48 protein-coding genes, 1 tRNA gene and 1 pseudogene (1 of these 50 running past the window's edge) are annotated in these 57,671 nt (G+C 32.1%); 9 read left to right on the top strand and 41 right to left on the bottom strand.

The annotated features are described in order from the left end of the window. The 3 genes and pseudogenes from ACO5J6_RS04430 to ACO5J6_RS04420 all read right to left on the bottom strand — a co-directional run. Positions 1-547: the 5' portion of an ORF6N domain-containing protein gene (locus tag ACO5J6_RS04430; protein WP_485642325.1), read on the bottom strand. It extends 32 nt beyond the left edge of the window; the window shows 547 of its 579 coding nt (coding positions 1-547); the start codon lies at positions 545-547; the stop codon falls past the left edge of the window. Between the two features lie 118 nt (positions 548-665). After that, the gene (locus ACO5J6_RS04425; protein ID WP_485642324.1) at positions 666-824 is read right to left on the bottom strand and encodes a helix-turn-helix domain-containing protein; all 159 of its coding nucleotides are present in this window, start codon (positions 822-824) and stop codon (positions 666-668) included. Between the two features lie 112 nt (positions 825-936). After that, positions 937-1,095 (bottom strand): annotated as a pseudogene (locus ACO5J6_RS04420) (plasmid mobilization relaxosome protein MobC); the annotation flags it as partial. A gap of 78 nt (positions 1,096-1,173) precedes the next feature. Here ACO5J6_RS04420 and ACO5J6_RS04415 point away from each other — a divergent pair. The 3 genes from ACO5J6_RS04415 (at position 1,174) to ACO5J6_RS04405 (ending at position 2,330) form a co-directional block, all read left to right on the top strand. Beyond that, a complete protein-coding gene (locus ACO5J6_RS04415) occupies positions 1,174-1,461 on the top strand; it encodes a transposase (protein WP_485642322.1) in 288 nt (95 codons plus the stop codon). Positions 1,462-1,526: 65 nt separating this feature from the next. Then, complete coding sequence (locus ACO5J6_RS04410; protein WP_485642320.1) at positions 1,527-1,715, top strand: IS3 family transposase; 189 nt, start codon at positions 1,527-1,529, stop codon at positions 1,713-1,715. Between the two features lie 6 nt (positions 1,716-1,721). Next, complete coding sequence (locus tag ACO5J6_RS04405) at positions 1,722-2,330, top strand: IS3 family transposase (RefSeq protein WP_485642318.1); 609 nt, start codon at positions 1,722-1,724, stop codon at positions 2,328-2,330. A gap of 322 nt (positions 2,331-2,652) precedes the next feature. On the opposite strand, the gene guaA is transcribed toward ACO5J6_RS04405, so the two are convergent. The 4 genes from guaA to ACO5J6_RS04385 all read right to left on the bottom strand — a co-directional run bounded on the left by guaA (position 2,653) and on the right by ACO5J6_RS04385 (position 8,461). Next, a complete protein-coding gene (gene guaA / locus ACO5J6_RS04400) occupies positions 2,653-4,200 on the bottom strand; it encodes a glutamine-hydrolyzing GMP synthase (protein ID WP_485642470.1) in 1,548 nt (515 codons plus the stop codon). 362 nt (positions 4,201-4,562) lie between these two features. Continuing rightward, positions 4,563-5,633 (bottom strand): ABC transporter ATP-binding protein, encoded by a 1,071-nt coding sequence (locus ACO5J6_RS04395; RefSeq protein WP_485642317.1) that lies wholly within the window; start codon positions 5,631-5,633, stop codon positions 4,563-4,565. Between the two features lie 15 nt (positions 5,634-5,648). Then, positions 5,649-7,325: an ABC transporter permease gene (locus ACO5J6_RS04390; RefSeq protein WP_485642315.1), complete on the bottom strand. Its 1,677-nt coding sequence runs from the start codon at positions 7,323-7,325 to the stop codon at positions 5,649-5,651. Between the two features lie 83 nt (positions 7,326-7,408). Next, a complete protein-coding gene (locus tag ACO5J6_RS04385) occupies positions 7,409-8,461 on the bottom strand; it encodes an ABC transporter substrate-binding protein (protein WP_485642313.1) in 1,053 nt (350 codons plus the stop codon). Between the two features lie 371 nt (positions 8,462-8,832). On the opposite strand from ACO5J6_RS04385, the gene ACO5J6_RS04380 reads away from it, so the two are divergent. The 3 genes from ACO5J6_RS04380 to ACO5J6_RS04370 are packed head-to-tail and all read left to right on the top strand — an operon-like array spanning position 8,833 to position 11,384. Next, complete coding sequence (locus ACO5J6_RS04380; protein ID WP_485642311.1) at positions 8,833-10,110, top strand: M20/M25/M40 family metallo-hydrolase; 1,278 nt, start codon at positions 8,833-8,835, stop codon at positions 10,108-10,110. Further along, positions 10,100-10,903 carry a DUF3100 domain-containing protein gene (locus tag ACO5J6_RS04375; RefSeq protein ID WP_485642310.1) on the top strand — a complete coding sequence of 268 codons (804 nt, stop codon included), beginning with the start codon at positions 10,100-10,102 and terminating at the stop codon, positions 10,901-10,903. Before ACO5J6_RS04380 ends, ACO5J6_RS04375 begins: the two co-directional genes overlap by 11 nt. Further along, the gene (locus ACO5J6_RS04370; protein WP_485642308.1) at positions 10,893-11,384 is read left to right on the top strand and encodes a hypothetical protein; all 492 of its coding nucleotides are present in this window, start codon (positions 10,893-10,895) and stop codon (positions 11,382-11,384) included. The genes ACO5J6_RS04375 and ACO5J6_RS04370 overlap by 11 nt, the downstream gene beginning before the upstream one ends. 273 nt (positions 11,385-11,657) lie before the next feature. Here ACO5J6_RS04370 and ACO5J6_RS04365 read toward each other — a convergent pair whose 3' ends face one another. The 14 genes from ACO5J6_RS04365 to ACO5J6_RS04300 all read right to left on the bottom strand — a co-directional run bounded on the left by ACO5J6_RS04365 (position 11,658) and on the right by ACO5J6_RS04300 (position 25,722). After that, the gene (locus tag ACO5J6_RS04365) at positions 11,658-12,800 is read right to left on the bottom strand and encodes a trans-sulfuration enzyme family protein (RefSeq protein ID WP_485642306.1); all 1,143 of its coding nucleotides are present in this window, start codon (positions 12,798-12,800) and stop codon (positions 11,658-11,660) included. A 392-nt stretch (positions 12,801-13,192) separates the two neighbouring features. Further along, complete coding sequence (locus ACO5J6_RS04360) at positions 13,193-13,750, bottom strand: hypothetical protein (protein WP_485642304.1); 558 nt, start codon at positions 13,748-13,750, stop codon at positions 13,193-13,195. Between the two features lie 76 nt (positions 13,751-13,826). Then, positions 13,827-14,366: a hypothetical protein gene (locus ACO5J6_RS04355; RefSeq protein ID WP_485642303.1), complete on the bottom strand. Its 540-nt coding sequence runs from the start codon at positions 14,364-14,366 to the stop codon at positions 13,827-13,829. 92 nt (positions 14,367-14,458) lie between these two features. Further along, positions 14,459-15,070, bottom strand: a complete 612-nt coding sequence (locus ACO5J6_RS04350) for a hypothetical protein (RefSeq protein ID WP_485642301.1) — start codon at positions 15,068-15,070, stop codon at positions 14,459-14,461. A 53-nt stretch (positions 15,071-15,123) separates the two neighbouring features. Beyond that, positions 15,124-15,606: a hypothetical protein gene (locus ACO5J6_RS04345; protein WP_485642300.1), complete on the bottom strand. Its 483-nt coding sequence runs from the start codon at positions 15,604-15,606 to the stop codon at positions 15,124-15,126. 325 nt (positions 15,607-15,931) lie between these two features. Continuing rightward, positions 15,932-16,459: a hypothetical protein gene (locus ACO5J6_RS04340; protein WP_485642298.1), complete on the bottom strand. Its 528-nt coding sequence runs from the start codon at positions 16,457-16,459 to the stop codon at positions 15,932-15,934. Positions 16,460-16,503: 44 nt separating this feature from the next. Next, a complete protein-coding gene (locus ACO5J6_RS04335) occupies positions 16,504-16,872 on the bottom strand; it encodes a hypothetical protein (protein WP_485642296.1) in 369 nt (122 codons plus the stop codon). Between the two features lie 194 nt (positions 16,873-17,066). Beyond that, complete coding sequence (locus ACO5J6_RS04330; protein WP_485642294.1) at positions 17,067-17,486, bottom strand: hypothetical protein; 420 nt, start codon at positions 17,484-17,486, stop codon at positions 17,067-17,069. A 23-nt stretch (positions 17,487-17,509) separates the two neighbouring features. Further along, positions 17,510-18,229 (bottom strand): hypothetical protein, encoded by a 720-nt coding sequence (locus ACO5J6_RS04325; RefSeq protein ID WP_485642292.1) that lies wholly within the window; start codon positions 18,227-18,229, stop codon positions 17,510-17,512. A 424-nt stretch (positions 18,230-18,653) separates the two neighbouring features. Further along, the gene (locus ACO5J6_RS04320) at positions 18,654-21,374 is read right to left on the bottom strand and encodes a glycoside hydrolase family 38 N-terminal domain-containing protein (RefSeq protein ID WP_485642290.1); all 2,721 of its coding nucleotides are present in this window, start codon (positions 21,372-21,374) and stop codon (positions 18,654-18,656) included. Next, positions 21,364-22,548, bottom strand: a complete 1,185-nt coding sequence (locus tag ACO5J6_RS04315) for a PTS fructose transporter subunit IIC (RefSeq protein ID WP_485642288.1) — start codon at positions 22,546-22,548, stop codon at positions 21,364-21,366. The genes ACO5J6_RS04320 and ACO5J6_RS04315 overlap by 11 nt, the downstream gene beginning before the upstream one ends. A gap of 119 nt (positions 22,549-22,667) precedes the next feature. Beyond that, complete coding sequence (locus ACO5J6_RS04310; protein ID WP_485642286.1) at positions 22,668-22,979, bottom strand: PTS fructose transporter subunit IIB; 312 nt, start codon at positions 22,977-22,979, stop codon at positions 22,668-22,670. Between the two features lie 37 nt (positions 22,980-23,016). Beyond that, a complete protein-coding gene (locus ACO5J6_RS04305) occupies positions 23,017-23,451 on the bottom strand; it encodes a PTS sugar transporter subunit IIA (RefSeq protein WP_485642284.1) in 435 nt (144 codons plus the stop codon). Positions 23,452-23,667: 216 nt separating this feature from the next. Continuing rightward, a complete protein-coding gene (locus tag ACO5J6_RS04300) occupies positions 23,668-25,722 on the bottom strand; it encodes a BglG family transcription antiterminator (protein ID WP_485642282.1) in 2,055 nt (684 codons plus the stop codon). Between the two features lie 178 nt (positions 25,723-25,900). Here ACO5J6_RS04300 and ACO5J6_RS04295 point away from each other — a divergent pair, with 178 nt between their 5' ends. From ACO5J6_RS04295 to ACO5J6_RS04285, 3 genes are all read left to right on the top strand, one after another. After that, complete coding sequence (locus tag ACO5J6_RS04295; RefSeq protein WP_485642281.1) at positions 25,901-27,058, top strand: aminotransferase class V-fold PLP-dependent enzyme; 1,158 nt, start codon at positions 25,901-25,903, stop codon at positions 27,056-27,058. Between the two features lie 302 nt (positions 27,059-27,360). Further along, positions 27,361-28,464: a YedE family putative selenium transporter gene (yedE, locus tag ACO5J6_RS04290; RefSeq protein WP_485642280.1), complete on the top strand. Its 1,104-nt coding sequence runs from the start codon at positions 27,361-27,363 to the stop codon at positions 28,462-28,464. Beyond that, positions 28,464-28,706, top strand: a complete 243-nt coding sequence (locus ACO5J6_RS04285; RefSeq protein WP_485642279.1) for a putative Se/S carrier protein — start codon at positions 28,464-28,466, stop codon at positions 28,704-28,706. Before yedE ends, ACO5J6_RS04285 begins: the two co-directional genes overlap by 1 nt. 204 nt (positions 28,707-28,910) lie before the next feature. On the opposite strand, the gene ACO5J6_RS04280 is transcribed toward ACO5J6_RS04285, so the two are convergent. From ACO5J6_RS04280 to ACO5J6_RS04185, 20 genes are all read right to left on the bottom strand, one after another. Continuing rightward, positions 28,911-31,943, bottom strand: a complete 3,033-nt coding sequence (locus ACO5J6_RS04280; protein ID WP_485642278.1) for an alpha-amylase family glycosyl hydrolase — start codon at positions 31,941-31,943, stop codon at positions 28,911-28,913. Positions 31,944-32,029: 86 nt separating this feature from the next. Further along, entirely contained in the window at positions 32,030-33,403 is a 1,374-nt protein-coding gene (locus tag ACO5J6_RS04275; RefSeq protein WP_485642277.1) for an aminopeptidase, read from the bottom strand. Positions 33,404-33,553: 150 nt separating this feature from the next. Continuing rightward, positions 33,554-34,132, bottom strand: coding sequence for a hypothetical protein (locus ACO5J6_RS04270; protein WP_485642276.1), 579 nt, complete (start codon positions 34,130-34,132; stop codon positions 33,554-33,556). 131 nt (positions 34,133-34,263) lie between these two features. Then, complete coding sequence (locus tag ACO5J6_RS04265) at positions 34,264-35,631, bottom strand: glucose-6-phosphate isomerase (RefSeq protein ID WP_485642275.1); 1,368 nt, start codon at positions 35,629-35,631, stop codon at positions 34,264-34,266. Positions 35,632-35,721: 90 nt separating this feature from the next. Next, the gene (locus ACO5J6_RS04260) at positions 35,722-37,530 is read right to left on the bottom strand and encodes an acyltransferase family protein (protein WP_485642274.1); all 1,809 of its coding nucleotides are present in this window, start codon (positions 37,528-37,530) and stop codon (positions 35,722-35,724) included. A 316-nt stretch (positions 37,531-37,846) separates the two neighbouring features. Then, a tRNA-Gln gene (locus ACO5J6_RS04255) sits at positions 37,847-37,921 on the bottom strand. 108 nt (positions 37,922-38,029) lie between these two features. Then, entirely contained in the window at positions 38,030-38,683 is a 654-nt protein-coding gene (locus tag ACO5J6_RS04250; RefSeq protein ID WP_485642273.1) for a thiamine diphosphokinase, read from the bottom strand. Further along, complete coding sequence (gene pheT, locus ACO5J6_RS04245) at positions 38,683-41,082, bottom strand: phenylalanine--tRNA ligase subunit beta (protein WP_485642272.1); 2,400 nt, start codon at positions 41,080-41,082, stop codon at positions 38,683-38,685. The genes ACO5J6_RS04250 and pheT overlap by 1 nt, the downstream gene beginning before the upstream one ends. Before the next feature lie 34 nt (positions 41,083-41,116). Further along, on the bottom strand, positions 41,117-42,133 hold the full coding sequence (gene pheS / locus ACO5J6_RS04240; protein WP_485642271.1) for a phenylalanine--tRNA ligase subunit alpha: 1,017 nt from the start codon (positions 42,131-42,133) through the stop codon (positions 41,117-41,119). A 769-nt stretch (positions 42,134-42,902) separates the two neighbouring features. Next, positions 42,903-44,222, bottom strand: a complete 1,320-nt coding sequence (locus tag ACO5J6_RS04235) for an autotransporter outer membrane beta-barrel domain-containing protein (RefSeq protein ID WP_485642270.1) — start codon at positions 44,220-44,222, stop codon at positions 42,903-42,905. A 389-nt stretch (positions 44,223-44,611) separates the two neighbouring features. Beyond that, on the bottom strand, positions 44,612-45,181 hold the full coding sequence (locus tag ACO5J6_RS04230; protein WP_485642268.1) for a hypothetical protein: 570 nt from the start codon (positions 45,179-45,181) through the stop codon (positions 44,612-44,614). Continuing rightward, a complete protein-coding gene (locus tag ACO5J6_RS04225) occupies positions 45,178-46,350 on the bottom strand; it encodes a hypothetical protein (RefSeq protein WP_485642267.1) in 1,173 nt (390 codons plus the stop codon). The genes ACO5J6_RS04230 and ACO5J6_RS04225 overlap by 4 nt, the downstream gene beginning before the upstream one ends. A gap of 409 nt (positions 46,351-46,759) precedes the next feature. Next, entirely contained in the window at positions 46,760-47,650 is an 891-nt protein-coding gene (locus ACO5J6_RS04220) for a hypothetical protein (protein ID WP_485642266.1), read from the bottom strand. 16 nt (positions 47,651-47,666) lie between these two features. Then, on the bottom strand, positions 47,667-48,839 hold the full coding sequence (locus ACO5J6_RS04215; RefSeq protein WP_485642265.1) for a hypothetical protein: 1,173 nt from the start codon (positions 48,837-48,839) through the stop codon (positions 47,667-47,669). Between the two features lie 857 nt (positions 48,840-49,696). Further along, the gene (locus ACO5J6_RS04210) at positions 49,697-50,137 is read right to left on the bottom strand and encodes a histidine kinase (protein ID WP_485642264.1); all 441 of its coding nucleotides are present in this window, start codon (positions 50,135-50,137) and stop codon (positions 49,697-49,699) included. Positions 50,138-50,244: 107 nt separating this feature from the next. Further along, the gene (locus ACO5J6_RS04205) at positions 50,245-51,669 is read right to left on the bottom strand and encodes a hypothetical protein (RefSeq protein ID WP_485642263.1); all 1,425 of its coding nucleotides are present in this window, start codon (positions 51,667-51,669) and stop codon (positions 50,245-50,247) included. Between the two features lie 136 nt (positions 51,670-51,805). Continuing rightward, complete coding sequence (locus tag ACO5J6_RS04200; protein WP_485642262.1) at positions 51,806-52,564, bottom strand: hypothetical protein; 759 nt, start codon at positions 52,562-52,564, stop codon at positions 51,806-51,808. A gap of 26 nt (positions 52,565-52,590) precedes the next feature. Continuing rightward, positions 52,591-54,996, bottom strand: a complete 2,406-nt coding sequence (locus ACO5J6_RS04195) for a ribonuclease domain-containing protein (RefSeq protein ID WP_485642261.1) — start codon at positions 54,994-54,996, stop codon at positions 52,591-52,593. 436 nt (positions 54,997-55,432) lie between these two features. After that, positions 55,433-56,275, bottom strand: coding sequence for a hypothetical protein (locus ACO5J6_RS04190; protein WP_485642260.1), 843 nt, complete (start codon positions 56,273-56,275; stop codon positions 55,433-55,435). Beyond that, positions 56,254-57,671, bottom strand: a 1,418-nt coding sequence (locus ACO5J6_RS04185) for a hypothetical protein (RefSeq protein ID WP_485642259.1), incomplete at its 5' end; no start/stop codon positions are given. The genes ACO5J6_RS04190 and ACO5J6_RS04185, both read right to left, overlap by 22 nt.

Raw genomic sequence — 57,671 nt, 5'->3', positions numbered from 1 at the left:
TAAAATTAAATGCGTCATATATTTGCCCATCGAAAAAAATATTTTGTTTTACTTCAGTATTTGTGGCTATGTAGTTAAATACTTCTTCCAGCTTCTTATCTGTTTCTAATTGTTTTAACTCAACTCTACCAAGACAAGCAAACATTTCTCTATTAAAAAGTAAAAAATTGCGTATTTCCACAAAGTTATTCATGATTTTAACACTTACTTCTACAGCAATATCGCTTTTAAGCACAGCTGACAACATCGCAATTCCCTGCTCTGTAAAAACATATGGCATATATCTTCTGCTACCATAATTATTATTTGAACTTGAGCTTCCATTTTGGAATCTCAAGTTTTCATATTCAAGTTCCGTTAATTGAAAACAAAAATGTTCTGGAAATCTTGATAAATTTCTTTTCATCGTTTTATTTAAATTACCAGTAGTAACTTTATATAGTTTTGCGAGATCACTATCTACCATTACTTGTTTGCCTCTAATAGTATAAATCATATTCTGTATTTCTCTATTATCAACAATGACGAGATTTTTATCTTCTGTCATAAATATCTCCATCTTTTCCTTAAACCAGTTATAATCTGTGACCAGTTAGTTCTTACCTATTTTGAAGTCAAATTTTGTTTATTTCTTTTGTTCTATAATTGAAACCATATCTCCAAAATCAACATCTAATTTGGTTCCAAACATCCATGCTAACAAACTCTCCTTTGCCCATTTTAGATATAGTTGCAGGTGATAATTCACAAGCATTAGCCAAATCTTTTTTATTCATATTTTTATCTATTAAAACTTTCCAAAATCCATTATAACTAACTTTCATATTTTCACCTCTTAATTATAAGTTTATGAAGTTATTTTGTATATTATAACATTTTCATCATCGTTTTGTAAGAGATAAATTTTGAAAGCATTTTATTTTTGTATCCAGGATATTACTTCTTCCTCTTCAGCAACATCGAATGTATAATCCCTTGCTTTTTTGAGAACTTCTCAATAGATTTCTTCATATCATCAATATCATTTTTATAAATCACACCTGTTTGATTTATTCTCTTTGCAATCTGATTTAAGTTACTTGTAGCATGTTGTATGTTAGAATAAAAAAAAGAGAAGTTAAAGAGAGTAAATTTCAAAAAAATGATATAATATAAAAAATAATGGAGAAAAAAATGGGAAAAAAGAAATTTACTCAAGAATTTAAACAGGATACAATAGACTATTATCACAGTTCAGGAAAATCAATAAGGGAAGTGTCAGAGGAGATAGGCATAGGAAGTTCAACATTGAGCAGGTGGCTGTCGGATGCAAGAAAAAATGATGGAAAAATAGAACATAGGGGTTCAGGGAACTATAGTTCTGACAAGGACAAAGAAATAGCAAGATTAAAAAAGGAATTAAAAGATACACAGGACGCATTAACGATATTAAAAAAGGCAATGGGCATACTGGGCAATTAACGAAGACGCAGATTTATGGACTTGTATCGGAACACGGGAAGAAACACGAAGTTTCCGTTAACAGTGTGCTAATAAAATTAGGTGTTTCTTCATCGGGATATTATTCATGGAAAAAGAGAAAGCCGTCAGGAAGAGAAAAAAGGAAAGCAGAAATAAAGGAAGAAATAAAGGGGATATATATAGGCTCAAAGAAGATATACGGTTCACCGAAGATAACGAGAGAACTAAGAAATAAAGGATATGAGATAAGTTAAAAGACAGTGAGCAAATATATGAAGGAAGAAGGGATAAAGGCAGTATGGATAAAAAAATTTAAGTTATTGAGGAATAAGGTACCGGTCAGAGGATTAAAAAACATAGTGAACAGGGAATTCAAACCTGAGCGAAAAAATAAGATATGGGTAACGGACATAACATATATATGGACGACAAGAGGATTTGTATATTTATCAAGCATAATGGAATTGTATTCAAGGAAAATAATATCGTGGGAAGTATCGGACAAATTAGGAGTGAAACTTGTAATAAAGACAATAAGGAGAGCGAAAAGTATAAGGAAGATTGATAGACCGTTAATAATACACAGTGATCAGGGGAGCCAATACACAAGCAAGGCATATGGGGAAGAAACGGGAGAAAAAAATATAGAAAAGAGTTATTCAAGAAAAGGGAATCCATGGGATAATGCGGTAATAGAGTCATTTCATTCGATAATAAAGAGGGAATGGCTGAACAGATATAGGATAGAGGATGTAAGGCAGGCAAGACGACTAATATTTGAATATATAGAAACATTTTACAACAACAGGAGAATACATTCACATTGTAATATGTTGTCGCCAAATAAATATGAAAAAAGATATGGATAAATTAAAAAAGAAAATCTCTATTTAATTTCTCCTTTTTATTGACATAAGGCCATCTCAAATGAACACTGTTTTAGAATATGCTGATATATTTTACAACAAACGATACTTAATCGAAAAAGATATCAGAGTTAATCAATTAATTAATCCTAATGCAGATGATACTATTATTAATATATTGAATTTTGATGAATAAAAAACAAAACGCTAATCAATCTATATATACCGATTAACGTTTTTATATGCAATAATATAAATCTGCAAGCATTTTGCAAGCACAACGCTTACAAAATGCTTATTTATAAGGCTTTAACGCCTGTTTTAACTATTCCCACTCAATCGTTCCTGGTGGTTTAGAAGAAATATCATACACTATTCTATTAATCCCATTTACTTTGTTTATAATCTTATTTGACACTTCTTCAAGGAATTCATAAGGCAGTTTTGACCATGTAGCAGTCATAAAGTCGATAGTATTTACTGAACGGATTGCAGCTACATACTCGTATGTTCTCTGGTCGCCCATCACTCCGACTGTTTTCACGGGGAGCAACGTTACAAATGCCTGATCTACTTTTCCATAAAGTCCCTGTGCCATAAGCTCATTGATAAAAATATCATCGGCTTCCTGTAAAATCTTTACTTTATCAGGAGTAACTTCTCCGATAACTCTTATTCCAAGCCCCGGTCCTGGGAATGGGTGTCTATTTATAATTGTGTCAGGCAGTCCTAATTCATGCCCAACTTTTCTTACTTCATCCTTAAACAATTCCTTTAAAGGCTCAAGAAGTTCAAATTTAAGGTCTTCAGGCAGTCCTCCTACATTGTGATGAGATTTTATAGTATGTGAAGGTCCTTTTATAGACTGTGATTCAATAACATCAGGGTAGATTGTCCCCTGTGCAAGGAATTTTGCCCCTTCCTGTCCTTTAAGTTTTCTAATTTCTTCGTTGAATACTTCGATAAATTCATTTCCAATAATCTTTCTCTTGGCTTCAGGCTCATCCACACCTTTAAGCTTATTCAGGAATCTGTCCTTTGCGTCAACGAACACAATATTCAGGTCAAAATGCTCCTTATAGTATTCGAGGACTTTCTTTCCTTCATCCTTTCTCAGAAGCCCTGTATCCACAAACATACATGTAAGCTGTTTTCCTATTGCATTATTAATCAGAACGGCAGCCACAGAGGAATCTACTCCTCCGGAAAGAGCGAGCAGCACATGCTCATGTCCCACAATTTCTTTTATCGATTTTGTTTTTTCCTGTATAAAGTTCTTTATTTTCCAGTTTTTCTCACATTTACATATATTAAATACAAAGTTTGAAATTATTTCAGTTCCACATTCGGAATGAACTACTTCGGGGTGAAATTGCAATGCATAGATGCCATTATTATTTGTAATGGCTGCGATTGATGAGTCAGTTCTGGCGATTATTTCAAAGCCGTCAGGCAGTACTGTAATATGGTCGTTATGGCTCATCCATATGCTCGAAGTTTTTGGAATGTCTGAAAGTAAAGGATTTCTGTCGTCAATTACTTCTAAAATAGCTTTTCCGAACTCTCTTGACTCGGCTTTTTCGACTTTTCCACCGTTAAGATGTGTAATAAGCTGCATTCCGTAACATATTCCCAGTATAGGAATTTTCAAATCAAAAACTGCTTTATCGACAGTAGGGGAGTCTTTTTCATAAACTGATGCAGGTCCTCCCGAAAAGATTATTCCTTTAATTTTTTCTTTCCCTTTTCTAATTTTTTCAATGTCGATAAACGGCACAATTTCGCAGTAAACTTCCATTTCTCTAATTCTTCTGGCAATAAGTTGACTGTATTGTGAGCCGAAGTCAACAATTATGATTTTCTCTTTCACAATTTCACCTCTATCTATAAAAATTATTTTATTAATTATTATTAACAAATTATATATTATTTTATACGATAAATCAATAATAATTAAAATAAAAAGGTTATTTCAAAAAGTGAAAATCAGAAAATAAATAAAACAAGAAACGTATTTATTCATTTGCTAAAATTTAACTGATTTAAAATAATCATTCACTAAGAAAAAATTATAAACTCGCTAATGGCTCAAACAATAATTTTTTCTAACGTTCATTTCTTATTTTAAATTGTAAAATTTTAAAGAATTCATAAATATCGTTTCTTGTATTAAATTTATTATATTTTTTTTATTCTTTGAAATAACCCTTTTATTTTTTCCCTTAATATTATTGATTATGTCATAATTTTAGTCTGGTCTTTTCCGTCATCTTCAAATACAAAATAATCAAGAACTTTCAGTTTGACTTCCTCTCCTATTTTCAGAGTATCATAAGTAGAAGCCCTTGCAGTAACTCTCAAAATATTTCCATTTCCCACTTCAACTCTAAGATCGTTACAATCTCCGAGATAAAATTTGGAAAATACTTTTCCTGTCAGTTCTCCGTCATCTGAAAGAATAACGTTTTCAGGTCTGATAGCTACTATAACGTCTTTTGAGAAAGAGCTTGTATTAGGTAGACTCTGACCGTTACTGTTATTTAAGAGAATGTTTCCATTTTCTACTTTTCCTTTTATGAAATCCACTTTTCCGACAAAGTTTGCAACGAATACATTGTTAGGACGGGAATAAATTTCCTGTGGAGTTCCCACTTGCTGAACTTCTCCTTTATTGATAAGGACTATTCTGTCGCTCATAGTCATTGCCTCTATCTGGTCGTGAGTTACGTAGATCACTGTAATTTTTAATTTTTTTGTTATTTCCTTGATTTCATATCTCATTTCTTCACGCAGCTTTGCGTCCAGATTGGATAAAGGCTCATCCAGTAGTAGTATTTCAGGCTGTGCTACAAGAGCTCTTCCCAAGGCTACCCTCTGTTGCTGACCTCCTGACAGTTCTGACGGAAATCTGTCCTTATACTGTTCCAGATGAACGATTTTCAGAGCCTGATTGACCCTTTCTTCTATCTCTTTTTTATTTACTTTCTTAATTTTTAAAGGGTACGCAATATTGTTGTATACATTCATATGAGGCCACACCGCATAGGACTGAAATACCATTCCTATTTCCCTTTTTTCAGGAGAAACAAAATTATCCTTTCCCGACACAACCTTATCTCCTATATAGATTTCTCCGCCTGTAGGTTTTTCAAAACCTGCAATAAGTCTCAACATAGTAGTTTTTCCACAGCCCGAAGGACCTAACAGAGTTATAAATTCCCCGTCTTCAAATTTCTGGTTGAATTCCTGTAAGACCTGAACATCTCCAAATGATTTTGTTACTCCCGTTATTGTTACCGAAGCCATATTTTTCCTCCTGCTTTAAATTGAAAATTGCCCTTTTGTCAATTTGTTCAAAAGATAATTGACAATGATTACGAATAATAAAATAGCTGTTGCAAGGGCGCTTGCTACCTGCTGACTGTGATAAGTCTGATAAATATACAGTTCGTAACCTATTGTTTTTGTGTTTGACGAATAAAGTAAAGTGGACATCGTCAATTCATAGAATGACGGCATAAATATCAGAAAGAACCCTGCGACAATACTTGCTCCGATTAATGGCAGAGTTACGTCTTTCAGCATACGCAGCCAGTTGGCACCTGAAATTTGTGCCGCTTCTTCCAATGACGGATGTACCTGACTCATTGCGGAAACGACTGTTCTCATCCCCATAAGCATATATTTTATCATATAGGCTATAATCATTATTGTAAGTGTATTGTAAATATTGATTTTAAATTTCCCGCTCATGGATATTATAAGTGCGAGAGCGATTGTAACACTCGGAGTTCCTGAACCCAAGGTTATAAGAAAATCAGGAATTCTTTTTCCTTTTACATTAGTTCGCTGCAATAAATACGCCATTATGCACGAAATCATAATTCCGAAGAATGCCGCTGCAAGTCCCGCGATTATACTGTTCTTAGTCGAGCTTAGTATTGAAGCCCTTGAGAATACTTTATTCCATGCACTCATTGACATATTTGACAGACCTATAGGTTTTCCCATATTTACTGTAAAAGAAGTAAGTGCCACAGTAACAAAAGGCAGGATTACTACGAAAAATGAGAAAATTGAAATAATTATTGTTATCGGCAATCTCCATTTCCCTAATTCTACGATGTTAGGTCTTGTAGATTTTCCGCTCATTGTTATATATTGTCTTTTTCCTATTACGAAAGTCGTAATGTATAAAACTATATTTGCTATTGCCATTAGAAATACTGCCAGTACCATTGCGTCATTCAGACCTTCTTCGGAACCTATATGGACAAAATCTATGATACGCGTAGTTACGGTATATATCTGTCCCGGAGCTCCGATAATCGACGGTATCCCGAATGCAGAAGCGGAAGCTACAAATACAAGCAGTCCCGCGGCTATTATACTTGGTGTCATCATAGGAATAGTTATTGTCATCAATGTTTTAAGAGGAGAAGCACCCGATATTTTAGAAGCCTCTTCCAATGACGGATCCATTTTCTCCATTGCCCTTGATATTGTTATAAAGGCATAAGGATAGTAAAAACAGGTAAGTACCCAGACTATCCCTCCTACTGTGTAAATATTAAAAGGAGCTTTTGATAAATTAAAAATCTGCATAAGAAATTTATTTAGAACCCCTGCATTTGGATTTAAAAGCCTTAGCCATGCCATTGCACCGACATAGGGAGGTACCATATATGTAGTAACAAACAAAGTTCTGAAAAACTTCTTGCCGTACATATCTGTCCTTCCCACTAAAAATGCCAACGGAAAAGCAAGTATAACTCCGAATATAGTTGTTAATCCCGAAATTACGATAGTATTTATTAATGCTGTCCAATTTAAATCGTAAGTATATACTCTCTTAAAAGATTCTAATGAAAAACTTCCTTTGGGAAATAGAGAACGGATTAATAAATAAGATAAAGGGATAACTTCAAATATTACTAAGAAAGCTACAACAATCAGTATGACTATCCACTTTATGTCTATGTTATATTTTTTTGCCATTTTTTCCTCTTTTCAAAATTAAAATTTTCAGAATGGAACATACTCCTGCCGGGATATGCTCCATTTTTCTAATTTCTATCAGTTTATTTTGGTGCTTTTGTTATATATTTTTCAAAAATTTCACGTAATTTGTCTCTGTCGTGATAAGTTTTATCCCAGTTTATAGGCATAGCTGCTTTCAGAATTTCAGGAGTAGCCAAAGCATCGAAAGGAGCTTTTGCAGGGTTTTTAAGTACAGAGTGCATCCAACCTTCCACTATTGCTTCCTGTCCTTTTGGAGATAAAAACCAGTCAGTCAAAGCTTCTGCCGCTTTTATATTTTTATTAGGCGACATTTCTTCTTTTATAGTCATAATTGTACTTGGAATAGCTATTATTCCGTCAGTAGGATAAATCACTTCAAGTTTAGAGCCTTCTTCCTGTCTTTTTTTCAGAATAGATTCTTCCAGTATCATAATCTGAGCGGCTTCACCTGTTTCCAGTTTTGTAACCGCAACGGAACCTGATTCTACAACTGCTTTCTGCTTGGAAAGACTTTCAAAATAACCTTCTCCATATTTGTCAGTCAATGCCGATACTGCCGCTAAAGCTGTTCCTGATTTTAATGGATCAGGAATGGAAACTTTTCCTGCTAAATTCGGTTTTTTCGCAAATTCGTCGAAAGATTGAGCCAAATCCTCTTTTTTGTATTTGTCAGGATTATAAGCCAGTACCATATTTAATATACGGACAGGATACCAGTATCCCTCTTTGTCATAATCCAATGCTAAATTTTCAGCATTTTTTGAAAGATAAGCGTGTAAAACTCCTTTTTCTTTTAATTCCAGCGAATAAGACGGCTCTGCAACCATAAGCATATCCGCACCTAATTTATTTGCCTGCATTTCTGCTACGATTTTTGATTGTAATGTTCCCGTTCCTCCCTGAAAGAATTCTACTTCCAGATTAGGAAAATCCTCTTTCAATTTTTCTTTCACATTGTCGATAATATCTTCGTACATCGAAGTATAAATAACGATTTTTCCTTTGATTTCGGCATTTTTACTATCTGAAGAACCTGATTCTCCTTTTTTGCCGCAAGCTGTTAAAGTTAAAAGTACCAAAGTTACTAATAATAACAGAATTTTCTTTTTCATGATTTTTCCCTCTCTCTAAAAATTTTTGACACTATTATTTTACCTTAATTATCTTAAAAGTCAAGGTAAAATATAATTAATTGACATATTTTTTGAAAATAAAAACATAAAATGATAAAAAATTAATCTTTATACGACAGATTTATTAATAAGATTTATTGATAAGAATTCCAAAATATGATAGGATAAAACTAAATACAATATTTTACAGGGAAAGGAGGAGTATATTTCGGTTAAATTTAATATATATTTTAATGGTGTACATATATTATATGGTCTGCTATAGTTAAATTATATTAAAAACAAAAAAATACTTACGATAAAAAATAACGAAAAAATGATTTTATTAAACCGAATTATACGTGAAAGAAATGAGTTTTGCTGAAAATTATAAAGAAATTTATTCTATTGCAAGGGATATTTATCTGCATCCCGAATTAGGATATAAAGAATTTAGAACTTCAAAAATTGTTGAGGATTTTATACTGAAATACTGTCCTGATATAAAAATTCAAAAATTTTCAACTACAGGATTGAGGGTGGATTTACCAAAATCATCTAAAAACAGTCTAAATATGGTATATATGGCTGAACTGGACGCAGTCTACACACCTACCCACTTTCATGCTGACAAGGAAACAGGGGCAGCTCATAATTGCGGACATTATTCCCAAGTAGCCATTGCCCTGTCATTATTCAAAGAATTGCTTTTAACGGAAGAATATAAGAATATCGACTATAACATAAGTTTTGTTTTTATTCCGGCAGAAGAATTCCTTGATCTGGAATACAGAAGAAATCTCAAAAAAGAAGGGAAAATAAAATATTTTGGCGGAAAGCCCGAAGCTATGAGGCTCGGTATTTTTGATGACTTTGATTTCGGAGTAATGGTACATGCAATGGCCGGAAAATATGAAAAAAGAACAGTGGAGATAAATTCAGACTTGGCAGGGTTTATGTATAAAAACTATACTTTCGAGGGAAAAGCTGCCCACGCAGGTTTTGCTCCCCAACAGGGGATAAATGCCTATAGTATGTCTACTGTTTTCAATGTAGCCGTGGGGTTGTTAAGACAGCATTTTGAAGAAAAGGAAATGGTAAGAATAAATCCTGTCATTTTAGAACACAAAATGGGAGTAAATGTAGTTCCTCAGTCAATAAAAATCGGAACTGACTTTAGAGCCCAGTCAGTGGAATATATGCTTGAGGGAGCTAAAAAACTGGATAATGCCGCCAAAGGGGCAGCCCTTTCATTGACAGGAAAAGTGAATATAGAAACTCAAATGGGCTATCTTCCTTTCAAACAGGATAGATATCTTTCAGAATTTGTAATGGAAGAATACAGAGATTTTTCTTCCGTTGAAGACATAATAACCGATAGAGCAATAAGTGCCGCAGGAGATTTAGGAGACCTCTCATTTATATTTCCATGTATTCAGATAGGATATAGCGGATTTATAGGAACAATACACGGAGATGACTTTATAGACGAAGATCCTGAATTTATTTTTTCCATATTTCCTGAATTTGTTTACAGAGTTCTGAAAAGAATGTCAGGAAAAATTGACAAAAACAAATTACATAAAAAAAGCTATGAAGAATATGAAAAAGTCATAAATGAACTGGAAGGAGAGAAAAATGAAAAATAAAAATTTTATTTATATGCTTTTATTTTCAGTAATTGTGATATTCATTGCCGAAATGATAGGTATTAAAGCAATAATGGTCGGTAAAGTGAGAATTGGATTTCTGCCTTTAGTATTCGCCCTTGCAATAACAATGCTTTTTGCCGTAAAAAGTCTAAGAAAAGGGATAATTCAGAAAATATATTCAGAAGAAAATGTAAAATTTGCAGGGAAATATCTGATTATAATTTTGTTACCGCTAATGGCTAAATACGGAGCGGATGTCGCACCGAAATTAAAAGATATTTTATCGATAGGCTGGATATTTCTCATACAGGAAATAGGAAATCTCGGAACAATAGTTTTAGGTCTCCCCGCAGCTATCCTTTTAGGACTGAGAAGGGAAGCCATAGGAGCGACTTTAGGACTGGGAAGAGAGGGAGAATTGGCATATATATCCGAAAAATATACTTTGGATTCTCCTGAGGGAGAAGGTGTGCTGGCGATGTATATATTCGGTACTCTTTTTGGGGCATTGTTTTTCAGTATAGTTGCTCCTCTGTTTACATTTTTCGGTCTTAGTCCCGAAGCATTGGCGATAGCTTCAGGAATGGGTTCAGCAAGTATGATGACAGGAGCAAGCTCAAGTCTTGCGGCAGTATATCCTCAACTAAAGGAAACTATAAGGGCTTATGCGGCGGCGAGCCAGATGCTTACAAGCTTTATCGGTACCTTTACTATGGTATTTTTAGCCGTTCCGTTACAGAGATTTATGTATTCAAAACTCACAAAGGAGGGAAAAAAAGATGTCAAATAACAGTAATAAGCAGGAATATATAAAAATAATATTGACACTCATAATGAGCCTATTATTAATATTGTTTACCCAATGGATAAAATTACTTAAAAATCCGAAGTCGATGCCGATTACTAAAGAAACAGTATTTGGACTGGTAATATTGGGAATATTTTCGATTTTAGGAATATTTATTCATGGCATTGTTCAGAAACAGCCTATAAAAATAATAAAAGATTTCCCTATTTTAGGCTGGGTTTCTATGGTTTCACTCGTAGCCTGTATAATTTTCCCTCAAGTGATAGAAGCGGTAAATTCTATAGATTTTTTGTCAATCACAACACCGATACTGACTTATGCGGGAATATCCGTGGCAGACAGATTGAAAGATTTAAGAAAAGTATCATGGAAAATAGTAATTGTTGGAATATTTGTATTTCTGGGAACATATTTAGGTTCAGCCATATTAGCTCAAATAGGATTTTTCCTGTCAGGAAAATAATTCGTATGAAAGTAATTTAAAAATCAGAAAATTTCCTAAGTTTAAAAAGTTATAAATTTAACCGGAAATTTTTATAAATAATAAAAGGGAGCTGTCTCATAAAGTAAATAAAATTACCAAATCATAAATTCTATATATTCTACTATATTTATAAAATCAATAAAAATAATATCTGTTGATTTTTAAAAATATATAACATTTATGTTAGTAAAATTATTTTTGACTTATGAGACAGCCCCTCCATTATAAACTTATTTTTCATAAAGTCTATAATTATTCTATCATATTTAATGCTTTTTCTATATCACTTATCAGATCTTCGCAGTCTTCTATTCCTACGGAAAGTCTTACCAATCCTGAAGTTATCCCCATTTTCAGCCTCTCTTCTTCAGGAACACAGGCATGGGACATTTTTACAGGATAAGACAGTATCGACTCTACACCTCCCAGACTTACTGCAACAATAGGATATTTTATATGTTTAAAAAACTGTTTTACTTTTTCACAACATCCTAAATCAAAAGATAATACTGCTCCTCCGCTTGCAGACTGTTTTTTATTAATCTCGTATCCTTCATGAGCTTTCAATCCGGGATAATAAACTTTTTGTACTTTCGGATGTTTTTCCATATATTCCGCTATTTTGAGGGCAGTTTCCGAACTTTTGTTCATCCTTATTTCCATTGTCTTCATCCCACGCATAAGCAGCCAGCATTCTTCCACTCCGGGCAATGCTCCTAAAATTATCTGCTGTTTTTTAAGTTCCTGATATATAGTTTCATTGTCAGTAACTATCATTCCTAAAACGACATCACTATGACCATTCAGAAATTTTGTCGCACTATGAACAACAATATCTACACCTAATGAAATGGGATTTTGATATTGAGGTGTCATAAAAGTGTTATCTATTATAGTTTTTAGATTATGTTTTTTTGCAATATTTACCACAGCTTTAATATCTGTAATTTTCAATAAAGGATTTGACGGTGTTTCCATATAAAGGGCTTTTGTATTATTTTTTACAGCCTTTTCCCAAGCAGAAATATCTGTTTCATCAACAAAAGTTACTTCTATTCCGAAACGTGGAAAAACCTCCGTTACAAGCTGAAAAGCTCCTCCGTAAACGTCTTTACACATCACAATGTGATCTCCTTTGGAAAATGACAATAAAACTGCTGTTATCGCCGCCATTCCTGAAGAAAAAGCCAAACCGTATTTACATTTTTCAAGACTGGCAATGGCTTCTTCAAGGGCTTCCCTTGTAGGATTCCCAAATCTTGAATAAGTATATTTCTGCTCACTGTCTATATTGCTCTGATGAAATGTAGATGCTTGACAAATAGATATGGAAGAAGCTCCTGTTGACTTATCAATCATATTATACCCATGTATAACTTTCGTTCCAAATTTCATTATACTCTCTCTTTCTTTTTTCCTTAAAATATTATTTTACTAATATTATCCATTATTATCAATATTAGCTTATATTTTTTTCATTTTGTACCTCCATTAATAATTATCCTTTCATTATATATTTTAATACATTTTTCCATATAGTCAATAGTTTTATTAATTTTTATTATTATAATAATATTTTATTCAAAATGATTTGAAAACTTAAAAAAGCCGAATTCAAATTCGGCTGATTTTTCTTAGTATAATGTATTCATTTCATTGTTTTATTAGGCAGTTTTACTAAAAATCCTGATTTCAGAAAAGTGAAACATTACAAGAAAATTTTTCAATGTCAGGGACGAGGACGTCAACAGCATCATAAACAATAATATTTCTTTCATAATTTATTTTTATTTCGATTCATCAATTAACCATTTTCCATTTTGTTTTACAAGTTTTAATGTTATCTCTGTTCCACCTTGATGACCTTTTCTACCATCAACAACAAAATCTTCTTCGTATTTATCTTTTAAATAAACTGTTTTAGACTTAGAATCATATTTTTTCAATTGAAATCCACTTTCTTCTCTTATATCTATTATTCCTGCTCCTAATAAGGCATCATACTCATAATGAATATCGTCATTTTCTTTTAAAAATTTCTCATCAGCAGGAGATAATTTTCCTTCAAGTGATTTTTGACTTAATTCTATATATTTTTCTCTTCTTCGGTATTCTTTTCTGAATTTTTCTGTAATTGGAGCTTTTGCAAGCCATTTATCAAGCTCATCAGGATCTCTAATTTCTATATATTCATTCATAAAGTTTATTGCTGTATTTATCGCTTCTTTATCCTCACTACTTAATTTTGTATTTACCTGATTACTTTCTTTAACTGTTTTTTGAACTTTACTTCCATTTGATTTATTTGCTGTAACTGCCATTCCTAAACTTGCTACAATTAACATAGCTATTCCTAATTTTTTTAACATTTTTATTACTCACTTTCTTTTATATTTTTTATTTTAATTTTGATTATTGCAATTAATTCATTGCAAGAAAATTCAATATATTTTTTATATTCCCATTTTTATCAGTAATTACAATTTTTTTATGCTTTTCATCAAATCCAAAATACAATTTAGAATATTTTTTTCCATTTAGATCGACATAATTTGTTATATAATAAATTCCTTTTACAGTAGTTTTTCTTATTTTATAATATGAAACAAAATATTCTGAACCTGAATCACCAAAAAAACTTTCTTTAAGTGTATATCCACTCAAATTTGAAGCATTATTAGGGTCTGATACTAATGGTAGTCCATTTTCAGGCTTTTTATCTTCATAAAATTCCATTAAATAAAAATCATTATTTTTCTTCAAATCTGATTTTATTATTCTAAAATGGTATGTATCATTGTTTTCATCTGACCAGTTAAAAACCAATATACTTTCTTCTTTAACTTCAGGAACTCTATATTCTTTTTCAATTTTTTCCCAGCTTTTTCCTGTTGTAGTAATTTTTGCTGCAAATGTCATTGTGCTTAATACAAGTAATCCTGTCAAAAGTAATTTTTTCATAATTTTTCTCCTTTTTATTTCATAATTTCATCAATAATTTTAAATTAATTATCGTATTATACATTCGTATTATACTATCTAAAATTTAGTTTTTATTTTGATTCATCAATTAACCATTTTCCATTTTGTTTTACAAGTTTTAATATTATTTCTGTTCCACCTTGATAATTTTTTCTACCATCAATAACAAATTCTTCCTCATACTTATCTTTTAAATAAACTGTTTTAGATTTGGGATCATATTCTTTCAATAAAAATTCACTTTCCTGTGCTAAATCTTCTATTCCTAATCCCAATAAAGGATCGTATTGATAATAGGAATATATATCGTTATTTTCTTTTAAAAATTTCTTTTCAGCAGGAGTTAATTTTTCTTTAGGTGATTCACTTGTTACTGCATACAATTCTTTTTCCTTTAAATCTATATATTTTTCTTTTCTAAAATATTCCTTTCTAAATTTTTCTGTAATTGGAGCTTTTGCAAACCATTTATCAAACTCATCAGGGTTTTTTAATTGTATATATTCATTTACAAAGTCTATTGCTATATTTATTATTTCTTTATCTTCGCTGCTTAATTTTATATTTGCCTGATTGCTTTCTTTAAACGTTTTATGAAATTTAACTGATTTTGATTTATCTGTTGTAGCTGCAATTCCTAAACTTGCCACAATCAATATAATTATTCCTACTTTTTTCAACATTTTTATCCCTTACTTTCATTTATTCCTGTTATTTTTGAATAATTTTCAAATATTTATTCATAATTTTTCAAAATACTATTTAATTTTCCAGCATTATAAAGAGCGATATTTATAAATGTATGATCCATCACTTTATATATTTCAATTATTTTTTTTGAATTATATAATAATAAAGCTCCTTTACGTTCTTTTATATTCATTTTTTCTTTAGAAATCTTGCTTATATTTTTTTTATAAGTTTCAATTATTTTTGCATGCTCCTCATCTGTTGTAGCCGAATCAAAAATTGTCGAATACAATTTATTTTCAGAAAAGGCAAAACTGTTAAATTGTCTTTTTATACCTAACGGATCCTCTACATTTGCATAATAATAAACAGCATAACTTCCATCATCATGTGAATTTGATAACGGCTCACTTTTCACAATATTTCTCAATTCTTTTGGTGAAATTTCAAAATTAATTTTATTTGTAACTTTTTCCCCAAATACTGTTACTGACAACAGTATCATTAAAAACAATAAGATTTTTTTCATAGTTATTTCTCCTTTATTTTATTTAAGATTTTATTTTAATTTTAATTCATCAATTAACTATTTTCCTTTTTGTTTTACAAGTTTTAATATTATTTTTGCTCTGCTTAAATATTATTTTTTATCATCTAAAATATATTATTCCTACTTTTTTTTACATTCTCTATCACTTACTTCATTTATTTTTTTATTTTACACTAAACCCCATTTGAATAACGAATTTATTAAAATTTTTTAAATAAGGAATAAAAATCTGATATTTCCAAATAATTAAAATATAATTTCCGTTTTTTTAATGGAGAATAATATTAACTATTGATTTTTATAATTAACCTGCCGGATAATATTCCAATACATTCTTTATATTACCATTTTTATCAGTAATTACAACCTTTTTAGATTTTTCATCAAACCCAAAGTACAATTTAGGATGTTTTTTCCCGTTTTGATCAATATAGTTGTCTATATAATAAATTCCTTTTACAGCAGTTTTTCTTATTTTATAATATGAAGCAAAAATTTCTGAATTCTCGTCAAAATTCTCTTTAAGAGTGTATCCGTCCAAATTTACTGCATCATTAAAATCTGATACTAATGGCAATCCATTTTCAGGTTTATTTTCATAAAATACCTTTAAGTAAAAGTCATTATTTTTCTTAAAATCCAATTTTGTTATTTGAAAATTATATGTGTCATTATTTTTATCCAACCAGTTAAAATCCATTATGCTGCTTTCCTGTCCGGGAACTTTATTTTCTTTTTCAATTTTTTCCCAGCTTTTTCCTGTTGTAGTAATTTTCGCCGCAAATGTCATTGTGCTTAATACAAGCAATCCTGTTAAAAGTAATTTTTTCATTGTTTTTTCTCCTTTTTATTTTATAAATATTTTTGTTTATACCATTAATCTATAGGCAGATAATCCCCTTCCCAGTCAATTCCTTTCTTCTTTGCATATTCAAAACTGTCTGTTTTGAGTTTGCCGTTTTTCTTATTTACGGTGTAACTGAACATACGAGGTTCAACACCGGGATCTCCCCCACATTTTTCATTATTACTACGTACATCAACTTGAAAATCTTCCTCAGTTTCATCAATATAAAATTTCATACACTTTGTTCCTGATTTGCCGCCAAGGTTATGTTTAATTATAGATTTTTTTACAACCTTTATAGCTTCATCTTCACTTTTTACAGGTGCAGCACTTAAAAGAACACCACACAACAGAGAAAGAATAAAAACTCCTATTTTTTTATTAAGAAATTTTTTCATAAAAACTCATCTCTCCTTTAATTTTTAATTTTTTAAATATTTTTTATTTGATACTATTCTCTCATTTAAAAAATAGAAATTATATTTAATTATTTGAAAATATCGGGTTTTTATCTCTTGTTGAAAAAGTTTTTAATAAATTCATTATTTAAATAAGATTTAGTATTAATTTCTTAAATATTTTTTTATTTAAACTAATAAATAACTCGACCTGGAATATATTGTTTTACACTACTGTCTCTTTTTCCTATCAGTTTTTTAAGTTTTTCCAAATCATTGTTAAAAGCAGTATCTTTTATATCTGCTACATCTATTTTGCTCAAAGTTTTTAATGCTTCTTCAAATTTTCCCAAACGACGTTCAGTTTCAGCTTTCAAAAACGCAGATCTAAGATAGCTATTTCTTTTAACATATTTCATTTTTTCATCAGTATTCTCTTTAAATGCTTTAAAAGTCATTTTTTCCAATTTGTCAGCATAACTTAGAGCCTTTTTCAAATCAGCTTGTGTTGCTAAATTATTTTTATCATAAACTTCGCCAATAATTGTTATAGGTTCATCTAAATAATACGAAACAATCCAATTCCAATTTTCTGACGATACCTTAGAAAACAATTCATCCACCGCTTTTTTATTTCCTAAGGAACTATACAAATTTGCTTGTCTATAAAGTTCCTGTCCCAAATATTGTCCACTATTTTTTTAGTTACTTCTTGCAAATAACTTAATGCTTTTTCTCTAAAAATTCTCTTTGCTTTTTCATCAATACTGCTTTCATTATAATATTTATAACGATAGCCAGGCTCAATCTTCTGCAAACCTGAGACATTATAATAGAAATCAACTATCTTTTCTAAATGAATATTCTTATTCTGTTTTTCTATCAGAGCATTTGCCTTATCATATTCCTTATTACTGATATATAAGTAAGCTAAACTCAATGGAAAATCATCTTTTTTTCCTGAAGATAATGACTTTTCTAGATAATCTATCCCTTTTGTCAAACTTTCCTTTAAAGTATCATTATTCTGAATATTTTTATTAATGTGTTCAATATAGGCTTTATAATACGCTTCACCTATTTCTTTATCTGAAAATCCTCCTGCCATTTCATAAAATCTCCCTAAATAATACTCTTTAGGAGAATTTTGAGGAATAGCTTTATATTCTTTTGAACTTATTATTTTTTCATATTTCTGCAATTCTTCTTTTGTAAAATTTTCCTTAAATATTACAAATTTGCTTGTCGGACATTGCTGTGGTAAACTGATACCGGCTGTAAACTTCTCATTCCCTATTGGACAAGCATATTCTTTAGTTACTATCCTTATGGAAAAAGCATTTAAAGCACACATCATTAATCCTGCTGTATCAATACGAATAATTTTCTTTCTTTCCTTTTCATAATCAGCTCCTTTTTTTGATAAATCTATTTTAGCAAATAAACCTGAAAATTAGCTGAAAATTTTTAAGAAAATCAGATTTTTTTATTATGCTATATTTTTTTCAAAATATATATTTCTATCTCCATACATTAAAAGCATGGGATATATTTCCACACTTTTTTCCCCATGCTTCATAGAAAGTTTCAGAAAACTCCCTATCTCTGTTCATTTTATAGTAAAACTCCTATAATATGAAACTGATAATTCAACATAGATTTTACATAAATATAAAATTGGAACATTGGCAACCTTCTTGGGTTCAATATTTTACATAAAATAAATTTCATATAAATATAAAATAGTTATAATTTTAGGGTTCTATTTTAAAGCAGTTTTACTATATTTTGATACTTAAAACCTGACAGGTCTTTACTCCACTGATTTTTATCCTGCTTTTTTTATTTTCCATATTTTCAGCAAAATTGAAATCAATATTCTCCATTATTGTTTCTTCATCAAATTTTACAATGGACATACCGACGGCATTTCCATTATAGATCATATCAAAATCGACAGGATTTTTATCATCAGGATTATAAATCCGAACAATTAGGGAATTTTCCTTTTCTGCTTTCTTAACTGTACTTAAAACACAATCTCGGCTTTCAAAAGAAAGTATTGAATAATCAAAAGGTGTATTCTGAATTTCAGGCTTATTCATCAAAAAGAATATATCCACATTTTTAAATTCCGCTGCCTGATAACACTGTAAAGGAGTCAGATATTCCTTAGCCATATTGGCAATTTTTGAAGCGGAATATTCTCCTTTTCCAATGAAAACTGCAAAATTAAATTTCAATTTTTTTAGCAGCTGTGCGTCAGGAGTTTCCCAGTCAGCCATTCCCGAAGCTCTTCCGGGTCTGTCTTTCAGTTCGGATTTTCCCATTTTGGGTACCGATCTGAACAAAGTAAGAGCTATAGTGTCATATTTTTCTCCCGTTATCTGATATTCCCTGACACAGTCCGTTATAATACTCACATTTTCATACTTATTTGCAAGAGATACGAAAGACTGCATAGGTTCTATTGTTCTCGGTTTTTCATTCCAGCCGTTTTCCCGCCAGTTTTCGACTTCAGGCAGACAGACAGGTCTTCTTATTGTACCGAACTGCTGGTCAACAATGGACTCGGTACTTTCTATTTCAGTTTTGAACAATACACGTACACGGTGTTCTATACTTTTGTTTTCAGTTTCCACATCCACTTTTAAAAGCGGACTGTCCTTTTCCAGAGATAAAGTAACGATAAATTCCGTTTCAATATCATCTTCTCCTTTTTCCCTCGCTTTCAAATCATAAGGAATACTAATTTTTACAATATATTTTATTTCATTTAACAGGGAATTTTTTTCCGACTTCAATATTTTAATTTCAGAGTTTTCACTTGTCAAAATTCTGTCATTATATGGTTCCGAATAATCATAGGTATCTCCGTCATCTCCCGAATTTTCAAAAATTAAAAATCCTTTTTTTTCAATATTTTCTTTTTTATTTTTTATAATTATTGAGCCGTTTTTCTGAATTTTTACATTTAAAATTTCATTTTCAATTTCATTTTTTTCCGTTTCATCTTTACATACTTTATCGGGATTTTCTTTCTTTCTTATAAATAGTGTCCTGTATCCCAAAGGCAGTATATCTTTTAGATGTATCAGCAGTTCAGTTCTATATATTTCGACATTCTCTTTTATCCAACGGGGATTATCATCAGTATTGAATCCCACTTCGGATTTCATTTTATTTTTTATTCTTTCTTCCAGTTTTTCACTTTTCTGAACACTGCTTTCATAAATATTACCGTCCGTATCGTAGATTTCTATATCCGTAAAAGGAGTAAAAATTTCAGTTTTCAGTATACCGTCCCTTTTATAAGGTAAAAAATTGTACACTTGAAACTGGAAAATATCCTTTTCAGGAATACTTGAGCCTATTTCCCTCATTTTCAAATCATTCAGATTATCCATTAAAGATTTTACGGTATCATTTCTATATTCAATGCTGTTGTTTGTTTCATCGGAATTACACATCCCTATACTGTCATGGGCAGCGTTTTCAGCCATTAATTTCCATGCCTTTTCAAAAACCTTGTTTTCATATTCAAAACCTAATTTATACGCTATTGAATTTAGGGGTTCGGATATATTTACTATAAGATTTTCATTTTTATTATTTTTTATTTTCAAGTCAGCCCGTGTGGAATAAATGGATTTATGTACCCTGCTGAACTGTCCTGCCGTCATTTCTCCTTTTACGGTATCATAATGAAAACCGTTATTTTCAGCTTTTTCCATTACCTTATCTATGGTAGATATGTAAAAACTGCTGTCAGGATTAAGTTTATTCAGTTTTTCTATAATTTCCGGCAGGTTTTTTCTGACAGGTCTCTGGTCTTCCCCGTTAAACAGTGTCAAAGTTCCTATAAGGGATCTTCTGTCAGTTTCTTCTTTCAGTTTCGTTATTAAGCTGTTCAGACTGTCTGTTTCGGACGTAAAATAGACAAAATTTCCGTATCTGTCCAGATACATATTGAAAACTCTGCTCCCGTCAGGGGCTTCCCAGTAAAATTCATTCTTCGGATAATGTTTATCACTCAATCCCCTTTTAAAAGTATTATATTTTATATTAAATCCGCTCAGTATCTGAGGCATTTGAGCCGACTGACCGAAAGAATCGGGCATATATCCCGTTTTCATATACGCCCCGAAATATTTTGCCCTTTCTATTCCATAATACAGATTTCTTACAATGGACTCTCCGCTTATTACCATTTGGTCTGTCTGTGTATACCACGGTCCTATTATCAGTTTCCCGTCAGTAACCAGTTTTTTTATTCTTTCTTCATCATAAGGGTGAAACTCCAGATAGTCGTCTACAATGGATAGTTGTGCGTCCAGCAGAAAATGTCCAAATTTCTCGTTTTTTTCCAGAATGTCAAATATCTCCTTAAAATGATTTAAAGAATATATTTTGGAGCGGGAAGTTGTAAAATACCATTCCCTATCCCAATGTGTATGCGGAATGACAGGAAAATCATATTTTTTATCCATATTAATACTCATCTACTTCCAACTTTCCGTCTTTTATTAATTTATTTCTGTATAAAACATTACATACCGCTATTATAACCGAACCTACGGCAATCCCTATCATATATGCAGGAAGATTTTTCACGAGAGGCCATGCCCAGACTGCCGATTCAGGGAACCATTGTACTGCTCCCAGAGCTATTCCCGAAAATGCTCCTATCACTGAAGAAACAACATATAACGGAATTGTAAATCCCGGATTTTCAAGTGCAAAAGGTATTGCCCCTTCCGAAATCCCCATAAAAGCAAGAAATATTGATGTCTTACCTGCGTCATAAAATTCACTGTTGTAAACTCTTCTTCCAACCAGTTTTTTATCAATGAGGGTCGAAAGCCCAAGACCTATTGACGGTGTAACTATAGCTATTGTTCTTGCAGTAATAGGCAATACTTTCTCAGTTGTAAATCCCAAAGCTACAAATCCTGCGGCTTTGTTTACAGGCCCTCCCAAGTCAAATGCCGTAGTTGCCGAAAGTACGAGAGCATAGACATATTGTCCTGCCGCTCCTGCTGCTTCCAGCAATGCTCTGATTTGTAAATTTATCCAACCTCCGACAGGAGTTATGACAAAAACCATTACAACCATACAGAACAATGATGACAATAAAGGAATTAGGAACGTGGACTTGAATGCCAGCCAGTTCTTAGGCAGATTGATACTTTTATTTAAATATTTTACAAAATATCCTATTATCAATGCAATAATAAATGCTCCTAAAAATCCTGACGGAACAGGATTGACTTTATCCCATACCCCGTCTACTAATCCTATAGTGGCTACAGGTTTATTTGCAACATATCCTCCTATAAATCCGGCAGCCAGTGCAGTCTTACCTCCTATGGAATTTGCCACAAATGCCGCAAACATCGGGATAGCAAAGCCGAACAATGTAAATCCGAAACTTTCCATAAGTGAAGCCAGTTTCAGCAGCTGTAAATTCATTCCCGAATATTGCCCCGATTTTATAGCGTCCAATATCGAAATACTCGGATCGATTTTAAATATAACATAAGGGATTACCTGAGAAAATGCCCCGATAAGTCCTCCCATTATAAGTACAGGTATCATGTAGGATATCCCTGTCATCAGATGTTTATAAAATTCCTGCCAAAAACTACTTTTTCTTTTTCTCTTTAATTGAGCCATTTTAAATACCTCCTATATTTTACTATTTTTAATTTTTTTATATACTTTTTCCTGTTGTCGACTTTACCGCTCTGTTTTATAATTATTATTATCTTTATTTTTATATTATTTCAGTTAAATTATCCCAGTTCTTCAATTATTTCTTCAAGGATTTCCTTTCCTTCCCTGATAGCTTCCTTTAAAGTAATCTCATAAGGGTCGTAGCCTTCAAAACGTTCCATTCCCTGAGGTGTGATAGCAAGGGCTAAAATAATGGCGTCCGCTTCCGCTATGTCTTTCCTTGTAAGTTCATTCTGAATACCGTCCGCTCCCTGAGTTTCTATCTTAATCTCTATCCCAAGTTCCTTTGCCGCCTTTTCCAAAGAATCTGCCGCCATAAACGTATGAGCCAGTCCCATTGGGCAGGCACAAACTGCTGCAATTTTTTTCATAATAACACTTCTCCTTTATTCCGTTTTATTTTTTTATTTATTCTAAAATTATTTTCAGCAATTCTTCCTTATCATTTGTAAATTCCAGTTTTTCCCTGAATTTTTCATCAAGAATTTTTTTTGACAATTTCATTAAAATTTCTATATGCTCACTTGCCGAAGCATTAGGTACACCGAGCAGAAATATATACTTTACTTTCTCGTCAGGGTCTCCCCAGAAAATCTCCTTTTCCAGTTTTGCAAACACTATTTGAGGTATACTTATAAATTCCGACTTTCCATGAGGGATAGCCACCTTAAATCCTACTACCGTGTTTTCCATTTCTTCCCTTTTCATAATGTCGCCGATAAACTTTTTTTTGTCAATTAATTTTGTTTCAGGTATTGTATCCACCATTTTATCAATTATTAAACTTTTATCTTCCGTATTTAGATTTAGAATAATATTATTTTCATTAATAAAACTTTTCATTTTTTATCTCCCATATTTTGAATAATTCTATGTTTTCAATAATCTATATTTTTAATAATTTGTATTTTTCACAATTTCAAATAATTCAATATCTCTCTTTCAAATCTTCCAATCATTTTTTGAATTAGCCTTTTTCTATGTCCAAATATATTATATTCTCAAAGTGAGTTGCTTTCTACTTCAAAGTTGCAATTCCTTTTTCTATGCTCAAATATACTATATTCTTAAAGATTTCAAATAATTTATCATTTCTTCCGCTGTCTTTTTACTTAGCAGTTCACTTTCAAAATCAGGTTTTTTCATATATCCGTTTAACTCAAGAACAGCTTGCAAATGTTCATCTTTATTTCGCGAAGCAAGACATATTACTATTTTTACTTCACTGCCCAGAAAATCAATTCCTTTCTTCAATGTTATCAAAGAAAATCCCGTTTTTTTCACATTTTTTAAAAGCTGACCATGAGGCAGAATAGTCTTTTCTCCGATTAGAATATATTTTCCGTATTGCTTAATCTGATTTTTCAGTTCTTCTGTATAATCCTCCTTTACTAAACCTGCACTTATCATTGTCTGACCTGTAAATTCTATAAGCTCATTCAGATTATTCACATTTATGTTCAATCTGATACTTTCTTTAGAAAGCAGATTTTCAAAACTTTTTTCTCTGTTTACAGCCTGTTCCGTATCATCATAAATATTTTCTCCGAAACTTGTCATCAGTTGTTCTTTCAATTTTTCCTCATCAGAAATGCTCTTTATAAATTTCAATAATTCCGAAAGTCTTATTTTTGTTTTCTTTTCCGAAAGTCCATAATTTTTCAGTTTCAAGACATCCTTTTCACTCATAATAGGATTGACAGTTATCACGTCTATGCCGTCCAGACTAAAATCCAATGTGGATATTATAATATCAGCCTTTTTGAGATAATCATAGTTTTCCAGCTGATTGAAAGGTATAATATCGATTATATTTACCTGAAATCGGTTATTGATATTTTCATACAGAAATCTTGAGCTGCTATAACCCAGACCACAGACGATGAGTATATCAGGCTCTTTCTTCGATACAGCCAACGGACTATATCTCATTACCGCCCTTTGTACCATAACCGTGATAAAAGCTGCTTCGTCTTCATCAAAAGGTATATTTATAAAATCGGAAATTGTTTTCAAACTTGATTTTGTCTTGATAAACAGTTCCATATAGAGTTCTTTAACTTCCTTTAGGATACTCTCCGTCAGCCTGAATTTATTTTTCATTCTGTAAATTGCAGGTTTTATATGATTAAGAAGTTCTTTTCTCAAAATCATATCTTCGGTAAGATTTATTTTCAATTCCTGACTTAACAATCTTATAAACTGGTCTATCAGACTCTCAATCAGAACCCAGTTCAGAAAATAGGAATAATCCCAGTTATATGAATAAGACCCCAGAAAAAAATCAACATAATAATAAATATCTCTTTCTTCCATATTTTCGACAGTTTTCAATATTTCTTCTATTTTATTAAATTCCAGTGTTCCTGAAAGAAAAATCTTATTTTCCGTATCTTCTTCTATTTTATAATTTTTCTCATTTCTAATCTGAGAAATAACGAGAAACAGCTGCAATGTTTCAAATGCTTCATCACTGACAGTCTTTTCAGTCTTTTCCAATATTCTGTTGATTACAGATTTGAAAAATTCCATTTTCTTTTCTGAAAGAAAACGCTCTACAATTTTTCTGTAATAATCATATTGTATATTTTTATTTTTTATATTTTTCAGATACCGTCTCAATATATTGATTATATATTTTCTTATATTTATCTCACTTCCGATGATTTTATAACCTCTGTTGTTATTCATCTCAATCATAAGACCGTATTCATCAATAATTTTGTTCAGCTCTTTCAGTGAATATCTTATTGTCGTTTTGCTCAAATTATATTTTTCCGTAAAATATTGCAAAATAAACTCATTTTTAACAAGAAATATTTCATAAGCCAGTATATCCACTCTTTCATTTTCAGAAAGAAAATACTCCTTAATATCAATATTTCGAATAATTTCTTTTATTTCTCTTTCGGTATACAGGATTTTTAATTTATTGTTACTGATTTCAATGATATTCCTGTCATTTTTTTTATAAAAAAATGTATTCAGCTCATCAATATCATATCGAATACTTCTTTCAGTAATACCGTATAAATCCGAAATATCCTTTATTGCAATTCCGTCATTTGAATTCATTATCAGATTAATAATCTCAAAATATCTCTTCTTTATCATCTTTTCTCCCTATACTAATAATATATATCGATTTTCATTTTTTTCAAGATTTTTTATTTTTCAAATTTTATTGAAATAATTTTTCTTATATTTTTTCTTAATTTCATCCGAAAATTTCTGTTAACAATTTCCATTTCCTGTTGTATAATTAATTAAAACAATATTTCGGAGGTGTAAAATGATATATTTGGATAATGCCGCGACTACTTATTATAAGCCTGAAGAGGTTATAAGTGCCGTATGTGATGCTATGAGAACTATGGGAAACAGCGGAAGAGGAGTAAACGGGATTTCTCTGAACACATCAAGAAAAATCTATGAAACAAGGGAAAAACTATGTAATTTTTTCAATGGAGAAACTCCTAAACAAATTGTATTCACCGCAAATGCAACCGACTCATTAAACATTGCGATAAACGGTCTATTGACGGAAAACGACCATGTAATCACAACACTGGCTGAACATAATTCCGTATTGAGACCCCTCTACCTCCTCGAAGAAAAAGGAATGAAAATTACTTTTTTAAAGCCTGATGAAATAGAAAAACCGAATATTTCAGATATGAAAAAATATATTCTCCCCAATACAAAAGCATTTATATGTACGCACGGCTCAAATCTCACGGGAAACATATCCGATATTGAAAAAATAGGCGAATTCTGTAAAAATAATAATCTTATTTTTATAGTTGACGCCTCCCAGACTGCCGGTGCAATCCCTGTAGACATCAGAAAAAATAATATTGATATTCTCTGTTTTACAGGACATAAAGGATTAATGGGTCCCCAAGGTACAGGAGGACTCTATGTAAGAAAAGGGATTAATCTCAGGCAGATAAAGGTCGGCGGCAGCGGCATTCACACTTATGACAGAAAACACCCCGATTTTATGCCCGAAAGACTTGAAGCCGGAACGCTGAACGGACACGGAATAGCAGGTCTTAACTCGGCAATAGATTTTATAAATAAGACAGGCATTGGGAATATCCATAAAAAAGAAACAGATTTAATGTGGAAATTTTATGATAATATAAAAAATATTAAAAATATAAAAATATACGGAACTTTTTTTAACAGTAAGAATGAGAGAATTGACAGGTTACCTATCGTTTCGATTAATATAGGGGATATTGACTCTGCGGAAATATGTGATATACTTAATATAGAACACAACATTATCACAAGAGCAGGAGGACACTGTGCTCCCCTTATGCACAAAGCTTTAGGAACCCAAGAACAGGGAGCCGTGAGGTTCAGTTTCTCATATTTTAACAGTGAAAAAGATATAGAAAATGCCGTAAATGCAATTAAAAAAATTTCCGCCATATATGTCTAAATATATCCCAATATATGCTTTCCGATATATGTGCGTGAAATAATATCATTTATTATATATCCAATATTTTCCAATACATATAAAAGCAAATAAATATTATGATAACTACATGATGAAAATACTACAAAAATAATACAATAATGAAAAAGCAATAAGTTATATCCAATAATATAAGACGAATATATAAGATGACAGTACTAAGATAAGATATTATATATTATATTTTTAAATTTGTGAATTTTATATCAATATATTAAATATAAAAAATCAACATAAAAATAAATATACAAGGAGTGGTAATCATGGAGTTTATTAATTCAAAAAAAGGGTTGTTCCTACTGGGTATTTTAGGAGGATTGGCAATTGTATGGCTGGCATTATCGGGAAATCCGAAAAATATGGCGATATGTGCAGCATGTTTTATTAGAGATATGGCTGGAGCTATGAAGTTTCATACTGCTGCGGTAGTTCAGTATTTCAGACCTGAAATAGTCGGTATCGTATTCGGTTCTTTTCTGCTTTCCCTTTTCACAAAGGAGTTTAAAGTTACGGGCGGTTCTTCCCCTGTAATCAGATTTTTTTCAGGAATAGCGATAATGATAGGTGCTTTAGTATTTCTTGGCTGTCCTATAAGAATGATGTTACGTTTCGCTGCCGGAGATATAAGTGCATATATCGGATTTATAGGCTTTTTTGCAGGAATACTGACAGGTATACTTTTCCTGAAAAAAGGTTATAAACTTGAAAAAAAAGTTGAAATCAAGCAGGAAAACGGCTATATATTCCCCGTTGCTCTGATTATTTTATTAGTATTAAGTGCTGTTACTACAGGATTATTTGCAGTAAGCCAGAAAGGACCGGGAAGTATGCATGCTCCTCTGATTGTTTCTCTTATAGGCGGACTGATTGTAGGAATGGTAGCCCAAAAATCAAGAATGTGTTTTACGGGAAGTATCAGAAACATTATACTTCTGAAAAACTTTGAACTGATAACTCCTATTTTCGCTATGTTCATAACAGTTCTGATTTACAATGTTTTCACAGGAAACTTTAAATTTGCAGCATATGGACCGATTGCTCATCCTTATGCTATATGGAACATATTAGGACTGTACGTTGTAGGACTGGCAGGGATATTAATGGGCGGATGTCCTTTAAGACAGCTTATACTTGCAGGTCAGGGTTCTTCAGATTCAGTAATTACAGTTATAGGAATGTTTGTAGGAGCAGGAATTGCTCATAATTTCAAACTTGCAGCGGCAGCAACTGCAAAAGCTACAGCAACAGCTCCGGCAGTTGCAGGAGGTCCTGACATAAACGGTAAAATAGCCGTAATCTTATGCATCATATTCTTATTAGGAGTAGGAATTGCAGGATGTAAAAACAATAAAAAGGAAACTGAATAATGAAAATGAAAGAAAAAAAGTTAAAATTAATTATAACTTTTGAAAGTATGTCCGACGCAATAAATCTTGAAAAAATTCTTAAGAAAAAAAATATTGAAGGGCGTCTAATTCCCGTTCCGAGAGAAATTTCATCAGGTTGCGGGACAGTCTGGTGTTCAGATATAGAACTGAAAGAACAGATTATGGAAATTATCAGTCATGAAAAAGCTGATATTAACAAAATCTATGAAATTTATAAATAAAATTACTAAATTATAGATTTTATATATTTTACTATTTATATAAGACCAATAAAAATAACGTATTTTGATTTTTAAAAATATACAATATTTTTATTAGTAAAATTAGTTATTAAGGCTTTGTTTGTAACAGATAACAGTCTATTACATTACAAAGCCTTAACAGTTAAAAGATTGATTCAAAGACTTGACTTAAGACATAGATCCTCAGCTAATCCAACGTTTTAATATCATTCCCTGCTTAGCTTTGAGGTCTATTTTCATTTTTCCTATGGAACTGGTTTTTATAATATTTCCTTTTATTAAATCCATATATTTTTCATTGGGATAGTCAGTCTGAATTTCTATATTTTCGCAGTCATTAAAAGAATTATTGATAGCCGTGATTATAGAACGCCCCTCATTAGCCCTTTCATATATGATAACTTCATTTTCATTATCAGCAACAAGCTCTTTAAATTTACCGTATACGAGAACTCTGTTTTCCCGTCTGATTTTTATCAGCTTTTTATACCATTGATATAAATCATTATCCAATTTTTGAGTGTATTCTTCACCTTGATTGATATACGACGGATTTTTTTCATTATCATACATAAATTCTTCCCAAAGCATAGGTTTTCTGCAATAAGGGTCAGTGGCTCCCCACATTCCTACTTCATCTCCGTAAAACAGCATAGGTGCCCCTATATATGTCATCTGAAATATGGATATGAGTTTCAATATATCCTTAGGTTTGATTTCCATATCCCTCCAGTTCAAAGTAGTATTCGGATGATAATTTGAAGCGAGATCGGGTCTTATTCCGTTATATCCTTTTTCCAGCTGTTTCCCTTCTTCGAGATTTCTCCCAAGCCCGTCATTTACTATCCTTGAATAAAGCCTGTCAGTATCATGGGAACCGTTTAAGTTTTGCGACGCCTGTAACGCCTGAAAAGGATACCACGTTCTTTTTTCCCTTAATTCATTGAAAAAGTCGGTCGCCTTGAGCTTATATTTTTCTCCGCCTTCTTTACTCTGATTTACAAAAAATCCTATAACCGTTTTTAGCCATTCATAATTCATTACTGCGTCAAATTTATTCCCTCCGTTTATATCTCCGGAAGCATTTCCCCACAGTTCGGCGGTAATATAGGAATCAGGTTTAGCCGCCTTTACGACTTCTCTCCATTCCAGCCAGAAATTCTGATTTTCAAGACAGTTCGGAACATCCAGCCTCCAGCCGTCTATCCCGTCATCTTCCTGCCAGTTTTCTTTCGTTTCTCCGTCAGGCCCGTACATCCATTTTCTTGTTATGTTAAATATATAATCCTTGTACTCCTGATTAAATGTGTTAAACTCAGGAAGAGAATGAAATCCCGCCCACGCGTTGTATCTTATTCTGCTTTTATTTCCTATCATAGTTTCATAAGCCTGTTCATCATTCATATCATCAGTAATGGGTACATACTGGCTGAAATCATTGAATTTATACCAGTCTTTATATTGGGAATTTTCACCCTCCGCGAGTACCATATTGAATGTCCAGTGTCTATCACTGCTATGATTGAATACCCCGTCAAATATTACTCTTATTCCATTTTTATGAAATTCTTTTATCAAATCGACCATTATCAAATCTGATTCGGTCCATACCCATGTTTCAGGGTCGGCAGTCTCTCCGTATCCGTTTCTTCCTTTATTTTCACCTTTGAGATTTACCTCGAGTAATTTCAGCTCACTGTTGTTCACGGCATCTTTTCCTAAAACATCAATATAGGACTTATTCCCGTATTTATTATTTTTGCTTATATCAATATTATATTTATTTCCGCTTGTTCTGATTGTTCCCAAATCAGGCGAAATATGCCTGAAATCATTGGCTCCGTATTTATGGTTCTGATATGAGAAAAATACGGGATTTAGCCATACAGCATTAATTCCCAACTCTTTCATATAAGGGATTTTTCTTTTTATTCCCTCCAAGTCTCCGCCATACATTCTTGCATATTTCAAGCTGTAGTTTATTCCCTGTTCTCCTAACTTTTCCCAAGTAACCTGTTTACTGAAATCCGATGTCCACCTGTTTCTGTCAAATTTCCCGAGCAGATTATTATTTTTATTCCATTTATATTTTTCTACAAATTCATTTTCATGGAGTTCGTTGATTTTATAGGCTTCAGGACCAAACTCATTGTAAATAGGGTCATTATAATGATTTCCATTATAAAATCTGTCAGGAAAAATATTGTACCATACTGCTTCTTTTGACCATTCGGGGATACTGAATATTTCTATGTCATCCTGCGATGTCATTACAGTCATTCTTTTAGGCTTTTTATAACTCAGTTCTCCATTAAAATAGGCTTTTACTCCTCCGTCCTCAAGGACAAAGAAATAAGATATCTTATCCACTTTTCTTCCAAAGTCGATTATTCTCTTAAAATAGTCAAATCCGTTTGTACTGTCTTTAAATCTTTCAAGCTCGTATATCATCTCATAATTATCTTCTTCATGCAGAACAATGCTTATATAAGCCCTTTCCACATCATCTGACTGAGTTCTCAGAGTAAATTCATAATCTCTGTCGGACATCTTGTTGAAATATTTAAGACTTTTATGATTGTGGACAATAGCTTTTAAATCCGTATTTTTATCAATCGCTTCATATACAAATTTTCCCGTTCCCAAATCTCCTTTATGGAATAATGCCCCATTTTCACCGATTATCAGTTTCTTATTTTCATTTTCAGGGTACCATTTATTGTCAATCAGATATTTGTACTCATATACCCCTTCAGGAATTGCAAGAACTATTTCATATATCGTTCCCGAAAGATGATGAACAGGTTCTTCTTCAGCATTCCAGTTATTGAAATTTCCTGATATTTGTACTGTTTCAGGTCTTTCCAATCCAAAATCTGCTATATCCAGTTTCATTCTGAAAAATTTTTTTTTGGATAATATAAATAATTTTTTGTCTGGAATATAAGTTACGAGAATGTCAATACCTTTCTGAAAACCCGTAATGGATTTAGGCGGAGTATTTTTTTCGACTACCGCTTCAAAATCCGTAGCAAAAGGAGCAGTATGACTATAAGTAATACTGCTCACATCTCCATTTTCATCTTTCAGCTCAAAAAAGTAGCTTCCCGCTTCTATACCGCTCCATTTGTATATATAATTTCCATTATTGATTTTTTTCAGACTTTCTTCCTTATAAAATTTGTTGTCTTTATATATTAATATTTTACAACTCATCTCTTTCTCCCCATTTGTTTTTGACAGATAATATTTCTGTCAAAGATTATTCTTTCTAAAAATAATATCCCTGTATATTTTATTTCTTACTTCAATTCAAAGAATACTTTATAAGCTCTGTAAGTTTCATACAAATCAGCTTTAGAGGAAATCTCGAACAATGAGTGCATAGACAATAGTGCAGGCCCTGCATCTACTGTTTTTATACCGTAGTGAGCTAAATATTTGGCAACCGTTCCTCCTCCACCTTCGTCAACTTTACCGAAGCCTCCTGACTGATATTTTATTTTATTTTTATCAAAAATTTGTCTTATTTCCTGTAAATATTCGGCATCGGCGTCATTTGCAGAAACTTTTCCTCTACTTCCCGTATATTTTGCAAAAGCAAGCCCGTAGGACAGTCTGGCAACATTTTCCTCATCATGCACCGATTTAAATATAGGGTTCATTGCGGCTGTTACATCGGATGATAATGCTTTTGAATTCCATAGTGTTTCTCTCAATATCTGGTCGTTATAATTTTTTTCAGTCATTGAAAGCATTTTCCCTATTATCAGTTCGGGCAATGTAGCTTTCAGGCTTGTAGAACCTTCGCTTCCTATTTCTTCTTTGTCAGTCAGATAAACCATTACAGTCTTTTCAGGATTTTTTACTTCATAAATAGCTCTTAATGAAGTATACGCACATATTCTGTCATCCTGACCGTATCCTCCTATCATACTTCTGTCAAGTCCTACATCTCTTAATTTCCCAGCGGGAACTATTTCCAGTTCCGCCGCAAAAAAGTCATCATATTCTATTCCGTAATCTTTTTTCAGTTTATTCAGTACGAGCTGTTTAGTTTGCTCTTTCGCGTTTTTATCATTTACAGGCATATTTCCGAATAACAGTTTCAGCTCTTCTCCCTGTATGACTTCCCTTGACTTTCTTTCATCCTGTACTTTATAAGCCAGATGTGGCAATATATCAGGAATGCTGAATACAGGGTCATCTTCGTCTTCCCCTATGGAAAGAGTTACTTTTTTATTATTTTTCAGGTATACCACACCGTGCAATGCCAAAGGAGTGGCTGCCCACTGGTATTTTTTTATTCCGCCGTAATAATGAGTATTCAAAAGGGCAAATTCTTCTATTTCCTTTATAGGATTAGGTTTCAAATCGAGCCTTGGCGAATCCACATGAGAAACAATCATATTTATCCCGCTTTTTATATCTTTTCCTATTATTACCGCTACGATATTTTTATCTCTGTTGTTATAATATACCTTGTCACCTTTTTTCAATGTCTTTTTTTTATTTATATCGGTAAATCCGTTTTTTATAAGCTCCTTTTCAGTTACAGTTACAAATTCCCTTTCAGTTTTAGCCGAATTTAGATAATTTTTGTATTCTTCGGCAAATTTAAAAATCTGTTTTTTCTCTTTTTCATTATAGCTTTTCCACAAATTTTCTCTGGTCATAGTACATCTCACCTTTCTCTATTATTTTATAATTTTTATTACCTTGCCAATAAAAATTATGTAAAAAGTAATATCTATTCATTTGAAAAATATTATTTTTTATTATATCTTTGATACGATTTCCTATTTTTGAAATAATTCTTTAATATTTTAATCTTCCGATACAAATATATAAGGCTCTTTATTTTTCTCAATCTGTCTCATACTTATATCAAAATTTACCATTGTATCAAAAATCCCTGTATACAGTTCCAAATCCCTTAAAATATTTTCATCAAACCATATTTTTATTTTATTATAGTGGTCTCGCCTTTCTTTTATGAATTCCCTTTCCTTTTCCCAGTTTTTATCTTTTATTATCTGTTCCAGTTTTCTGAAATCATCTTTACCTTTTTTCATTATTTCCTCAGACAGTCTGTCCGTCCCGGTTATTCTGATTTCCCATAATTCTCCTATTACTTTTTCAATGTCACTTTTATCAGGATTTTCTTTCTTTATTTCCTTATGCAGCTGATTTATCAGATTTCTCACTTTAGAAAAATCTTCCTGAGTAACTATACTCATATTGTACTCGGAAAAGAAAATCGCAAAATCCCTGTACACAGCTGCACAATTTTCAATTTTTTCATTAAATATTTTTTTATCATCTTCACTGTTTCCGACTTTTTCCCATAAAACCTGAATTTCTTTCATATCTCCGTTCATTTTCTCAATTAATGCTTTTTCCATTTGAAATCCTTTCAGTCCAGAAATATTTAAAAAACAAAAGAACTATTCTGAACTTAATTACAGTACCGATTTTATATCAATTCGGGCATTTTACAGTTTACAGTTAAAATAGTCTTTTGTTATTTATCCGTTTACTTCATATTATTTAACTTTTCTTCGAGTTTTTTGCCTTCTTCCTCATATCCCGGTTTTCCCAGCAAAGCAAACATATTTTTTTTGTAGGCTTCCACTCCCGGCTGGTCAAAAGGATTTACACCTAATAAATATCCGCTCACTCCGCACGCCTTTTCAAAAAAGTAAAAAGCATATCCCAAATGATATGGCGTAACTTCGGGTATATCTACCGTCAGATTAGGTACTCCTCCGTCTATATGAGCCAGAATTACTCCCTCTGTAGCCTTTTTATTTACATAATCCAGCGATTTTCCTGCTATAAAATTAAGTCCGTCAAGATTATCCCTGTCGCTCTCAATTATATATTCACATTCAGGTTTTCCTATTGAAACCACTGTTTCAAACATAGTTCTTTTTCCTTCCTGAATATATTGACCAAGAGAATGCAAATCAGCCGAAAAATCCACCGATGACGGATAAAGTCCTTTTCCGTCTTTTCCTTCCGACTCTCCGAACAGCTGTTTCCACCATTCGGAAAAATAATGCAATCTTGGCTCATAATTTACAAGGATTTCCATATCCTTACCTTTTCTATGTAAGATATTTCTTATGGCTGCATACTGTAAAGTCTGATTTTCTTCAAAAGAATTTCCTGAATAGTCATTCATCGCATCCCTTGCTCCTGCCATAAGTTCGTCTATATTTATGCCTGCCGCAGCTATGGGAAGCAGCCCTACTGCTGTCAGCACTGAAAATCTTCCTCCTACATTGTCAGGTACTGTAAATGTTTCATACCCCTCCGTATCTGACAATGTTTTCAATGCTCCTTTTACTTTATCAGTAGTAGCGTAAATTCTTTTTCCCGCTTCCTCTTTTCCATATTTATCTTCCAACATTTTTTTAAATACTCTGAATGCTATCGCAGGTTCTGTAGTAGTTCCCGATTTGGAAATTACATTTACTGAAAAATCCCTGTTTCCTACAAGCTCTATGAGATGTTTCAAATAAGTGCTGCTCATATTTGTTCCTGCAAAATATATTTCAGGAGTTTTTCTTTTTTCCTTGGGCAGATTATTGTAAAAACTGTGAGATAAAAATTCTATGGCAGCTTTTGCTCCTAAATAAGAGCCCCCTATTCCAATTACTATTAAAATTTCCGAATCATTTTTTATTTTTTCCGCCGCTTTTTTTATTCTTTCAAATTCTTCCCTGTCGTACTCCTGAGGTAGTGAAATCCAACCTAAAAAGTCATTTCCCGCTCCCGTTTTCTTTGTCAGAACTTCATTTGCCAGTTCTGCATAAGGTTTAATCTGAACCAGCTCATCTTCGTTAAAAAAGTTTTTTGCAAACTGATAGCTAAAATTTAATTTTTCATTATTTTTCATATTATCATAACTCCATTCATATAAATATCTTTATTTTTAAAATTTTACAATTTCAGTATATCAGAAAAAAACACGTTTTTCAAATATTTATTATTTTGCTCCCTTACTTAAAACAGAATACACAAGATTTGCATATTTTTCTGTCGCTAATGGTTTAGGGTGTACTCCGTCTTTATAAAAATATTCTCTTTTTCCTTTAGCGTAGGAATACCAGTCAATAATCTTCACATTATTATAATTTTTCTCTATATTTCTTATTTCCCTATTTACTCTTTTTTCCCATGGTCTTGCTACTACGGAATTTATAAAGTACACATCACTTCCTTTCAGTATGTTCATTACTTTTTCCGCATCTTCGGGAGAGATAGGTCCATTTGTTCCCAGAGCGATTACTACTGTTTTCCCTAATTTTCCTGTGTTTTTATATTCCGTCAACAATCCTGCCAGTTCTGAAAACTGTCTGCCGACTTTTACGTCAATTATTGCATTGGGATACTTTTTATAAAGTTCAGGTTTTGTCATTTCCAAAACCGAATCTCCTATAAACAGTATGTTTCTTTCGTCAATATTTCCTATTTTTCCGTTTTTTTCAGAGTTATTTTCAGTTTGTTCCTGATTTTCATTCTGATTTTTATTTTCTATTTTTTCTTCATTATTTTCCGCTTTTTTCTCTTTGTCTTTTTGTTCCTGACTGTCTCTTTCCGTGTTGTCCTTACCGTCTTTATTCTCTCCGATGATTTTTCCATTTTCTATATCCGACTGGACGGCTTTCATTTCTTCCAAGTCTTTATTTTTATACACGGGAGATAAAAATAAAAGTGCGATAATAGTTCCTGATACAAGATAACCCGAAATTTCAAATCTTTTCTTTTCAAAAATATAATAGCTTATTTCCGCAATTAATATAAGAAGCAGTATTTCCAGTAAAAGCTGATAAAAGTACCCTATCTTTGACCATTTAAAAATTTCCCTCATAAATATCATTAGAGGATACTGCCATAAATAATAATGATACTCGTGCCTTCCCAATATCGCCAAAATTTTTGAAAAAAAGCTGAACATCGGAATTTTTATATTTCTCAATTTTAATTTTGTACACAGCACTGCTGAAAATGTTATGAGGACACTCATTAAATAGAGCAATCCATAATAATTAATCCCGTTTCTGTAATCTATTGTCAGAGAAAATATTATTAAAAGGACTATTCCTCCAATCCCTAACTGGAGTATCCTCAATTTTTCCCTGTCATTCTTTATTTCCCTCTGACTGTAAATCATAGCAATAGCAGCACCTATAAAAAAGGTAAAGACCCTCGTGTCCGTTCCGTAATATATCCTTGAGATGTCGGCTCCTTTAAAATATTTATAAGCCATACATAAAGCTGATAAAATGCTGACTCCAAAAAATATGAAACTTATCTGTAAATTCCCGAGTTTCAGTCTTTTCAATCCTTTCAGGATAAACGGAAAAAGAATATACATCTGGATTTGAAAAGACAGCGCCCATATATGTGTTAGAGGTAAAACTATATTATAACTGTCAAAATAGGATATTCCTGATATTATCTGATAAATATTGTTCAATCCTATTATCGAAAAAAATGCACTGTTTTTATATTTTGTTTCCAATCCTCCGTTCATTATTAGCAAAACCACTGTGGAAACCAGTATCACAGTTAAAAGAGCCGGGTAAATTCTGGATATTCTTTTTCTTACTATATCAAAACATGAAAAATCCCTTGATAATAAGGAACTTGTAAACAAATAACCGCTCAGAGCAAAAAATACAATTACTCCGACATACATTCCTTTATATAAAAACCAGTGATAAAAACATATCATAATAAGAGCCACTGCTCTCAAAATATCTATACCCGCTATTCTTCTGCTTTTTTCCATTGTTCCTGCTCCTTATACGACATCATAATTATTAGGTCTAAAACTGCCTGTAATCAGATTTTTTATAATTCCTTTTGCCTGTTATTTCTAATATATTTCAAATCATAGCAAAATTACTTTTAAAATAACTTTCTTTTTAATTAAAACATTTAGTATGTTTTAGATTATAACAAAAGAACGCCCAAATTACAACACTTTCTCTTTTTTATAATATTATTTTATAATATTATAAAGCATAAAAAACATTACAATAAAAACAAAAATTATAAAAAAACTGCCGAAACCGACAGTTTATATAATATATTTTATTTTAAAGTGGCTGGGCTGAATGGATTCGAACCATTGCATGCTGGAGTCAAAGTCCAGTGCCTTACCGCTTGGCGACAGCCCAATCTCAATCCTGTATTTTTATCAGGACAAGAAATATTATATATAAATTTTCTCTAATTGTCAACCCTTTTTCTTATATTTTTTGCATTTGACTATTTTTCGAAAATCATTATATCTTTGTAGGTTTTTTTAAAATTACTATCATTTTTCCTTTTGTAAAGTTTACATTACATATATTTGTTGTAATTATATTACTTACAAGTCTGGAAGATTTTCTTTCTATATCTGCACACTCCAGCTCATATTTAAATCCTCTTAAAGTGAGGTTTTTAATATTTTCATTCAGAGGAATTATCGAAAACCCGTAATTTTTTTTATCGCTTATGGAAAAAGATTTTTCCTTATAAAAAACCTGTTCTTCTTCAGTTAAAATCGTTATATTGGGATAACTTTCCATAAGAAAAAGATTGCTCAAAGTCAAATCTGTCCTTTTTCCCAAAGCTCCCAATATATTCACCGAATTAAACTTGAAACACCCGTCTTTTTCGAGCTGTGAAATTTTTTGTAAAATCAGCTCAAAATCTGTATAGTCTTTTTCAGGATTATATTTCACAATGTTTACATTCAGAGATTTATAGTATTCCAATATTTCCTTATTTATAGAGTCCAAATCCCCTATTATGTACAGAGGAGTTTTATTATACTTATATGCATAATTTGCTCCTCCGTCTGCACACAATAAAACCGTATCTTCATCAAACAGACTGTCTATAAACCCTTGTGAATATGTATACTCTCCATTTAAAAAAACAATTGCTTTCATTACTGTCTTAACTCAGCTGAATAATCTTTTTTTACTTTAACGAGTATTTTTTCAAGAATATCATTTATTTCCTTTTCTTCAAGAGTTTTGGAATTATCCCTCAACAGTATACTTATAGCGACGCTTTTTTTACCGGGTTCTACTCCAAGCCCTCTGTATATATCAAACAATTCTACTTTTTCGACTTTCTTATCTATTTTTTCAATCGTTCTTAGCACATCTCCGACTAAAATATTTTCATTCATTACTAAAGCTACATCTCTCGGAACGGCAGGATACTTGACTATTCCCTGATACACAAAAGGTTTGTTGATATATTTTTTGATTAAATCAATGCTGAATTCTGCTACAAGCACTGTCTTTTTATTCAAATCAAAATTTTCCAGTACATCAGGGTGTATCTCCCCAAAACTTCCGATATATTCATTTCCTACAAATATGTCGGCAGACCTCCCCGGATGAAATTCAGTCTGTTCCGACCTTTTCAGTGAATAATTTTTAAACTTTAATTTTGAAAAAATTTCCTCTACAATCCCTTTCAAATCATAAAAATCATAATGGACAGGTTTAGGATTCCACAAAGTCTTATCATTTTCCCCTGCGAGAATAATTCCAAGTTTTATTTCTTCCTTAGCGAGTTCCTTAGCCTTTTCAAAAGTTCTGCTCACTTCAAAAAATCTTATATTTGAAACATTTCTGTTCATATTGTCTTTTGCATTTTTTATCAGACTGTAAAGCAATGTAGGTCTCATCGTTACAAAATCCTCGGTTATAGGATTGGAAATATCTATCAGTTTATCTTTGGAAATTCTTGTAAATTTTAACTTTTCCGTAGCGTCCTTGGGAATGAAACTGTAATTTATAACTTCTTTCAACCCTGCACCTGCACATATATTTTTCACTCTATCGTTAAGTCTTGTCGTATCAAGCACGGCATTTTGATTTATGTCCACTTTGGGCATAATATTTTCTATATTGTCAAAACCGTACATTCTTATTATTTCTTCAAAATAATCCTGTTCAAGTTCCAAATCTCCTCTATAGGAAGGAGCTGTAAGTGTGAGTGTTTCCCCGTTGTCTATAACTGCTATTTCAAGGTTTTTCAGGATTTCTATAACTTTTTCTCTCGGTATAACCTTTCCGACAAATCTGTTCAATCTTTCAAAATTAAGTTCGGCGATTTTGTTTTCATGTGGAACCGTATAAACGTCCACATATCCGTTCAGTATTTCTCCCCCTGCTACTTCCTGAATAAGATTTGCAAGCCTATTTATTACTTTTATCGCACCTTCAACGTCTATTCCTCTTTCAAATCTGTATGAAGAATCACTTGACAATGTCAGCCTTCTTGATGTTTTTCTAATATTCTGAGGATTAAACTGGGCAACCTCAAGTAAAATATTCTTTGTATTATCAGTAACTTGTGAATTCAACCCTCCCATTACTCCACCGAGGGCAAGTATCTTTTGTCCGTCCGATATTACAATGTCGCTTTCTTCGAGTTTTCTTTCCTGTTCATCAAGAGTAGTAAGTGTATCTCCCGTTTTCGCAGATTTTACAATGATTTCATTTCCCTCGATTTTATCCAAATCAAATATATGATTTGGATGATTCATTTCCATTAAAATAAAGTTGGAAACATCAACTATATTATTAATACTTCGGAGTCCTACAGATTCCACTCTTTCTTTAAGCCATTTAGGACTTTTCCTTACAGTAACATTTTTTAATATTCTTGTCACGTATCTTCTTGATAAATTACTGTCCTCAATAGTAACTTTTATATTATCCGAAGTTTTTTCCTGGATTTCACCATTTATATCCGTTTTCGGATATTTCAGCTCTTTTCCGTAATAAGCGGAAAGCTCTCTCGCTATACCTATATGGGACAGACAGTCGGGTCTGTTGGGAGTTATTTCCAGCTCAAATACAGTATCATCTATTCCGAGATAATCTTTCAGAGGCATTCCGACAGGGGCATCTTCAGGTAATATTATAATTCCGTCTTTATCGCTCCCTATTCCCAGTTCAACTTCGGAACATAGCATTCCATTTGATTCTTCACCTCTTATTTTACTTTTTTTGATTGTAAAATCCTCTTTCAGTTTAGCTCCTACCTGTGCCAAGGCAACTTTATCCCCTGTTTTATGGTTAGTAGCTCCGCAAACTATCTGCAATATTTCCTTTCCGTTATTCACTTTACAAAGGGTCAAACTGTCAGCATTGGGGTGTTTTTTTACTTCTTCTAAATGTGCAACTACTACATTATCAAGGTTCCCGCCTATTATATCTATTTTTTCGACTTCCTGTCCTATCATTGTAAGAGCTTTTTCCATTTCTCCTACTTCTATTCCGTCCAAATCTATATATTGTTTTAACCAATTTAAAGAAATCAGCATTTTTCCTCCTCATTTTTTATTTTCTGACATTATCTTAAAACTGTTCTAAAAATCTCACATCATTATCATAAAATGCCCTCAAATCATCAATTCCGTATTTAAGCATTGTTATTCTTTCAAGTCCGAGACCGAAAGCAAATCCCTGATATTTCTTAGGGTCTATTCCTACACCCTCAAGGACTTTAGGATTTACCATTCCGCTTCCGAGTATTTCGAGCCAGCCTGTCCCTTTACACACTCTACAGCCTGTCCCTTTACATACACCGCATTCTACATCCATTTCGGCTGACGGCTCTGTAAACGGGAAAAAATGAGGTCTAAATCTTACATTTCTTTCTTTTCCGAATATCTTTTTTACGATATTTTCGAGTATCGCCTTAAAATTTGCAAAAGAAACATCCTCACCTATCATAAGACCCTCCATTTGGTGAAACATCGGAGTATGTGAAACATCATAATCAGGTCTGTATACTTTTCCTATCGATACCATTCTGAATGGAGGCTTTCTGTCAAGCATATACCTTATCTGCATTCCTGATGTCTGGGTTCTCAGCACTACTTCGTCCTGAATATAGAAAGTATCGGATATTTCCCTTGATGGATGTGTCTTAGGTATATTCAGGGCATCAAAATTATACTTTGTATACTCGATTTCAGGTCCGTCAACTATATCAAATCCCATATCGGAAACAATCTCCTTTATTTCTCCGACCGTCTTTGTCAATGGATGTAGAGAACCCTCATTTGACTTTCTGCCGGGTAATGTAATATCTATTGTTTCATTTTTTAGTCTTTCCTGCTTTGCTCTTTCTTTCAGTGCATTGAGTTTTTCATCGAATTTGTCCTGTAAAATCACTTTTACTTCGTTAGTAATTTTACCGAATTCAGCTCTTTTTTCAGCCGCCATTTCAGCCATTCCTTTCATTATAGCTGTAAATTCTCCCTTTTTACCCAAAATCTTTACTTTCAGCTCATTAAGCTCATCAAGATTTCCTACATTATTAAGTTTTTCCAGTACGTCCTCTCTTAAACGGGACAGCTTTTCCAACATATTTCCTCCTTAAGACTGTTTCTTGCTTTTCATATTTAATTTAAATTATACCACAATTTATAACTAATTTGTACCTTTCAAATTTCATAAACTCTGAATGATTGCAAATACCGTGTTTATTCTATTTCCTGTCATATCCTTATTATTGGAATACGTAACTGAATTATTAATTTAATTGAAAAATTTTTCTATTAATGTTATTATTTTACAGGAGAGAATATTTCATACTCAGAAAGGAATGTATGAAAATAATATATATTACATTAGGATTTATTTCTATGGGACTTGGAATTGTCGGAATTTTTTTGCCTGCTCTGCCTATCCAGCACAATGATAGCTTTTTCGATTTTTCTGCTAAAAAACAATTATATAAGATTTATACTTATTCTGATTGTGATATTTAAATATTATTATTTTATATTCAAAATAAAAACTATCAAATAAATCAAAAAATTATATATTTATTTGATAAAATTTACTCTCTTTATTTTCTCCTTTTTTATTCTAACATATGATATAAATTGCCTGTTTATTTATTAAGTGTGAGTAAAATTTTATAAATTTATGAATAAATATATATAATATACAAATATATCTTGATAATTTCCGGATTACTTTTCATAAGTATTTTTTATTCTTAAAACAATCTCATTTTATAAACATAACTTTAATAATATGATAAAAATAAAAAACACCCTTTATTACAAAAGTAATTCAGAGTGTTTTTTATTATGAAATTAATTAAGATTATTAGTTAGTTATCAGATAATTAGAATTCAGCTCCAAATCCTACTTTAAATACATTATTTCTATCGTCATTTAATTCGTAGGCAGTTGTCATATTGAATTTGGATAATTTAAATTTCAATCCTAATCCTAATTTCATTCCTCCGTCATAATCCAATCCCTCAACTTTGCCTCCTCCGGCTAATTCCCTATCTCCATGATAAGATTTTCTGTTAAATCTATGTTCGTATTCGACATTTCCGAACAAATCGACTGCCGAACCTAATGCTACCTGTCCGTATACTCCTAAATTTGCATTTCCGCTTGTTCCTTTAGCCTTATTAGCTCCCAGTCTTTCTATCGCCCCTTCTTCAACTCTTGTTACTCCCAGTCCTACATAAGGTTTTACGTATCCTGATTCTCCGCCGAATTTAGAACCTAATCTTGTCTGGAAGTCTATAATAGTTGAATTAAATTTGACTCCCTCTATAGGAACTCTGTCCGCCGTTTCGTATTTATGACTGTTGTGCGAATAAGTCAGAACACTCGACAAATCAACATTTTCAGTGAAATTAAATTTTCCGCTCAGCATAAACTGGTATGAATCTATTTTTTCTTTTATTCCGTTAAATCTTTCTTTATATTTTACATTGGATTTCTGATATCCAAATCCTGCTCCAAGAGTAAAGTTTCCAAAGCTTTTTGTACCGATTAGGCTTACTCCGTTACTTTTGGAGTCATATTTTACTACTTGGGAATTATCAGTATAATTACCTGCTCCTCCTATGTATTGAATATCTAAATCCGTTCCGTTGCCATTTCCTGCATTTTCCAAACTTCTGAAACCACTCGAAGTTATATTTTTAGCTAAATCCAAAGCAACTTTTGACCTTGCCATATATATTTTTGAAGTCGAAGCTCCCGGTGTCGGTGTCGGACTTGGCGTTGGCAGTGGTGCAGGTACAGGCGTTGGTGTCGGAGTAGGGCTTGGCACAACCGGATATGCTGGTATAAACGACGCTATTGGTGTTGTTACATTTGCAGCATTACCTAAAACTGTTTCTGCTCCTGTAAGATTAGTGTATAGCGAAATCCCAAAAGGTCCTGTGCCACTGAAAATCTGATTTCCTGCAGCATTTGTTATTGTGAATGTAGCCCCAGGCTGAACATCAAAATAAGTACCCCTCTCTATATAACTTGTAGCGGTTGTATAAGTTATCGAACCACTATGATTAACTGTATAAGTGGAACCTCCTGAAATTGATGTACCCGCTGAAAATGTTCCTCCATCAATATTAAGATTTACTGCTGAAAATGAATTCACACTCAAAATCAGTGCTCCTAATAATAATAATTTTTTCATTTATTCAAACCTCCCAATTATATTTTTAATTTGTTACTAAACCTCTTTATCCCCCTATAATTATGATAACACAGTGTGCAAAATTTAGTCAAATTTAGCCATTATATGCAAAAACATAGATATTTACTGGCTTAAAGAGTTAAAAAGCTAAAAAAATTTTTCGAGTATATTCAAAAAAAATTTAAATTTTAGAAATAATCTTTTTATTAGTCTATAAATTTAACTTTTTTTCTTGCATATCTTTATATGTAATACTAATACTTTGTCTACATTATTGAAGTTTCCATTGTAGTATATTGTTTCGTCAATATTTAAATAGCTTCTGTTTGTTGAAAAGCTTCTTCAAGTTCTCGCTAAGCAGTTACTCGAAAATGCGGGGGTGCTTTGTTTTATTTCTTTTTCCAAAACATATTATCAATTTTTTCCTTTAACTCCATGATATCTTTTATTTCTTCTAAAACTTCTTTATCTTCTTCTAAGATATCCTTATATGGTAGTCCTATTGCTATATAGTCTACTATTTTTTTATTTTTAAATTTTTCAAAGAATATATCTATATTTCCGTCATCAAATAAATATCTTCCCGTATATTCATCTTCTTCGTATTCAAAACTCATATCTTTATTATTTCTTCTAAGATATTTCTTTATTTTAGGAAGTACTTTTTTTATTTCATCTCCTATCTTCATATTTTCTCTGTTGTTTAAATACACTTTTTCTATAGCAAAAAATAAAGATTGATCTTCAGGTTTAGATAAATTTTCAACAAAATAACTTAATGTATAATGAATCTTAAGATTTTCATACTTTAAATCTATATGTATTGTTATCCTATTATTATTTTGATATACATTTATTTCATCTGGATAGGAAAATACTTCTAATATTTTTTTTAATGATATTTTGTCTATTCCATTTATACCATAAGTTTCATTTAATATATATTTTTGTTTCATCATCTTTTATTTCCTCCTCCTTTACTTTGTTGTCCTTTTCCTCTCATTGAGTGATTTTCTGATTTTTTTAAATCTCTTAATGCTCTTTCCATTTCTTTTTGTGCTTTTTTTCTATCTTCTTTATCTTTAGGAGTTTTATTTGGTTTTTTATCCAATTCATCATATTTTTTCTTGGCTTCTTCATATTTTCTTTTAGCACTTTCTATCTTATCAGGATTGGATTTCCTTTCATTTTTCGTTTTTCCTTTCGCAAAATCTCGCTGCTCTGTCCATATTGTACCTTTTCTCTTTCCAATTTGTTGATTAACACTTTGTTCATTATACATTTCCCATAATTCATTTGCTATTATTGCTGCTCCCGCAATATCTCCAATAGGTAGCGGTCCGTCAGCTCCCGCTGCTCCTGCTGCAATCGCAAGTTTTAACGCTAAATCACTATCCCCAACGTGTTCTCCAAAATCTCTACTGCTATAGTCTTTTCCGTCCGATTTTGCCTTTATCGGGATGTCATTGTCCTTGTACTTATCCTGAAAATATTGGTTCGTCGCTCTTCCCGTACTCTCAAGTCCAAGTTCTTCTGTTCCTGTCTTTCGTTGTCTTCCCTCTACTTTTCCTACAATGTGGCTTCCCTCTTCTGCTATAGTTCCTATTATTCCTGAACGTGTGCCGTTTTCGCCTGCTTCTGTATTTACAAGGATTGTATGTGTTCCGTCTTTTCCTACATATGCCGTTCCTGCTAATGCTTTTCCGTCCTTACCTATCAGCTGTGGGGCATTCTTAGGGTCTGTATATATTACTTTTGCCTTGTAACCTAAGTCCCTGTATGCGTCTTCAAGGGCTTTTCCTATCTCCTGCTGGTCTCTTGCTCCTTTCAGTCTTTCTCCTGCTATATTTTCTAATGTCTCCGAAAGTCTTGTTTCACTTAGCTGTCCAAAGAAGTTCCTGTTATCATCTCCCCTGTCATTTACAGCTTCCTTTATCGTTCTTCCTATGTCCGTTATTTCCTGTTTTGCCTTGTCTATATCCTTTTTGTAATCCTCAGGATTTGTTATTGCCCTTATTGTCTGTCCTTCTACATAGATATTTGTACTGCTATGGTCGTCTTTTGTTGTTTCATTGGCTTTGCTTAAATCAGTATTTATTGGACTTCCTTTTGATGTTCCTATCTCCACGTTTCCAATTACAGTATTTCTTGTTATTCCCTCTTTATCGTGCTTGTCCTGATTAAAGTCTACTCCCGTTACAGGATTTTTACCTGTCTGTAAACCTATTGAACCCCCTGTTGTTTTAAGGGTATCTGTATTATACAGGTCTTTTCCAGTGTACTCCTTTATTTTTAGTCTGCTGTTTTCTCCTTTTGTTCCTACTATTGCTCCTGTATTAGTAGCTTTTCCAACAGTAAGATTACTTCCCTCTAAAACACAGTAGGGGGACGGTTCCCCCTACTACCCCCCCTGCCCCGCTTCTCGTTTGCTAAGCTCGAAATATCTTTCTACTTATAAACTACAAATCTCCTCAATTTCTCGCTAAGCAGTTACTCGAAAATGCGGGGGTCTTGTCTTATTTCTCTGCTCTTTCTATTTATTCTACAGCTCTGAATGGCCAACTGAATGTCCATTTCTTCCATTCATCTGGCGTTATTGTAGCCAAATCAAATGATTTCATAAATTCATAAGGATCTTCATATTTTTCTAACGGTGTATTATCTATAAGTTCTTTTGGAGCTACTTCATTGTCTACTCCCAATTCTATTCCGTGATACAAAGCTATTTTTGAATATATTATTACATAAATATGTAAGTAAAAATCATAATTTGGATTTAAATCATACAGCATTTTTTTCGCAACTTTCGGGTTCATCATTTTGTCTACTGCTTTTTTCATCTCTTCAATATTTTTTTCTGCCAGTCCTTTTAAAAATTCACATTCATATTCCCTGTATTTATACTCACTGCTCTTTAGAGGATTTTCAAGATACATTTTACATCTTTTTTTTACTTCTTCAAAATCTCCTTTTAATGCCAATATTGTTGTTATTGCAAAAAATCTGTATCCTTTTGAATTTGTCAATGTCGTATATTTACCTTTTTCAATGTCCCAGTCATCGGGTGCTATTATTTCTATATTATTCATTATGAATTTAATAAAATCCTGATTATTTGACTCAAGCACACTAAACAAGCCTGCTACTCCACCAAGAAAACGTTCCCGAACTTTACAGGATAATAATGCTAATTTAGCACTTATATATATATTATATCTGTGAGACTTTATATCTTTCTCAATTAATAAATTTTTGGATGATAATTGTTCGTAACTCATTGAAAGATTAAACATACACGCCATTTGATCTCCAATTTTATTTTCTATATAGTGTAGTCTCTGTTTTTCTTCTTCTTTATCTACCCCTACAGTTTTAGATATTCTGTCAAATCCTCTTTCATATTTTATTTTTCCCGCTACTATACTCATCTTTTACCTCTTTCCATTATTTATTTTTTATTATTACTGGTATTATTTTCATTTCTCCTGTTTCCCTGTTTATTTCTGTCACTCCATATCTCAATTTTCCAGTTTCTTGCGCATTTTTTATTAATTTTGCTGTTGGATTTTCATCTCCAAGTTTTTTTAAAACTCCCTCTATCCAACCAGAAGAACCCTGTCTTGTAGTATTTCCGAATGAGTCTTGCACACCTTTATTTGATAAAGTTATTGTCCCCTTTTCTGACAACTGTTTACTTTCCAGTATCCATACTTCTCCCGTCTCCTTTATTTCTACTACGTGGTCAAATCCATTATTTGAACCGTATTTACCATTGTATACTTTTAGTTTCGGATCATTCTCAAATGCTGTATTAAATATTTCTTCCGTTATTTTCCCTTTATTGTCATTTCCTTTCATCACCTCTTTTATATTGTTTTCTACTCCTTTGGGTTTTTCTATTTTATATGAATATTTTTCCACATTTTTTGAACCTATCTTATTAGAAGTATATGGTATTTCTTTAGGATTTACTTCATCTAATCCTGAACTATAAACAGCTTCTTTTTGTTTAGCTTCATTATTTGGTGATACTTTTGGTTTGCCTACTTCCATTCCGCTTTTTATATTTTCCACTGCTTCAGGATTATTTTTATTATCTTTCATTAATCCCGTCTGACTTCCTTTAGTTCCTGTATTATTATTCAATATTCCATAATACATCTGTTCTGTCATTCCTGAATGCTGGATTAATGACTCTCCCATTGCAGCATATGTTTCTACTACTGACGCACTGTATTTGTCTCCTTTTATTGTCAGAACTCCATTTCTGTATTCTTTTGCATTGTTTACCAACTCTGATGTCTCCGATTTCGCTCCAAGTCCTGACACTCTTAATCTTTGAGCTTTCAATATCTCATTCTGCTCTTCATACAGTTTTTTTATTTCTTCATTGTATTGATCTGCTCCTTTCTTATCTCCTCTTCTTTTTGCTGCATTGTATTCCCCTATCTTCTGATTTATCTTTTCCGAATACTCTGCTATCTTTTTATTCTCTTCTGCTGTTCCTCTTTTAAACTCTTCAAATGAATTGTACGTTACTTTTCTTCCGTCTTCGTATTCAAAGACTAATTTTGTCCCTTTTGGCAGTTTTCCTTTAAAGTCTTCAAACTCTTTCAATTCTTCGAAGTTTTTTGGTTTCTCCTGTTTTAAAATTCTATCTTTTTCTTCTCTTTTCTTGTCTGCTTTCTTTTTATCTTCTGATATTTTCTTCTTAACAGGTCCTACTACTTCCTTATCTATTGCCTCTTTTGTTTCATTTATTACTTTTTCCTGTGCCTTTCCTCCTTTAGCTATGTCATTTGCGTTGTTTATTAAGACTTTTCCCGCTTTTCCACTTAGTCCTAAAAATTGCCCTGCTGCTCCTTTTAAGTCTCCTTTTACTATCTTGTTTCCTATTTCTTTCAGCTCTTTTTTTCCTTTTCTTATCTGTTTGGCTGTTATGTCTGATGTTATTTCGCTGTCAGGGTCAAATTGGGCATATTCAAAGGAATTAGGGTCTATCTTGTCATTTTTACCTTTCAGCCTGTTTTCTATCTCTCCATAGGCTATTTCTCCTGCTACTGTCGCTTTTAACTGTCCCTCATTATTTGGCTTGGCTTTTCCTTTGTCAAATCTGTCTCTTATCCCCCATTCCCGACCTATTCCTGCTCTTACTGTACTTTCATCTGCATTTTCATTGATGTATATCTTTCCTGTTACTTTGTCATAAAAATACGGTATCTCTTTTCCCTGTTTCCTTGCTTCTTCTATTCTTGTTCGTATTTTTTCAGGTAAGTTCGGGTCATCAGGATTAAAACAGTAGGGGGACGGTTCCCCCTACTACCCCCCTGCCCCGCTTCTCGTTTGCTAAGCTCAAAATATCTTTCTTCTGCTCTACTACAAGTCTCCTCAATTTCTCGCTAAGCAGTTACTCGAAAATGCGGGGGTTTTGTTCTATTTCTTTTTCCAAAACATATTATAAATTCTTTCTTACTTTATGAAATAGAAAAATCTAATATATTTAATTTTAATATCTCAATTATTTTTGTAATATCAGGATTATCCTTATAAGGTAGATCTATATATATACCATCTATATATTTTTTATGATTAAATTTTTCAATAAATATAGTCAAATTAGAATTATCAAAATTATATTCTCCAAAATATTTATCTTCCTTATATTCAAAATCTATTGTTTTATTATTTTTTATTAAATATTTCTTTATTTTAGACAACGCTGTTCTGATATCTTCACCTTCAGTTATATATTCTGTTTTATTTAAATATAACTTTTTTACTATAAAAGATAAAGTTTGAAATTCGGGTATTTTAGTACCTACATAAAAATTTATTGTAGTTAATATCTTTAAATTAATATCTTCATATTCTAACTTTATCTCAATTGAAATTTGGTCTTTTTCTATTTCTATCATTATTCTATCAGGAATAGAAAATTCTTCTATTATTTTTTTTAAAGAAATATTATTTATAGAATTTATTCCGTAATCACTATTTAAAACAAACTTATATCTATTTTTCATTATCTTTTATTTCCTCCTCCTTTACTTTGTTGCCCTTTTCCTCTCATTGAATGATTTTCTGATTTTTCAAGTCTTTTGATTTCTTTATCAATTTCTTTGATACGTTTTTTTATTTCTTCTTTGTCCTTTGGTGTTTTATTAGGCTTTTTTTTCAGTTCATTTTTTTCCTTTCTCAAAGTTTCGATTTTCTCTTTGGCACTTTCTACCTTATCAGGATTGGATTTCCTTTCATTTTTCGTTTTTCCTTTCGCAAAATCTCGCTGCTCTGTCCATATTGTACCTTTTCTCTTTCCAATTTGTTGATTAACACTTTGTTCATTATACATTTCCCATAATTCATTTGCTATTATTGCTGCTCCCGCAATATCTCCAATAGGTAGCGGTCCGTCAGCTCCCGCTGCTCCTGCTGCAATCGCAAGTTTTAACGCTAAATCACTATCCCCAACGTGTTCTCCAAAATCTCTACTGCTATAGTCTTTTCCGTCCGATTTTGCCTTTATCGGGATGTCATTGTCCTTGTACTTATCCTGAAAATATTGGTTCGTCGCTCTTCCCGTACTCTCAAGTCCAAGTTCTTCTGTTCCTGTCTTTCGTTGTCTTCCCTCTACTTTTCCTACAATGTGGCTTCCCTCTTCTGCTATAGTTCCTATTATTCCTGAACGTGTGCCGTTTTCGCCTGCTTCTGTATTTACAAGGATTGTATGTGTTCCGTCTTTTCCTACATATGCCGTTCCTGCTAATGCTTTTCCGTCCTTACCTATCAGCTGTGGGGCATTCTTAGGGTCTGTATATATTACTTTTGCCTTGTAACCTAAGTCCCTGTATGCGTCTTCAAGGGCTTTTCCTATCTCCTGCTGGTCTCTTGCTCCTTTCAGTCTTTCTCCTGCTATATTTTCTAATGTCTCCGAAAGTCTTGTTTCACTTAGCTGTCCAAAGAAGTTCCTGTTATCATCTCCCCTGTCATTTACAGCTTCCTTTATCGTTCTTCCTATGTCCGTTATTTCCTGTTTTGCCTTGTCTATATCCTTTTTGTAATCCTCAGGATTTGTTATTGCCCTTATTGTCTGTCCTTCTACATAGATATTTGTACTGCTATGGTCGTCTTTTGTTGTTTCATTGGCTTTGCTTAAATCAGTATTTATTGGACTTCCTTTTGATGTTCCTATCTCCACGTTTCCAATTACAGTATTTCTTGTTATTCCCTCTTTATCGTGCTTGTCCTGATTAAAGTCTACTCCCGTTACAGGATTTTTACCTGTCTGTAAACCTATTGAACCCCCTGTTGTTTTAAGGGTATCTGTATTATACAGGTCTTTTCCAGTGTACTCCTTTATTTTTAGTCTGCTGTTTTCTCCTTTTGTTCCTACTATTGCTCCTGTATTTGTGGCTTTTCCTACTGTAAGATTACTTCCCTCTAAAAACACAGTAGGGGGACAGTTCCCCCTACTACCCCCCTGCCCCGCTTCTCGTTTGCTAAGCTTGAAATATCTTTCTTCTGCTCTACTAAAAGCTTCTTCAATTTCTCGCTAAGTAGTTACTCGAAAATGCGGGGAGTTTTTCTTACCATATATCATTTTTAAATATCATATATACCTTTATTTCCTGATTTTTCTTGTATTTTTCTATTAATATTTTATCAACTATATCTATTAAAATATAATTCTTAGTTATAAATCTTAATATATCTGAATTTATTATTACTACCTTTAACTTATCATCACTATTAACTCTTATCTCTTCAAGTTTTTCAAGAAATACTTTATCTCTTATTAGGTCTTTGTGTTCTAATAATTTACTTCCTTTTAACTCTTTTTCTATTTCTTCTCTATCTTTCTCAATCCCAATTATTAATTCATTCCTAAATTCAGAAAATTTATCTTCCAATAAAAATTCATCAATCAGAATATAAACTTCAATATCTATTGTTGGATTTTCGTCTTTATATATTATAGCCTCATCCCTATACCATTCTAATAACAAAGTATAAATAATTGAATGATATATATCTCCTTTTTCCTCTTCCGATATATTTTTAAATTTTTCAGTATAATCTAAAATTATAACTATCCCGTCTTTTTTTCTCTTTTTTATTTCGTAAAATAATGCTATATCCCTTGCAAAATCATCATAAGTATATGTACTCATACCAAATTTTTTGTTATAGTCTAATACATCTATTTCTTTTTGCATTATATCATAAAAATCTCCCCAGTTATTCAGTTTATTACCGTCTAATTCTATAATCCATTTATTCTTTGACGAATTATATATTTTTTCCTTCTCATTTTTCTTAGTTATTATTAGTCTATTTTGCAACATAATAACCCCTTTCTTAAACTTTTTTATTATTTTATTCTTTTAAATGTCATATAATGGTCATCTGTATAATATACTGAACCGTCGCTTCCTCTTACAAATCTGTAACTATCTCTTCCCCCTGTTGTTACGTTAATATCAAATTCTCTATACTCTATTTCGCCTTGCCCTGGCAACACCTGGCTTCCATATCTACCGTCATTTCTGTATATTTTTCCTGCTCTTTCCGGTCCTCCTGAAACTTGACCTTTCCAACCATTTTTCTCATACTTCTCAAACATTTCTTTCTCTTGCTCCGATAAATTATTATAATTATTCTTTATCCTGTTTTCATAATCCGTTCTTACACGCTCATATCTCTGCTGTATGTTTTCTTTCATTTCTGATTGTGAAGTATCTTTTTTCGGTAATTTATCTTCTTTTGGACTTCTATAACCATTTATCCTATTAACAGTCTCTATATAACTTTGTGCTGCTGCTGCTTTTGATAATTCTGCCTCTTTATAGTATTTCTCTCCGTCTATTATCAGCTTACCTTTTTCATATCTGATTGCACTCTGTGCCAAATCTCCACTCGTTGATATTTTTCCCATTGGAGCTCTTCTTAATTGTATCGCTTTAATAAAATTATCCTGCTCTTTTTCGAGACTGTTTCTTTTTATCGGGTCTTTTTCTTTATTTATATTTTGTGAATAAAATTCTATTATCGCCGCTTCTTCTGGTGTTTCATTCATAAAATCTTCTAAAGAATTAAATACTCTATCTCCCCCTTCATATCTTAAAATTATTTTTGTCCCTTTCGGAATATCTCCTCTCAATGACTGATACTCTCTAAGTTCTGTTAAGTTAGTTACATTTTCTTCTTTCATCAGGTTTTTTACACTTGTCTTGAAATAGTTTGATACTCCCAGTTTCTTGGCTTCTTTTTCAAAATTTTTCTTGCTTTCACTGTCGTGAAAAACTATCACTCCATTTTTTACTGTATATCTTCCCTGATAATTTCTTCCTAAAATATAGTTCGCCTGATTTATTTTGTTCTTAAGCTCTTCCTCTTGTTTCTTCTTCCTTTCTATATTCTCCTGCTTATATTCATTTATCTCATTTTGAATATTTTTTCCTATCTTTTTTCCAACCTTGTCAAGTTCTTCTTTCGCTCCTTTTCCGTCTAATTTTACTAATTTACTTCCTATATTTTCTGCACCTCTTACAAGTCCATTCCACATCCTTTTTAAGTCTTCTGATGTTACTTTATCACTTGTAATTTCACTCTCAGGCAAAAGCTTCCCATAATCAAAGTCTTCTGGGCTTAATTTTTCAGGTTTATCTTTTCTTCTCTTTTTTATTTCATTTTCTGCTATCTCTCCTGCAACAGTTGCCTTTAGTTTTCCTTCGTCATTTTTCTTTCCTCTTCCACTTTCAAGTCCTTCTCTTATGACCCATTCCCTTGCAATTCCTGACCTTATGTCATCTTTATTTATATCTTTATTTATATAGATTTTTCCTGTAATTTGATCATAGAATGCATCTATTTTTTCATTTGGATTTCTTTTCTTTAGGTGTTCTATTCTTTCTTTTACACTTTTTGGTAAATTAGGGTCATTTAGGTCTATCTTACCTCCTATTCCTAATTTATCCTGTATTTCTTTGTTGCTTAAATCTCCTTTTGCTATCAGTTCTATTTCAGGAGCTGTTTTTACCCTTAATATATCTTCCTTGATTTCCTCATATCTTCTCTTTTCTGCTTGTGATATGTCGCTGTCATCGCTTCCGTTCAGTATGTTGTCTATTTTCTTTATTGCTCCCTCTACTGTTGCTTTTCCTTCAAGTACTGCTATGTTAAAATCTTCTACAAACTGTTTCGAGTTTGACACAGCTTTTATTGTATTATCCTCTACATAGATATTTGTATTTCTATGAGTGTCTTTTATTGTTTCATTGGCTTTACTTAAATCAGTATTTATAGGACTTCCTTTTGATGTCCCTATTTCTACATTCCCAATTACTGTATTTCTTGTTATTCCCTCTTTGTCGTGCTTTTCCTGATTAAAGCCTACTCCGCCTGTTCCTACTGAACCTCCTGTCGTTGTCAGTTTATCTGTGTTGTATAGGTCTTTTCCTACATATTCTTTTACTTTGAGAGAAGAGTTATTTCCTGTAGTTCCGACTATTGCTCCTGTGTTAGTAGCTTTTCCAACAGTAAGGTTGCTTCCCTCTCCAAGTATAAAGGTACTTTGTTTGTCTACATAAGTTCTGTTTCCGTTTGTTTTGCTATGATTTACGCTTTCTGAATTAGGTAAACCTGATGAACTTACTCCTACATTTATACCACTGCTGCTTCCAGTAGTTGTACTCTTATTCTGTACTGATGTGATTTCAAGGTTTTCTATGTTTCCTGTTACTTTTCCGCCTGTCTGGTTAAAACCTATTAATCTCATATTCTTTGTGTTGTTATGGACTTCGTCTACATTTACAAAGTTTCCATTTTGGTATATTGTTTCATCAGTATTTAAATGGCTTCTGTTTGTTGAAAAGCTTACTCCGTTAAAACACAGTAGGGGGACGGTTCCCCCTACTACCCCCTGCCCCGCTTCTCGTTTGCTAAGCTCGAAATATCTTTTTTCTGCTCTACTACAAGCTTCTTCAATTTCTCGCTAAGCAGTTACTCGAAAATGCGGGGAAAAGTATTTTTTTAATTATATCATTTTTCTTTATTTTTGAAAAATGAATATTATCCTATATTTAAATAATAAATGGTTTTTTATATGAATATAATTTATTATATAATCTCTATCATAGTTATATTATTTTAAAAAATTACTTGTTGATAATTTTTTTTAATAAAATAAACTCAATTGCAATTTTTTATAGAAACTATTTTTCTAAATTAAATTTTGTTGGAACAAAATTTAGAGATGTTTTTTCATACAATCTATCCATATTTTTTATTTTTAAGATTAAATTCTTATCTGTTTTTATATAGTTACCATTTAATATATATATTTCTTTAATTCTATTAAAAATCTTTATTTTATCTTTATCAGCTTTATATTTAAAATCTTTACGTCTTATTCTTATCAGCAGTACTACAATTAATAAATAACCTAATTTTATTTTATAGAAGATTACAAACAAAATTACAAAATATAAAATCCATAATCCATATCTAAAGAATGAAAAATTATAACTGAGTATATTACTCTTCTTATCATCTATTCCAATAAAATTTATTCTCTTTTTTAATTCATTTACTATACTTTCATAGTTTATTACATTACTAAGAATAACACTATTCTTATCTTGAATATAGCTTTTTCCATATATATTTCTTAATCTTATGTTAGTTGTTGGAAAATTTATGATAATATCGCTACTATTAAAAATGTTTTTTCTTATGAAAATCATATTTATATCAGAATAATGTATTTTTTTTATTTGCTTCTTAAAATATATTTTTAAATAATCATTCTCAAATTCAATTTCTAAGTTTAATTTCTTGGTTAACTTAAAATACAAATAATTTATAAAACAAAATATCCCTAAAATCAACAAAAGAATTATCAATGTTAGTACAAAATTTATAATCAAATAATATACATCTTTTTCTTCTAACGAAATATAAAACACTGGATTTATAGTATAAAGCATAATGAAAAAAATTAAAAAATCTTCTATATTATAATAGGTTATATCTATTATTTTCCTTTTAATTTCCATATTTCCCTCTTCATTGATTCAAAAAGATTTTTCCCATTTTTCAATTTTAATAATTTACTTCTTACTTTTTCTAACGGTATTAAAAAAGTATAGCCAGCATTATAATTTATACTTGCTGATATTTCTGAATCTAACTTTGTTTTCTTTCCTGCTGATAAAGAAATCGTTCCATCCATTCCTGCCGATAAACTACCTGAAAATACAGGAGTAGCAACATCTGCACTAAATGAATGTCCAAATCCTTTTATATCATAAATCGTCCTAGCAAGAGGATTATAATCTGTCACAATTCCAAATCCAAATCCACCGCCAACGCCAATACCAATACTTCCTCCTATGCTCAAAAATCCTCCTATACGATTATCATCATCTATAACCACTCCTATAGTTGTATTTGCTCCTAAATGTACGACATCAGAGACATCTCCATTTAAAGTTACTCCTAAACTATATGTTGCATCTCCGACGTGTTCTCCAAAATCTCTACTGCTGTAGTCTTTTCCGTCCGATTTTGCCTTTATCGGGATGTCATTGTCTTTGTACTTATCCTGAAAATATTGGTTCGTCGCTCTTCCCGTACTCTCAAGTCCAAGTTCTTCTGTTCCTGTCTTTCGTTGTCTTCCCTCTACTTTTCCTACAATGTGGCTTCCCTCTTCTGCTATAGTTCCTATTATTCCTGAACGTGTGCCGTTTTCGCCTGCTTCTGTATTTACAAGGATTGTATGTGTTCCGTCTTTTCCTACATATGCCGTTCCTGCTAATGCTTTTCCGTCCTTACCTATCAGCTGTGGGGCATTCTTAGGGTCTGTATATATTACTTTTGCCTTGTAACCTAAGTCCCTGTATGCGTCTTCAAGGGCTTTTCCTATCTCCTGCTGGTCTCTTGCTCCTTTCAGTCTTTCTCCTGCTATATTTTCTAATGTCTCCGAAAGTCTTGTTTCACTTAGCTGTCCAAAGAAGTTCCTGTTATCATCTCCCCTGTCATTTACAGCTTCCTTTATCGTTCTTCCTATGTCCGTTATTTCCTGTTTTGCCTTGTCTATATCCTTTTTGTAATCCTCAGGATTTGTTATTGCCCTTATTGTCTGTCCTTCTACATAGATATTTGTACTGCTATGGTCGTCTTTTGTTGTTTCATTGGCTTTGCTTAAATCAGTATTTATTGGACTTCCTTTTGATGTTCCTATCTCCACGTTTCCAATTACAGTATTTCTTGTTATTCCCTCTTTATCGTGCTTGTCCTGATTAAAGTCTACTCCCGTTACAGGATTTTTACCTGTCTGTAAACCTATTGAACCCCCTGTTGTTTTAAGGGTATCTGTATTATACAGGTCTTTTCCAGTGTACTCCTTTATTTTTAGTCTGCTGTTTTCTCCTTTTGTTCCTACTATTGCTC

This window comes from Pseudoleptotrichia sp., from assembly GCF_057270515.1.
Note: the sequence above shows the minus strand (reverse complement) of the source record. Positions and strands in the feature narration are given on the sequence as shown.

Excerpts from the sequence above, each read along its gene's own strand:
- ACO5J6_RS04350 (WP_485642301.1), bottom strand. The coding sequence starts at position 15,070 with ATGTTGAAAAAAGTAGGAATAATTATATTGATTGTGGCAAGTTTAGGA.
- ACO5J6_RS04360 (WP_485642304.1), bottom strand. The coding sequence starts at position 13,750 with ATGTTAATTGTAGCAAGTTTAGGAATGGCAGTTACAGCAAATAAATCA.
- ACO5J6_RS04365 (WP_485642306.1), bottom strand. The coding sequence starts at position 12,800 with ATGAAATTTGGAACGAAAGTTATACATGGGTATAATATGATTGATAAG.
- ACO5J6_RS04275 (WP_485642277.1), bottom strand. The coding sequence starts at position 33,403 with ATGACCAGAGAAAATTTGTGGAAAAGCTATAATGAAAAAGAGAAAAAA.
- ACO5J6_RS04385 (WP_485642313.1), bottom strand. The coding sequence starts at position 8,461 with ATGAAAAAGAAAATTCTGTTATTATTAGTAACTTTGGTACTTTTAACT.
- ACO5J6_RS04265 (WP_485642275.1), bottom strand. The coding sequence starts at position 35,631 with ATGAAAAATAATGAAAAATTAAATTTTAGCTATCAGTTTGCAAAAAAC.
- ACO5J6_RS04375 (WP_485642310.1), top strand. The coding sequence starts at position 10,100 with ATGAAAAATAAAAATTTTATTTATATGCTTTTATTTTCAGTAATTGTG.
- ACO5J6_RS04295 (WP_485642281.1), top strand. The coding sequence starts at position 25,901 with ATGATATATTTGGATAATGCCGCGACTACTTATTATAAGCCTGAAGAG.
- ACO5J6_RS04200 (WP_485642262.1), bottom strand. The coding sequence starts at position 52,564 with ATGTTGCAAAATAGACTAATAATAACTAAGAAAAATGAGAAGGAAAAA.
- ACO5J6_RS04235 (WP_485642270.1), bottom strand. The coding sequence starts at position 44,222 with ATGAAAAAATTATTATTATTAGGAGCACTGATTTTGAGTGTGAATTCA.
- ACO5J6_RS04325 (WP_485642292.1), bottom strand. The coding sequence starts at position 18,229 with ATGATGTGTGCTTTAAATGCTTTTTCCATAAGGATAGTAACTAAAGAA.
- ACO5J6_RS04390 (WP_485642315.1), bottom strand. The coding sequence starts at position 7,325 with ATGGCAAAAAAATATAACATAGACATAAAGTGGATAGTCATACTGATT.
- pheT (WP_485642272.1), bottom strand. The coding sequence starts at position 41,082 with ATGCTGATTTCTTTAAATTGGTTAAAACAATATATAGATTTGGACGGA.
- ACO5J6_RS04250 (WP_485642273.1), bottom strand. The coding sequence starts at position 38,683 with ATGAAAGCAATTGTTTTTTTAAATGGAGAGTATACATATTCACAAGGG.
- ACO5J6_RS04335 (WP_485642296.1), bottom strand. The coding sequence starts at position 16,872 with ATGAAAAAATTTCTTAATAAAAAAATAGGAGTTTTTATTCTTTCTCTG.
- ACO5J6_RS04285 (WP_485642279.1), top strand. The coding sequence starts at position 28,464 with ATGAAAATGAAAGAAAAAAAGTTAAAATTAATTATAACTTTTGAAAGT.
- ACO5J6_RS04415 (WP_485642322.1), top strand. The coding sequence starts at position 1,174 with ATGGGAAAAAAGAAATTTACTCAAGAATTTAAACAGGATACAATAGAC.
- ACO5J6_RS04220 (WP_485642266.1), bottom strand. The coding sequence starts at position 47,650 with ATGAGTATAGTAGCGGGAAAAATAAAATATGAAAGAGGATTTGACAGA.
- ACO5J6_RS04315 (WP_485642288.1), bottom strand. The coding sequence starts at position 22,548 with ATGGCTCAATTAAAGAGAAAAAGAAAAAGTAGTTTTTGGCAGGAATTT.
- ACO5J6_RS04395 (WP_485642317.1), bottom strand. The coding sequence starts at position 5,633 with ATGGCTTCGGTAACAATAACGGGAGTAACAAAATCATTTGGAGATGTT.
- yedE (WP_485642280.1), top strand. The coding sequence starts at position 27,361 with ATGGAGTTTATTAATTCAAAAAAAGGGTTGTTCCTACTGGGTATTTTA.
- ACO5J6_RS04300 (WP_485642282.1), bottom strand. The coding sequence starts at position 25,722 with ATGATAAAGAAGAGATATTTTGAGATTATTAATCTGATAATGAATTCA.
- ACO5J6_RS04345 (WP_485642300.1), bottom strand. The coding sequence starts at position 15,606 with ATGAAAAAAATCTTATTGTTTTTAATGATACTGTTGTCAGTAACAGTA.
- ACO5J6_RS04425 (WP_485642324.1), bottom strand. The coding sequence starts at position 824 with ATGAAAGTTAGTTATAATGGATTTTGGAAAGTTTTAATAGATAAAAAT.
- ACO5J6_RS04260 (WP_485642274.1), bottom strand. The coding sequence starts at position 37,530 with ATGGAAAAAAGCAGAAGAATAGCGGGTATAGATATTTTGAGAGCAGTG.
- ACO5J6_RS04370 (WP_485642308.1), top strand. The coding sequence starts at position 10,893 with ATGTCAAATAACAGTAATAAGCAGGAATATATAAAAATAATATTGACA.
- ACO5J6_RS04190 (WP_485642260.1), bottom strand. The coding sequence starts at position 56,275 with ATGGAAATTAAAAGGAAAATAATAGATATAACCTATTATAATATAGAA.
- ACO5J6_RS04195 (WP_485642261.1), bottom strand. The coding sequence starts at position 54,996 with ATGAGATTAATAGGTTTTAACCAGACAGGCGGAAAAGTAACAGGAAAC.
- pheS (WP_485642271.1), bottom strand. The coding sequence starts at position 42,133 with ATGTTGGAAAAGCTGTCCCGTTTAAGAGAGGACGTACTGGAAAAACTT.
- ACO5J6_RS04355 (WP_485642303.1), bottom strand. The coding sequence starts at position 14,366 with ATGAAAAAATTACTTTTGACAGGATTACTTGTATTAAGCACAATGACA.
- ACO5J6_RS04230 (WP_485642268.1), bottom strand. The coding sequence starts at position 45,181 with ATGATGAAACAAAAATATATATTAAATGAAACTTATGGTATAAATGGA.
- ACO5J6_RS04210 (WP_485642264.1), bottom strand. The coding sequence starts at position 50,137 with ATGATAGAAATAGAAAAAGACCAAATTTCAATTGAGATAAAGTTAGAA.
- ACO5J6_RS04280 (WP_485642278.1), bottom strand. The coding sequence starts at position 31,943 with ATGAGTTGTAAAATATTAATATATAAAGACAACAAATTTTATAAGGAA.
- ACO5J6_RS04270 (WP_485642276.1), bottom strand. The coding sequence starts at position 34,132 with ATGGAAAAAGCATTAATTGAGAAAATGAACGGAGATATGAAAGAAATT.
- ACO5J6_RS04380 (WP_485642311.1), top strand. The coding sequence starts at position 8,833 with ATGAGTTTTGCTGAAAATTATAAAGAAATTTATTCTATTGCAAGGGAT.
- ACO5J6_RS04340 (WP_485642298.1), bottom strand. The coding sequence starts at position 16,459 with ATGAAAAAATTACTTTTAACAGGATTGCTTGTATTAAGCACAATGACA.
- ACO5J6_RS04320 (WP_485642290.1), bottom strand. The coding sequence starts at position 21,374 with ATGAGTATTAATATGGATAAAAAATATGATTTTCCTGTCATTCCGCAT.
- ACO5J6_RS04305 (WP_485642284.1), bottom strand. The coding sequence starts at position 23,451 with ATGAAAAGTTTTATTAATGAAAATAATATTATTCTAAATCTAAATACG.
- ACO5J6_RS04310 (WP_485642286.1), bottom strand. The coding sequence starts at position 22,979 with ATGAAAAAAATTGCAGCAGTTTGTGCCTGCCCAATGGGACTGGCTCAT.